Source organism: Brenneria alni, assembly GCF_003666245.1.
GTDB classification, from domain to species: Bacteria; Pseudomonadota; Gammaproteobacteria; order Enterobacterales; family Enterobacteriaceae; genus Brenneria; species Brenneria alni.
The window spans coordinates 1-57,671 of record NZ_MJLZ01000014.1 but is presented as its reverse complement, the minus strand read 5'-3'; the positions used below and the strand labels follow the sequence as shown (position 1 = coordinate 57,671).

53 protein-coding genes (1 of these 53 running past the window's edge) are annotated in these 57,671 nt (G+C 51.3%); 37 read left to right on the top strand and 16 right to left on the bottom strand.

All coding sequences use genetic code 11. From position 1 onward, the window contains the following. On the bottom strand, window positions 1–20 hold the 5' portion of the coding sequence (gene flk / locus BIY29_RS08430) for a flagella biosynthesis regulator Flk (protein ID WP_121574697.1). Its footprint begins 1,207 nt before the window's first position; only the first 20 of its 1,227 coding nucleotides appear in the window; its start codon is at window positions 18–20; its stop codon lies off the left edge, out of view. A gap of 137 nt (window positions 21–157) precedes the next feature. Next, entirely contained in the window at window positions 158–1,036 is an 879-nt protein-coding gene (locus BIY29_RS08425; RefSeq protein WP_240630040.1) for a DMT family transporter, read from the bottom strand. A 150-nt stretch (window positions 1,037–1,186) separates the two neighbouring features. Between BIY29_RS08425 and pdxB the strand changes: the two genes are divergently transcribed. The 11 genes from pdxB to BIY29_RS08365 all read left to right on the top strand — a co-directional run bounded on the left by pdxB (window position 1,187) and on the right by BIY29_RS08365 (window position 12,314). Next, window positions 1,187–2,323: a 4-phosphoerythronate dehydrogenase PdxB gene (gene pdxB / locus BIY29_RS08420; protein ID WP_121574696.1), complete on the top strand. Its 1,137-nt coding sequence runs from the start codon at window positions 1,187–1,189 to the stop codon at window positions 2,321–2,323. 98 nt (window positions 2,324–2,421) lie between these two features. After that, window positions 2,422–3,432: an aspartate-semialdehyde dehydrogenase gene (locus BIY29_RS08415; protein WP_121574695.1), complete on the top strand. Its 1,011-nt coding sequence runs from the start codon at window positions 2,422–2,424 to the stop codon at window positions 3,430–3,432. After that, window positions 3,432–4,253, top strand: a complete 822-nt coding sequence (truA, locus tag BIY29_RS08410; RefSeq protein ID WP_121574694.1) for a tRNA pseudouridine(38-40) synthase TruA — start codon at window positions 3,432–3,434, stop codon at window positions 4,251–4,253. The genes BIY29_RS08415 and truA overlap by 1 nt, the downstream gene beginning before the upstream one ends. 62 nt (window positions 4,254–4,315) lie before the next feature. Beyond that, window positions 4,316–4,978: a DedA family protein gene (locus tag BIY29_RS08405; RefSeq protein WP_121574693.1), complete on the top strand. Its 663-nt coding sequence runs from the start codon at window positions 4,316–4,318 to the stop codon at window positions 4,976–4,978. Between the two features lie 230 nt (window positions 4,979–5,208). After that, window positions 5,209–6,123, top strand: coding sequence for an acetyl-CoA carboxylase, carboxyltransferase subunit beta (gene accD / locus BIY29_RS08395; RefSeq protein ID WP_121574692.1), 915 nt, complete (start codon window positions 5,209–5,211; stop codon window positions 6,121–6,123). Between the two features lie 90 nt (window positions 6,124–6,213). Then, window positions 6,214–7,482 (top strand): bifunctional tetrahydrofolate synthase/dihydrofolate synthase, encoded by a 1,269-nt coding sequence (gene folC / locus BIY29_RS08390; protein WP_121574691.1) that lies wholly within the window; start codon window positions 6,214–6,216, stop codon window positions 7,480–7,482. Next, a complete protein-coding gene (gene dedD / locus BIY29_RS08385; protein WP_121574690.1) occupies window positions 7,472–8,185 on the top strand; it encodes a cell division protein DedD in 714 nt (237 codons plus the stop codon). The genes folC and dedD overlap by 11 nt, the downstream gene beginning before the upstream one ends. 159 nt (window positions 8,186–8,344) lie before the next feature. Continuing rightward, window positions 8,345–8,836 (top strand): colicin V production protein, encoded by a 492-nt coding sequence (gene cvpA / locus BIY29_RS08380; protein WP_121574689.1) that lies wholly within the window; start codon window positions 8,345–8,347, stop codon window positions 8,834–8,836. Between the two features lie 31 nt (window positions 8,837–8,867). Then, entirely contained in the window at window positions 8,868–10,385 is a 1,518-nt protein-coding gene (gene purF, locus BIY29_RS08375) for an amidophosphoribosyltransferase (RefSeq protein ID WP_121574688.1), read from the top strand. Window positions 10,386–10,581: 196 nt separating this feature from the next. Further along, a complete protein-coding gene (locus BIY29_RS08370; protein ID WP_121574687.1) occupies window positions 10,582–11,151 on the top strand; it encodes a UbiX family flavin prenyltransferase in 570 nt (189 codons plus the stop codon). A 383-nt stretch (window positions 11,152–11,534) separates the two neighbouring features. Next, on the top strand, window positions 11,535–12,314 hold the full coding sequence (locus BIY29_RS08365) for a lysine/arginine/ornithine ABC transporter substrate-binding protein (RefSeq protein WP_121574686.1): 780 nt from the start codon (window positions 11,535–11,537) through the stop codon (window positions 12,312–12,314). Between the two features lie 86 nt (window positions 12,315–12,400). On the opposite strand, the gene BIY29_RS08360 is transcribed toward BIY29_RS08365, so the two are convergent. The 3 genes from BIY29_RS08360 to yfcG all read right to left on the bottom strand — a co-directional run bounded on the left by BIY29_RS08360 (window position 12,401) and on the right by yfcG (window position 14,495). Next, on the bottom strand, window positions 12,401–13,306 hold the full coding sequence (locus tag BIY29_RS08360; RefSeq protein WP_121574685.1) for a TIGR01777 family oxidoreductase: 906 nt from the start codon (window positions 13,304–13,306) through the stop codon (window positions 12,401–12,403). 116 nt (window positions 13,307–13,422) lie between these two features. Next, window positions 13,423–13,794: a dihydroneopterin triphosphate 2'-epimerase gene (gene folX, locus BIY29_RS08355; RefSeq protein WP_121574684.1), complete on the bottom strand. Its 372-nt coding sequence runs from the start codon at window positions 13,792–13,794 to the stop codon at window positions 13,423–13,425. A gap of 74 nt (window positions 13,795–13,868) precedes the next feature. Then, entirely contained in the window at window positions 13,869–14,495 is a 627-nt protein-coding gene (gene yfcG / locus BIY29_RS08350; RefSeq protein WP_121574683.1) for a GSH-dependent disulfide bond oxidoreductase, read from the bottom strand. 457 nt (window positions 14,496–14,952) lie between these two features. On the opposite strand from yfcG, the gene eat reads away from it, so the two are divergent. The 5 genes from eat (at window position 14,953) to yfcD (ending at window position 20,023) form a co-directional block, all read left to right on the top strand. Further along, a complete protein-coding gene (gene eat / locus BIY29_RS08345; protein WP_121574682.1) occupies window positions 14,953–16,338 on the top strand; it encodes an ethanolamine permease in 1,386 nt (461 codons plus the stop codon). Between the two features lie 78 nt (window positions 16,339–16,416). After that, window positions 16,417–17,808: an ethanolamine ammonia-lyase subunit EutB gene (locus BIY29_RS08340; protein WP_121574681.1), complete on the top strand. Its 1,392-nt coding sequence runs from the start codon at window positions 16,417–16,419 to the stop codon at window positions 17,806–17,808. Then, window positions 17,805–18,599, top strand: coding sequence for an ethanolamine ammonia-lyase subunit EutC (gene eutC, locus BIY29_RS08335; protein WP_121574680.1), 795 nt, complete (start codon window positions 17,805–17,807; stop codon window positions 18,597–18,599). Before BIY29_RS08340 ends, eutC begins: the two co-directional genes overlap by 4 nt. 124 nt (window positions 18,600–18,723) lie before the next feature. Then, complete coding sequence (gene yfcE / locus BIY29_RS08330; protein WP_121574679.1) at window positions 18,724–19,275, top strand: phosphodiesterase; 552 nt, start codon at window positions 18,724–18,726, stop codon at window positions 19,273–19,275. A 139-nt stretch (window positions 19,276–19,414) separates the two neighbouring features. After that, window positions 19,415–20,023, top strand: a complete 609-nt coding sequence (gene yfcD / locus BIY29_RS08325; RefSeq protein WP_121574678.1) for an NUDIX hydrolase YfcD — start codon at window positions 19,415–19,417, stop codon at window positions 20,021–20,023. A 72-nt stretch (window positions 20,024–20,095) separates the two neighbouring features. On the opposite strand, the gene BIY29_RS08320 is transcribed toward yfcD, so the two are convergent. Genes BIY29_RS08320 through BIY29_RS08310 form a run of 3 tightly spaced genes read right to left on the bottom strand, consistent with a single transcriptional unit; the run spans window position 20,096 to window position 22,121 of the window. Then, window positions 20,096–21,352 (bottom strand): PTS ascorbate transporter subunit IIC, encoded by a 1,257-nt coding sequence (locus BIY29_RS08320; RefSeq protein WP_121574677.1) that lies wholly within the window; start codon window positions 21,350–21,352, stop codon window positions 20,096–20,098. A gap of 13 nt (window positions 21,353–21,365) precedes the next feature. Further along, window positions 21,366–21,653 carry a PTS sugar transporter subunit IIB gene (locus BIY29_RS08315; RefSeq protein WP_121574676.1) on the bottom strand — a complete coding sequence of 96 codons (288 nt, stop codon included), beginning with the start codon at window positions 21,651–21,653 and terminating at the stop codon, window positions 21,366–21,368. 24 nt (window positions 21,654–21,677) lie between these two features. Continuing rightward, the gene (locus BIY29_RS08310) at window positions 21,678–22,121 is read right to left on the bottom strand and encodes a PTS sugar transporter subunit IIA (protein ID WP_121574675.1); all 444 of its coding nucleotides are present in this window, start codon (window positions 22,119–22,121) and stop codon (window positions 21,678–21,680) included. A gap of 240 nt (window positions 22,122–22,361) precedes the next feature. On the opposite strand from BIY29_RS08310, the gene BIY29_RS08305 reads away from it, so the two are divergent. Next, window positions 22,362–23,384: a LacI family DNA-binding transcriptional regulator gene (locus BIY29_RS08305; protein ID WP_170158901.1), complete on the top strand. Its 1,023-nt coding sequence runs from the start codon at window positions 22,362–22,364 to the stop codon at window positions 23,382–23,384. A gap of 78 nt (window positions 23,385–23,462) precedes the next feature. On the opposite strand, the gene pta is transcribed toward BIY29_RS08305, so the two are convergent. Both pta and ackA read right to left on the bottom strand, forming a co-directional pair. Beyond that, entirely contained in the window at window positions 23,463–25,586 is a 2,124-nt protein-coding gene (pta, locus tag BIY29_RS08300; protein ID WP_205680319.1) for a phosphate acetyltransferase, read from the bottom strand. Window positions 25,587–25,677: 91 nt separating this feature from the next. Beyond that, window positions 25,678–26,880 (bottom strand): acetate kinase, encoded by a 1,203-nt coding sequence (ackA, locus tag BIY29_RS08295; RefSeq protein ID WP_121574672.1) that lies wholly within the window; start codon window positions 26,878–26,880, stop codon window positions 25,678–25,680. A gap of 428 nt (window positions 26,881–27,308) precedes the next feature. Between ackA and yfbV the strand changes: the two genes are divergently transcribed. From yfbV to BIY29_RS08275, 4 genes are all read left to right on the top strand, one after another. Then, window positions 27,309–27,764, top strand: coding sequence for a terminus macrodomain insulation protein YfbV (gene yfbV / locus BIY29_RS08290; protein WP_121574671.1), 456 nt, complete (start codon window positions 27,309–27,311; stop codon window positions 27,762–27,764). Window positions 27,765–27,928: 164 nt separating this feature from the next. Further along, entirely contained in the window at window positions 27,929–28,423 is a 495-nt protein-coding gene (locus BIY29_RS08285) for a YfbU family protein (RefSeq protein ID WP_121574670.1), read from the top strand. A 21-nt stretch (window positions 28,424–28,444) separates the two neighbouring features. Further along, window positions 28,445–29,104, top strand: coding sequence for a sugar phosphatase (locus tag BIY29_RS08280; protein WP_121574669.1), 660 nt, complete (start codon window positions 28,445–28,447; stop codon window positions 29,102–29,104). Window positions 29,105–29,300: 196 nt separating this feature from the next. Then, a complete protein-coding gene (locus BIY29_RS08275) occupies window positions 29,301–31,133 on the top strand; it encodes an SLC13 family permease (RefSeq protein ID WP_121574668.1) in 1,833 nt (610 codons plus the stop codon). Window positions 31,134–31,165: 32 nt separating this feature from the next. Here BIY29_RS08275 and yfbR read toward each other — a convergent pair whose 3' ends face one another. After that, the gene (gene yfbR, locus BIY29_RS08270; RefSeq protein WP_121574667.1) at window positions 31,166–31,765 is read right to left on the bottom strand and encodes a 5'-deoxynucleotidase; all 600 of its coding nucleotides are present in this window, start codon (window positions 31,763–31,765) and stop codon (window positions 31,166–31,168) included. Between the two features lie 114 nt (window positions 31,766–31,879). Continuing rightward, window positions 31,880–33,094: a pyridoxal phosphate-dependent aminotransferase gene (locus tag BIY29_RS08265; protein ID WP_121574666.1), complete on the bottom strand. Its 1,215-nt coding sequence runs from the start codon at window positions 33,092–33,094 to the stop codon at window positions 31,880–31,882. Window positions 33,095–33,601: 507 nt separating this feature from the next. Here BIY29_RS08265 and lrhA point away from each other — a divergent pair. The 15 genes from lrhA (at window position 33,602) to elaB (ending at window position 50,808) form a co-directional block, all read left to right on the top strand. Then, window positions 33,602–34,552: a transcriptional regulator LrhA gene (gene lrhA, locus BIY29_RS08260; protein ID WP_121574716.1), complete on the top strand. Its 951-nt coding sequence runs from the start codon at window positions 33,602–33,604 to the stop codon at window positions 34,550–34,552. Between the two features lie 633 nt (window positions 34,553–35,185). Next, a complete protein-coding gene (locus BIY29_RS08255) occupies window positions 35,186–35,632 on the top strand; it encodes an NADH-quinone oxidoreductase subunit A (RefSeq protein ID WP_121574665.1) in 447 nt (148 codons plus the stop codon). Window positions 35,633–35,648: 16 nt separating this feature from the next. Next, window positions 35,649–36,323 (top strand): NuoB/complex I 20 kDa subunit family protein, encoded by a 675-nt coding sequence (locus tag BIY29_RS08250; RefSeq protein WP_121574664.1) that lies wholly within the window; start codon window positions 35,649–35,651, stop codon window positions 36,321–36,323. A gap of 98 nt (window positions 36,324–36,421) precedes the next feature. Further along, complete coding sequence (gene nuoC, locus BIY29_RS08245; protein ID WP_121574663.1) at window positions 36,422–38,221, top strand: NADH-quinone oxidoreductase subunit C/D; 1,800 nt, start codon at window positions 36,422–36,424, stop codon at window positions 38,219–38,221. Between the two features lie 2 nt (window positions 38,222–38,223). Continuing rightward, window positions 38,224–38,772 carry an NADH-quinone oxidoreductase subunit NuoE gene (gene nuoE / locus BIY29_RS08240; RefSeq protein WP_205680318.1) on the top strand — a complete coding sequence of 183 codons (549 nt, stop codon included), beginning with the start codon at window positions 38,224–38,226 and terminating at the stop codon, window positions 38,770–38,772. Next, window positions 38,769–40,118 (top strand): NADH-quinone oxidoreductase subunit NuoF, encoded by a 1,350-nt coding sequence (nuoF, locus tag BIY29_RS08235; RefSeq protein WP_121574662.1) that lies wholly within the window; start codon window positions 38,769–38,771, stop codon window positions 40,116–40,118. Before nuoE ends, nuoF begins: the two co-directional genes overlap by 4 nt. A gap of 127 nt (window positions 40,119–40,245) precedes the next feature. After that, the gene (gene nuoG / locus BIY29_RS08230; protein WP_121574714.1) at window positions 40,246–42,972 is read left to right on the top strand and encodes an NADH-quinone oxidoreductase subunit NuoG; all 2,727 of its coding nucleotides are present in this window, start codon (window positions 40,246–40,248) and stop codon (window positions 42,970–42,972) included. Continuing rightward, window positions 42,969–43,946 (top strand): NADH-quinone oxidoreductase subunit NuoH, encoded by a 978-nt coding sequence (gene nuoH, locus BIY29_RS08225; protein WP_121574661.1) that lies wholly within the window; start codon window positions 42,969–42,971, stop codon window positions 43,944–43,946. The genes nuoG and nuoH overlap by 4 nt, the downstream gene beginning before the upstream one ends. Window positions 43,947–43,960: 14 nt before the next feature. Next, window positions 43,961–44,503, top strand: coding sequence for an NADH-quinone oxidoreductase subunit NuoI (gene nuoI / locus BIY29_RS08220; protein WP_121574660.1), 543 nt, complete (start codon window positions 43,961–43,963; stop codon window positions 44,501–44,503). A 9-nt stretch (window positions 44,504–44,512) separates the two neighbouring features. After that, window positions 44,513–45,073, top strand: coding sequence for an NADH-quinone oxidoreductase subunit J (gene nuoJ, locus BIY29_RS08215; RefSeq protein ID WP_121574659.1), 561 nt, complete (start codon window positions 44,513–44,515; stop codon window positions 45,071–45,073). Further along, window positions 45,070–45,372: an NADH-quinone oxidoreductase subunit NuoK gene (nuoK, locus tag BIY29_RS08210; protein WP_121574658.1), complete on the top strand. Its 303-nt coding sequence runs from the start codon at window positions 45,070–45,072 to the stop codon at window positions 45,370–45,372. Before nuoJ ends, nuoK begins: the two co-directional genes overlap by 4 nt. Then, the gene (gene nuoL / locus BIY29_RS08205; RefSeq protein WP_121574657.1) at window positions 45,369–47,216 is read left to right on the top strand and encodes an NADH-quinone oxidoreductase subunit L; all 1,848 of its coding nucleotides are present in this window, start codon (window positions 45,369–45,371) and stop codon (window positions 47,214–47,216) included. Before nuoK ends, nuoL begins: the two co-directional genes overlap by 4 nt. A gap of 95 nt (window positions 47,217–47,311) precedes the next feature. Further along, a complete protein-coding gene (nuoM, locus tag BIY29_RS08200; protein WP_121574656.1) occupies window positions 47,312–48,847 on the top strand; it encodes an NADH-quinone oxidoreductase subunit M in 1,536 nt (511 codons plus the stop codon). 6 nt (window positions 48,848–48,853) lie between these two features. Next, window positions 48,854–50,314, top strand: a complete 1,461-nt coding sequence (nuoN, locus tag BIY29_RS08195; protein WP_121574655.1) for an NADH-quinone oxidoreductase subunit NuoN — start codon at window positions 48,854–48,856, stop codon at window positions 50,312–50,314. A gap of 182 nt (window positions 50,315–50,496) precedes the next feature. Then, entirely contained in the window at window positions 50,497–50,808 is a 312-nt protein-coding gene (gene elaB, locus BIY29_RS08190; RefSeq protein WP_121574654.1) for a stress response protein ElaB, read from the top strand. 119 nt (window positions 50,809–50,927) lie between these two features. Here the strand turns inward: elaB and treC are convergent, their stop codons facing one another. The 4 genes from treC to BIY29_RS08170 all read right to left on the bottom strand — a co-directional run bounded on the left by treC (window position 50,928) and on the right by BIY29_RS08170 (window position 55,806). Further along, entirely contained in the window at window positions 50,928–52,622 is a 1,695-nt protein-coding gene (gene treC, locus BIY29_RS08185) for an alpha,alpha-phosphotrehalase (RefSeq protein WP_121574653.1), read from the bottom strand. Window positions 52,623–52,647: 25 nt separating this feature from the next. Next, window positions 52,648–54,066, bottom strand: a complete 1,419-nt coding sequence (gene treB / locus BIY29_RS08180; RefSeq protein WP_121574652.1) for a PTS trehalose transporter subunit IIBC — start codon at window positions 54,064–54,066, stop codon at window positions 52,648–52,650. Between the two features lie 300 nt (window positions 54,067–54,366). Continuing rightward, complete coding sequence (locus BIY29_RS08175) at window positions 54,367–54,897, bottom strand: GNAT family N-acetyltransferase (protein ID WP_121574651.1); 531 nt, start codon at window positions 54,895–54,897, stop codon at window positions 54,367–54,369. A 24-nt stretch (window positions 54,898–54,921) separates the two neighbouring features. Then, window positions 54,922–55,806: a PhzF family phenazine biosynthesis protein gene (locus tag BIY29_RS08170; protein WP_121574650.1), complete on the bottom strand. Its 885-nt coding sequence runs from the start codon at window positions 55,804–55,806 to the stop codon at window positions 54,922–54,924. Window positions 55,807–55,952: 146 nt separating this feature from the next. On the opposite strand from BIY29_RS08170, the gene BIY29_RS08165 reads away from it, so the two are divergent. Then, complete coding sequence (locus BIY29_RS08165) at window positions 55,953–57,545, top strand: ABC-F family ATPase (RefSeq protein WP_121574649.1); 1,593 nt, start codon at window positions 55,953–55,955, stop codon at window positions 57,543–57,545. Window positions 57,546–57,671 lie beyond the last annotated feature (126 nt).

The window sequence follows — 57,671 nt, the reverse complement described above, 5'->3', positions numbered from 1 at the left end:
GGGCCGCTGACAGGTTGCATACTGATTTTCCTCACCGCTGGCTGCTAATGGGAGCCTGACTGCGCGCAGGCAACCTCAATGATTGAAAGGAATCATAGCAAGCTCTATGGCTATTCGATAGTCATCGATAAGCCCTGCGATTGCCGTATCCGTCTGGCTACTTCTCTTTGATTAATGGTATCCGCAATCGCTGTGCCAGCATCACGCCGAGCAAGGTGATCCCGCCGCCTATCAGATGGTAACCGTGTAATTGCTCATTCAGGAATGCAACGGCGATGACAGCGGTAAATAGTGGCGTCAGGTTCATGAATATCGCAGTGGTACTGGCTCCCAGCCGCATAACCCCCTGGATCCACAGGAAAGGCGCAATAATCGATGCCATGATACCGGCAAAGACCACTAATGGGATATTCTGACCGGTGAGTTGCACATTGTCCGTCAACAAAAAATTAGGCAGCAGCAGTACCACGCCAAAGGCAATTTGCACGTAAAGCGACAGCCAATTGGGCAATGGAATATTCCATCGTTTGGTTAATACGCCATAGAGCGCATAGGCGCTGGCGGCGGCAAACATCATTATTTCACCAGCGCCAATACCTTGTGACAGGATTTGCTCCGGGTGGCCCGCACTAATGAGCCAGACGATACCCCCGAATGAAATCACCCCGCCTGCAACGATGCCGACCGTGGGCGCAATACGCAGCAGCGGAATGCTGATTAACACGGTTAACAGTGGAATGAGCGATCCCAGAATACCCATCATTAATGCGCTGATGGTGTGTGCCGCGTAGTAAGCCAAACTCTGATACAGCACCATACCCAACAATCCGAGCACCAGCAGTTTCCAGCCATATTGACGAATAGTCGCCAGATGTTTGCTGACGCCCGGCAACATAAACGGCGTCATCACCATAAGGGCCAGTAACCAGCGATAAAAAGAAATAGCAGCCGGATCGATTGCGGTGGCGGAGAGTTTGTTGACGATGATATTCACCGACCAGATCAGCACCGCAATAATGGGAAATAAGATGTTCAAACTAATCACTCTCTTTTACGGCTAAAGCAAGCCGGTAGTTTACTGTGGTTAAAGGGAGAAGACGATGACCAATAGCGTTGGGCTTCCTCACCATTCAGTGGCAAAATGGCCTCCCTCTTTTTTCAGGGTAATCGCTCATCGGGGAAGACAATGAAGATTCTGGTTGATGAAAATATGCCGTATGCACGCGAGTTGTTTAGCCGTCTGGGCGAGGTTCAGTCCGTGCCGGGGCGACCGCTGCCGCGCGAAGCGCTGAATGAGGTATCGGCATTGATGGTGCGTTCGGTGACGAAAGTGAATGCCGAACTGCTGGCCGGAACCGCCGTGAAGTTTGTCGGCAGCGCCACTGCGGGCACCGATCATGTTGACCAGCGCTGGCTTGATGCTAACGGTATTCGCTTTTCAGCGGCGCCGGGTTGCAATGCGATAGCCGTTGTCGAATATGTCTTTTCTTCTTTGCTGATGCTTGCCGAGCGTGATGGATTCCAACTGCGTGACAAAACCGTCGGTATTGTCGGCGTCGGTAATGTGGGGGGGCGGCTGAATGAACGTCTGAAAGCCTGGGGCGTAAAAACCTTACTGTGTGATCCTCCCAGGGCGGAACGGGGAGAGGATGAAAATTTCCTCCCGCTGGCGGCACTGATGCGGGATGCCGATATCCTGACGTTGCATACGCCGTTATACCTTGACGGGCCGTATAAAACCCACCATTTGGTTGATGCGTCGGTGCTGAATGCTTTCGCCGATGGGCGTATTCTGATTAACGCCTGCCGGGGGCCGGTGGTGGATAATGCCGCTCTGCTTAAGGTGTTGACACAGGGGAAAAAACTCAGCGTCATTCTGGATGTCTGGGAACCTGAACCTGCTTTATCCACGGAACTACTGGCGTTGGTGGATGTGGGAACCGCCCATATCGCCGGCTATACGCTGGAAGGCAAAGCCCGCGGCACCACCCAGGTTTTTGAAGCCTGGAGCCAGTTTATCGATAATCCACAGCAAGTGGCATTGTCTGCTTTGCTACCAGAACCGGAATGTGCGGAAGTGATATTAACGTCGCCGCTGAATGAAGCGTTATTAAAGCGTCTGGTGCATCTGGTGTATGATGTGCGCCGGGATGATGCCCTGTTACGCCACAGCGTGCGTCAGGAAGGCGGATTTGATCGCCTGCGCAAACATTATCAGGAACGACGCGAATGGTCGTCACTCCATGTTGTCTGCGCCGACAGCGCCAGCGCAGACTGTCTGAATAAACTGGGGTTTACTGCCTCAGTCGGGGTTGATCGTTAATCACATTTTTTATTGAAATCTGTTAGTCAGCACTCAATTTACGGGCGATAGCGTAGCGCCCGTGGATATTTCATTTACACGTTTGGGGAGAAAACCACATGTCTGACGGTTGGAATATTGCCCTGCTGGGCGCAACGGGCGCAGTGGGTTCGGCATTACTGGAATTGCTACAGGAACGTGAATTTCCGGTAGGTGAACTGTACCCCCTGGCCAGCGAACGGAGCGTGGGGGAAATTATCCGTTTTAACGGTAAATCCTGTCCGGTGGAAGATGCGGCGGTTTTTGACTGGTCACAGGCGCAACTGGCGTTCTTTGTCGCCGATCAGCAAGCCAGCGAACGTTACGCGGAAGAGGCGGGTAATGCCGGGTGTCTGGTTATCGACAGCAGCGGCTTGTTTGCCCTGGAACCGGATGTGCCGTTGGTGGTGCCGGGTGTTAACGCCCACGCGCTGGCTGATTATCGTAACCGTAATATCGTCGCGGTGGCGGATAGCCTGACCAGCCAACTGCTGACGGCGATTAAGCCCTTGACGGAAGCCGCAGGTTTATCCCGCCTGCATGTCACGAATATGCTGTCGGTTTCCGCACTCGGCAAAGCGGCGGTCAATGACTTAGCCGGGCAAAGCGCCCGCTTGCTGAACGGTATTCCGCCTGAGACCGGTATCTTCCCTAAGCAGTTGGCGTTCAATTTGTTGCCGCTGTTGCCTGATAATGAAGGCAGCGTGCGTGAAGAACGGCGTCTGGTGGATCAGGTGCGTAAAGTGTTACAGGACGAAGGGCTGCCGGTTTCCGTCACCTGCATCCAGTCGCCGGTTTTCTACGGACATGCGCAGGTGGTTCACCTTGAAGCGTTGCGTCCGCTTTCGGCGGAGGAAGCGCGGGATGAACTGTTGCAGGCCGGTGATATCCAACTCAGTGAAGAGCAGGATTACCCGACACAGGTTGGCGATGCTTCCGGCAATGTGCTGCTGAGTATTGGCTGTTTGCGAAATGATTACGGTATTCCAGAACTGTTGCAATTCTGGTCTGTGGCGGATAACGTCCGTTTCGGCGGCGCGCTGATGGCCGTGGAAACGGCAGAATGTCTGGTGCAGGAGTATTTGGGGTAATGTCGGAACCGATTCTGGCGGGGGAAAGTTCTCCGCTGAAAATTGCGCTGGGGATTGAGTATGACGGCAGCCGCTATTATGGCTGGCAGCGTCAGGCTGAGGTTGACAGCGTTCAGGCCTGTCTCGAACAGGCGCTGACCAGGGTGGCCAATGAGCCGATTAGCGTATTTTGCGCCGGGCGCACCGATGCCGGTGTGCACGCCACGGGGCAGGTGGTGCATTTTCTGACGCAGGCGGCGCGCAAAGACGCAGCCTGGACGATGGGGGTTAATGCCAACTTACCGCCGGATATCGCGGTGCGCTGGGTAAAAACGGTCAGTGATGATTTTCATGCCCGCTTCAGCGCCACGGCGCGCCGTTATCGTTATGTCATCTTTAACCATCGCTATCGCCCCGCAATACTTGCACGGGGCGTTACACATTATTACCTGCCGCTGGATGCCGGGCGGATGGAACGTGCCGGTCAATGTCTGCTGGGTGAGAACGATTTTACCTCGTTTCGTGCCGTACAGTGCCAGTCGCGCACCCCCTGGCGCAATGTAAATCATTTAAAGGTTACGCGTCACGGCGCTTATATCGTGGTAGATATTAAGGCCAATGCGTTTGTACATCATATGGTTCGTAATATCGTCGGTAGCCTGATGGAAGTGGGGTGCGGCAATCAGCCGGAAGGGTGGATTGCGCAACTGCTGGCGGCAAAAGATCGCTCATTGGCGGCGGCCACGGCCAGGGCTGAAGGGTTGTATCTGGTCGCGGTAGATTACCCCGCACGTTTTGCTTTACCACAGCCGGTGATGGGGCCTCTGTTTTTAAATGATTAGCTTTTGGCTGACTACGTTGATGGTCGGAGGCAAAAAGGCGACATCGGGGAAGGGATGTTTTTATGGAATTTATACGGTTTATTATTGATTTTATCCTGCATATTGACGTTCATCTGGCGGAACTGGTCGCGCAATACGGTGTCTGGGTTTATGCCATTTTATTTTTGATTTTATTCTGTGAGACCGGATTGGTGGTGACGCCGTTTTTGCCGGGTGATTCTTTATTGTTTGTTGCGGGGGCGCTGGCTGCATTGCCATCGAATGACCTGAATGTGCATACGATGGTTTTGCTGATGGTTACTGCGGCGATCGCAGGGGATGCGGTGAACTACACCATTGGCAGGTTGTTCGGTGAGAAGCTGTTCAGTAACCCGGAATCAAAAATATTCCGCCGAAGTTATCTGGATAAAACGCACCAGTTTTATGCCCGTCACGGGGGTAAAACAATAATTCTGGCGCGTTTTGTCCCTATCGTGAGAACATTCGCGCCGTTTGTGGCGGGAATGGGACATATGAGCTATCGGCACTTTGCGGCTTACAATGTAACAGGCGCTCTGCTATGGGTACTGTTGTTTACCTATGCGGGTTACCTGTTCGGCGATTTACCCATAGTGCAGGAAAACCTGAAATTACTGATTGTGGCGATTATCTTTGTCTCTATTCTGCCAGGCATTATTGAGATTGCCCGGCACAGAAGAGCGGCTACACGTGGCAATGTGAAGTAAATGGTATAAATTTTAACATCCGGTTTGACCAGTTTTTTATCCACAGTACCGGAACGTTATGGTTTAATGGGCAGCATTTATGGTCTGTTCCTGGAACAATCCCTGGTGCCGATGCCTTAGTACCGCAAGCAACGCGTGTCTCAGGCATTTTTTAATTGGCGGTGTGTCAGGGAAATAGTTAACGTGAACAGCGGACTGGCGTTTGCCAGGTTCAAACAGAAAGGTTATCAATGAGCTGGATTGAACGAATTCTTAACAAAAGCAATATCACGCCGACCCGTAAAGCGAACATTCCTGAAGGGGTTTGGACGAAATGTGATAGTTGCGGTCAGGTTCTTTATCGTGCGGAACTGGAGCGTAATCTGGAAGTCTGCCCTAAGTGCGATCACCATATGCGCCTCTCCGCTCGTGCTCGTCTGCAATCTTTTCTGGATAAAGAAGGGACTGTGGAATTAGGTAGCGAACTGGAGCCGAAAGATATCCTGAAATTCCGGGATTCTAAAAAATATAAAGATCGTCTGGTTGCTGCGCAAAAGCAGTCTAATGAAAAAGACGCTCTGGTGGTGATGAAAGGCACATTATATGGTATGCCGGTGGTTGCGGCGTCGTTTGAATTTGCTTTTATGGGCGGTTCGATGGCATCGGTCGTCGGTGCGCGTTTCGTCCGTGCTGTCGAGCAGGCGCTTGAAGAGGGGTGCCCGCTGGTGTGTTTTTCCGCCAGCGGCGGCGCCCGTATGCAGGAAGCGCTGATGTCGCTGATGCAGATGGCAAAAACCAGCGCGGCATTGGCAAAAATGCGCGATCGTGGTTTGCCTTATATTTCTGTGCTGACCGATCCGACGATGGGCGGTGTGTCCGCCAGTCTGGCAATGCTGGGCGATCTGAATATCGCCGAGCCTAAAGCGTTGATTGGTTTTGCCGGGCCGCGGGTGATCGAGCAAACGGTGCGTGAAAAACTACCGCCGGGCTTCCAGCGCAGTGAGTTCCTGATTGAAAAGGGCGCTATCGACATGATCGTTCGCCGCCCGGACATGCGCTATAAACTGGCGACGATTCTTGCCAAGTTGACCAATCATCCGGAACCGGGCAATGATGTGGCGGAACTTCGCCATGATGCTGCATCTGAATCGCAGGATGAAGTATAACTGAACCGATGAACAGGAAGCGTGAGCGCTGCACTGAGCAGAAATCAGGCTTCCTGTATAAAATGAACCGTAAGCCAGTGAACGGGACTCATGGATAATCTTCAAATACCCCAAGCCACGTCACCTTTGGTCACGTGGCTTCATTATCTTGAGCACCTGCACGCCCAGTCCATCGATTTGGGACTGGATCGCGTAAAGCAGGTTGCTGAGAATCTTCAATTATTACAGCCCGCCAATGTGGTGTTTACTGTCGCAGGGACCAATGGCAAGGGCACGACCTGCTGTACGCTGGAATCGATACTGCTGGCCGCCGGATTGCGGGTGGGTGTATATGGATCGCCTCATTTGCTGTGTTACACCGAGCGGGTGAGAATTCAGGGTAAAGAGTTACCTGAATCGCTGCATTGTCAGGCATTTGCAAGTGTTGAAGCCGGAAGAGGCGATGTTTCACTCACTTATTTTGAGTTTGGAACCTTAGCCGCGTTGCAGATGTTTAAGCAGGCAAAGCTGGATGTCGTGATTCTGGAAGTGGGTTTAGGCGGGCGTCTTGACGCCACCAACATTATCGATGCAGACGTTGCCGTGGTAACCAGCATTGCGCTGGATCACACCGACTGGCTGGGTAACGACCGGGATAGCATCGGCAGAGAAAAAGCGGGTATCTTCCGGCAGGGTAAGCCTGCCGTGGTCGGTGAGCCGGATATGCCGGGCGCTATTGCGGATGTTGCCGGTGAAAAAGGCGCCGTGTTATTACGCCGTGGCCGGGACTGGGATTTCTCCATTCAGCGCAACGGCTGGAGCTGGCAGAATAAGCAACGCGAACTGTCGGGATTGCCGATGCCGAATGTGCCATTGGCCAATGCGGCGACCGCATTGGCCGCGTTAAATTATTCACCATTAAACGTCAATGAAGAGGCGATTCGTCAGGGGTTATCTCAGGCCGCTCTGCCTGGACGTTTCCAGATTGTCAGTGAAAAACCGCTGCTGATTCTGGATGTTGCTCATAACCCTCACGCCGCCGCTTATCTGGCGAGTCGGTTGGCGATGTTGCCAAGAACCGGGAATATCCGTGCAGTGATAGGAATGCTGGCAGATAAAGACATCGGCGGTACGCTGTGTCATTTGAAGCCGTTGGTGGACGAATGGTATTGCGCACCGCTGGAAGGCCCTCGCGGCGCGACTGCGGCGCAACTGGCGGAACACCTGGCGAGGTGTCGGTCGTTTGCTGATGTGGTCAGTGCCTGGCGGCAGGCTATGGCAGAGTCGGGCGAACAGGATATCGTCATTGTGTGGGGATCTTTTCATACGGTAGCGCATGTCATGGAAGCGCTGGATGAGGGGAAAGCGTATGGCGAGTAAATTTCAGAATCGTTTGGTTGGAACTATCATTCTGGTTGCGCTGGGTGTCATTGTGCTGCCCGGTCTGTTGGATGGTAAGAAAAAGCATTATGAAGATGAGTTCGCGGCTATCCCTCTGGTTCCTAAGCCGGGAGACAGCAATGAAATGGATGCGCTGCCCGCGCTGACTCAATCTTTGCCCAGCCAGCCGCCGGAAGGGGCGGAGAACGCCATGCAGGATAAGCGTACAGACGCTGGTGCGGAAAACCCCGATATAAATGCCCCGCCAGAAAGCCCGCCGCCTGTAGCGAATGCCCCCGCTGTAGTGGCGCCGCCTGCTGTCGTTGAACGCCCGCCCGTTCAGACGCCGGTTGAACCAAAACCGCAGCCGAAACCGGAGGTTAAACCAAAACCTGAGGTCAATTCAGAAACGTACTCTGGAACTAAACCACAGCCGCAGGCCACAGAAAAGGCACCTGTCGGGCAAGCCTATGTTGTGCAGCTGGGCGCACTGAAAAATGCCGATAAGGTTCATGAAATCGTCGCCAAACTTCGTCTTTCCGGCTATCGGGCTTATACCGTACCGACTACCCCGGTGGCGGGGCAGATTACCCGTATTTATGTCGGCCCGGATGCGTCAAAACAGAAATTGCAATCTTCGCTGGCGGAATTACAACAGCTCAGTGGGTTGAGCGGCCAGGTGAGATCGTATAGCGTGCGTTAGGGAATCAACATGCTTGCGGGCTGTTTTTTGGTTTGATTATCTATTGATGAAATTGGCGGAAATACGCTACGCAAACGTTTTCTTTTTCTGTTAAAATGCGCCGCGAACAGGATGACGTGGCGACTTAGCGGTTGGCATCGTTCATTATTAGGATGACTCATGGTTTGGGTTGATTACGTCATTATTGGCATCATCGGATTTTCGGCGCTGGTTAGCCTTATCCGGGGGTTTGTACGTGAAGCGTTGTCGCTGGTGACCTGGGGATGCGCGTTTTTTGTCGCCAGCCATTATTATGTTTATCTCGCGGTACATTTCACCCGTTTTGATGACGAACTGGTACGTAATGGTATCGCTATTGCCATTCTGTTTATTGCGACGTTGATTGTGGGTGCTATTGTTAACTATGTGATTAGTTCACTGGTTGAACGCACCGGATTATCAGGCACCGATCGCGTATTGGGCATTTGTTTCGGTGCGCTGCGTGGTGTGTTGATCGTTTCCGCACTGCTATTCTTTCTGGATACCTTCACCGGTTTTTCACAGAGTTCCGACTGGAAGCAGTCCCAGTTAATTCCGCAGTTCAGTTACATTATCAGGTGGTTTTTTGACTACCTGCAAAGCACGTCAAGTTTCTTGCCGCAGCATCTATAAGCTGCGGTAGCGCTGATGAGGAAAAGACACCATGTGCGGTATTGTCGGTATCGCCGGTTTTACACCGGTCAACCAGTCGATTTATGACGCGTTAACGGTGTTGCAACACCGTGGGCAGGATGCCGCAGGCATCATCACCATTGACGCCTTAAACTGTTTTCGTCTGCGCAAGGCCAACGGCCTGGTGAAAGATGTGTTTGAAGCACGGCACATGCAACGTTTACAAGGCAATATGGGCATTGGTCATGTACGTTACCCTACCGCAGGCAGCTCCAGCGCCTCGGAAGCACAGCCTTTCTACGTTAACTCACCGTTTGGCATCACGCTGGCGCATAACGGCAACCTGACCAACGCTCACGAACTGCGCAAGAAGCTGTTTGAGCAAGAGCGCCGTCATGTTAACACCACGTCCGATTCTGAAATTCTGTTAAATATTTTTGCCAGAGAGCTGGATCGTTTTCAGCACTATCCTCTGGAGGCTGATAATATTTTTGCGGCAGTTGCTGCGACGCACCAGCAGATTCGTGGTGCCTATGCCTGCGTGAGCATGATTATCGGACACGGAATGGTGGCTTTCCGCGATCCTAATGGCATTCGTCCTCTGGTTATCGGCAAACGCAGTCTGGAAGATGGCCGCAGTGAATATATCGTGGCGTCGGAAAGTGTGGCGCTGGATACGCTCGGTTTTGAATTTTTGCGTGATGTCGCGCCGGGCGAGGCGATTTACATCACGGAGAAAGGGCAGTTGTTTACTTGTCAGTGCGCCGAAAACCCGAAAAGCAATCCTTGCCTGTTCGAGTATGTTTACTTTGCGCGTCCTGACTCTTTCATCGATAAAATCTCTGTGTACAGCGCACGCGTGCGTATGGGCCAGAAACTGGGTGAGAAAATTGCACGCCAGTGGGAAGATCTCGATATCGACGTGGTTATCCCCATTCCTGAGACCTCCTGTGATATCGCACTGGAAATCGCCCGTATTATTAACAAACCATATCGTCAGGGGTTTGTGAAAAACCGTTATGTGGGGCGTACCTTTATCATGCCGGGTCAGCAGGCGCGCCGTAAATCAGTACGCCGTAAGCTGAACGCCAACCGTGCCGAGTTCCGTGATAAAAATGTCCTGCTGGTCGATGACTCTATCGTCCGTGGTACTACGTCAGAGCAGATTGTCGAGATGGCGCGTGAAGCTGGCGCCAAGCGTGTCTATCTGGCATCGGCTGCGCCGGAAATCCGTTTCCCTAACGTTTATGGCATCGATATGCCGAGCGTGAACGAACTGATTGCCCACGGTCGTGAAGTGGAGGAAATCCGCCAGCTCATTGGCGCGGATGCGTTGATTTTTCAGAATTTGGACGATCTGATTGCCGCAGCCCGTGAAGATAACCCGGATATCACCCAATTTGAATGCTCGGTATTCAATGGTGTGTATGTGACGAAAGATGTCGATCAGAGCTATCTGGATTATCTGGAAGTGCTGCGTAACGACGATGCTAAAGCGTTGCGTAGCCAGAACGAAGTGGAAGATCTGGAGTTACATAACGAAGGCTGAGTACTCAATTTTCAGTCGCCGCACTGGTATGGCTGCGCTGAGACATGAGTAAACTGAAAGGGAGGGCGTTTATGCGTCTTCCCTTTCCTTATTCTTGCTTCTCGGCAATCAATACGGCAAAGTCAGCGCAGGCACTCGCTGTGCTAACTACAAACCCGCGTTAACCATCTGGCGCGAACGGTCAGAGGCAGGATTAATGAAACGACTTATTATTGGTATTTCCGGTGCCAGCGGTGTGATTTATGGCGTTCGTCTGTTGCAGGTTTTACAGGCGATAGAAGGCATAGAAACTCACCTGATTGTGAGTCAGGCAGCCCGGCAAACGCTGTCTCTGGAGTCTGATTTCAGCCTGCGCGACGTTCAGTCGCTGGCGGATGTAGTGCATGATACGCGTGACATCGCAGCCAGCATCTCCTCCGGTTCATTTAAAACCGCCGGGATGGTGATTTTGCCTTGTTCGATAAAAACCCTGTCAGGCATTGTTCATAGCTATAGCGATAATTTGCTGACGCGTGCTGCTGATGTCGTGCTGAAAGAGCGCCGTCCTTTGGTGCTTTGCGTGCGTGAAACACCGCTGCATTTGGGACATTTGCGAATGATGACTGAAGCAGTAGAGTTAGGGGCGATCATCATGCCGCCGGTGCCTGCTTTTTATCATCGCCCACAAAGTGTGCAGGATATCATTGATCAGACGGTGAACCGTGTCCTCGATCAGTTCGACATTACGCTGCCGGAAGATCTCTTTACGCGCTGGCAGGGAGCGTGATTACGGCGTGTTTCTATGCGCGGCCTAAATATCATTGATTCTGGTCATATAACCGCCTTGCCCTATTTTGGGGCTTTTCCCGGCGTTATATTGCTTTTTAATCCCCATTGCACTTTAATGGCGCCCAAATTTGACGCAGTGATGACACTGCGGCCTGCTCCAGCCTTGCAGGTTCACAGATAAAATCACAAAAGCGACGGGTTACTTCACACTGTTCGCGTCATATAAGCTTATCGATTCAGTTTTTTCATTGTGGCATGAAAACTGCAACATTCCGTAGTGGACAATGTACCGTGATCACATGCTTTGTTTTAACCTCGTCGCTCGTTCTGACGTCGATTACTAATTTTGGATCTTCAATCACTCATGGTAGGGGTAATAATATGAAAAAATTGATAAAAATTTTACCGTTGGCTTTCGTTCTGGCAGCAGGAAATGCCGTGGCTGATATCCCTAAGAATCTTAGACTCGGCACTGACCCCAGCTATGCGCCTTTTGAATCAAAGAGTGCCAGCGGTGAATTGGTTGGGTTTGATATCGATCTGGCAAAAGAGTTGTGTAAGCGTATCGCCGCTAATTGTACATTTGTCGAAAGTGATTTTGATGCATTAATCCCGTCTCTGAAAGCCAAGAAAATTGATGCCATTATCTCCTCGCTCTCCATCACTGAGAAACGCCAGCAGGAAATCTCCTTTACTGAAAAACTTTATGCGGCGAATGCCCGGCTGATTGCCAAGAAAGGTACGGATATCAAACCAACGCCAGAGTCATTAAAGGGGAAACGAATCGGCGTATTGCAGGCATCCACACAGGAAAGTTACGCCAATGCGTATTGGCAACCCAAAGGGATTGATATTATCGCTTATCAGAATCAGGAACTTATTTATGCCGATTTAATATCAGGCCGCATTGATGCGGCGTTTCAGGATGAAGTTGCGGCCAGCGAAGGCTTTTTGAAACAGGCTGTTGGTAAAGACTACGAATTTGCTGGTCCTGCCGTAAAAGATGACAAATATTTTGGCGTAGGGACCGGCATGGGACTGCGCAAAACGGATACGGAGCTGAAAGCAGCGCTGGATAAGGCTTTTGATGAAATGCGCAAAGACGGCACCTATGACGCTTTTGCGAAAAAATACTTCGATTTTGATGTCTACGGCGGCTAAACACCTCTGTTATTGGTTTCTGCCTGCTTGTGCAGGCAGAACGAAGCGGGAACGCTGAAGGGAATTCATCTCTGGCCAAAATGATGTCAGCCAGATTTTTTCGTCACATCTTGCAGCGCTTCTTCCAGTTCAAAGAAACGAAAGCCGAAACCCGCCGCTTCCAGCCGCTGTGGAATCGCACGCTGTCCGCCTAGCACCAGTGTTGAGGCTTCGCCCATCAGCAACTTTAGCGCGAAACCCGGTACGCGAACAAAGCCTGGCCGATCCAGTACGTGCGCCAGCATGGCGGAAAACTGTTCATTACGCACAGGGTAAGGCGAAACCATGTTAAACGGCCCGCTGAGTACCGTGTTATCCAACAGATAAATAATTCCGTTCACCATATCGTCGAGATGAATCCACGGCATGTACTGTTTGCCGGAGCCCATCGGGCCACCGAGGCCTAAACGAAACAGCGGTAACATTTTTGCCAGTGCGCCGCCCTGGTCGGAGAGCACGATACCGGTACGTAACAGACAGACGCGGGTTTTGTCGCTCTCGGCAGACTGCGCCAGTGCCTCCCAGCGAGCGCACAAATGATGGGTGAATTCGTTGGCGGGCGTTTCATCTTCCGTCACCAGCGCCGCCCCCTGATCGCCATAATACCCCACGGCGGATCCGGAGATAAAAACGCAAGGCGGCTCGCTACTGGCGTTAATCAGTTTGGCGAGTTGTTCGGTAATGTTCCAGCGGCTCTGGCTCAGGCGTTGTTTCTGTTGCGGGGTCCAGCGTTTATCTGCGATCGGCTCACCTGCCAGATTAATCACGCCATCGAAATTGTTCAGAGAGGTTTGATTATTGAGTGTTGACCAGTACTCTACCTGATTACCTAACAGCTTGCGGGCGCGCTGCGGATCGCGGGTTAATACGGTAATATGGTGAGAAAGCAGTTGTAATCGTTGAATCAGATGGCGTCCGATAAGTCCGGTTCCACCGGTAATTAATAATTGCATGTCTGGCCTCGCTTATCCCTTTCACCTTTCAAGATGCCCTGTAGTATCTTGAAATCTATGGGTATGGAACCTATTCCAATCAGGGAGGATTCATTGCTCTTTGGCCCCTGACAGGTCTACGCCTTGTGATAGCACATTGTCATGGAGACAGCGTCGGCATACCGCAGGGCAAACAGTTTATCCACTTCAACTTCAGCATAGGTGATCCAGTCATGATTGCTGGCGATATCAAGCACATCCTGCGTTAATTTTTCCAGCAGAGCAAAACGGTTCTCCTCAACGTGACGAATAATATTCTTGGTGACGGTGCGGTAGTTCAATGCATCATTGATATTCTCGCTATTGCGTGCGTGCTCTGCCGGATAGTGGATCACAACGTTGATGACAATGTCCTGTCTGTTATTGATCTCTTCTTCTTTAATCCCGATAAACGTGCGTAACCGTAAGTTTTTTATACGAATAATGGCATCAGTATTGCTTTGTGACATTCATCAGCCCTCAGTAATGTTTATGTTGCTATAACCATATCAGAAGATAACCGAAGGCCGAATGGGATGAATGATTACTGTTCTGCTAATTTGTAGGCGCGATCCGTTGCCGGACGAGCGCTAATCCGTTCATACCAGCTTTTCACCGCCGGATAGTCACCAAGATCAATACGTTGACGAGCATAAGAGACAACCCACGGATAGGTTGCAATATCGGCAATACTATAATTTTCACCCGCCAGCCAGGGACTCTTTTGTAGTTGTTTATTTAACACGCGGTATAAACGCTGAGTTTCCTGCTGATAACGTTCAATGGCGTAGGGAACAGGCTGGGGGGCGTAGTGGTTAAAATGGTGGTTTTGTCCCAGCATGGGGCCGAAGCCAGCGACCTGCCAGAATAGCCATTGCAGGGTAGCCGTGCGTTCGCGCAGATCCTGACTCAACAATGCCCCGCTTTTTTCAGCCAGATACAGCAGGATCGCGCCTGACTCAAACAGGCTGATAGCGCTACCGCCATCGGCAGGCCGTTGATCGACAATCGCCGGGATTTTGTTGTTAGGAGAGATGGCCAGAAATGCAGGCTTAAACTGCTCACCGGTGCCGATATTAACGTGGTGAAGCTGGTAGGGAAGGTTTGTCTCTTCAAGAAAAAGCGTAATTTTATGCCCGTTGGGGGTAGGGGCGTAATAGAGATCAATCATGATGAATAGTGCCTCCGTTTCACTTCAGAAAAACATAATTGAACTGCGTGACTTTGCGATCACGTTGCTGTTCGGTCAGGATTAAATGCTAGGTCAAAATGGTATTTCTGAAAAGCCGGGAGATTACCCTACCACTTCTCCGGCGGGAAAATAAGCTGTTGCGATGTAATCTTGCGGCGTGGATCAACTGATGCAGACGTGGCGATGACGCAGAGACGCACCGTCATTAAGACCGTGGCGATTTCTCCGCATGAGGCTATATCAGGGTAATGAAATATAGGTGCCCTCCTATTACGCATTGAATGCCGCATTGTGGGTCAGGATGTTTCAGTATAGTGCAGGGGCGCGTGATAAGCGGTTTACAGAGCGAGTCTCTTGCTGGCCTGTCCTGCATCTTGCTATATGGTACAGTCTTTGCAATTCCCCCTGATATTGTATTGATATCGGGGATGACAGTATGAAAAATAACAAGGCAGAACCAGGGTTAAAACGTACGTTGGGCAGTTTCCATTTATGGGGAATAGCGGTCGGGTTGGTTATTTCAGGTGAATATTTTGGCTGGAGCTATGGCTGGGCACAGGCTGGTACGCTGGGTTTTTTAATCACCGCGTTGGCGATCGCCGCTATGTATTGTGCTTTCATCTTCAGCTTCACCGAACTGACAACATCAATACCTCATGCTGGCGGGCCATTTGCCTATGCTTACCGTGCTTTTGGTCCAACCGGTGGTTTTATCGCCGGGTTCGCTACGCTGATTGAGTTTGTGTTTGCCCCGCCAGCTATTTCGATGGCTATCGGCGCCTATCTGAATGTGCAGTTCCCGTCGTTGGATCCTAAATGGGTCGCCGTCAGCGCGTATCTTATTTTTATGGGACTCAACATTCTTGGCGTAGGCATCGCCGCCACGTTTGAACTGCTGGTTACATTGCTGGCTATATTTGAATTGTTAGTGTTTATGGGCGTGGTGGCACCGGGTTTTGAATGGAGCAATTTCACCAATCTGGGCTGGGCTGGCGCTGATGAATTCAGCCCGGTGGCGCTCTCCGGTATTTTTGCCGCCATCCCATTTGCTATCTGGTTTTTTCTGGCGATTGAGGGTGCGGCAATGGCCGCCGAAGAGGCTAAAGATCCTCGCCGGACCATTCCACGTGCGTTTATCTGCGGTATTCTGACGCTAACCCTGCTGGCGCTTGGCGTCATGCTGTTTGCTGGCGGCGTGGGAGACTGGCGTCAACTATCGAATATCAACGATCCGCTGCCTCAGGCAATGAAGCTGATTGTCGGCAGCAACAGCGGTTGGCTGCATATGCTGGTATGGCTGGGGTTATTTGGTCTGATTGCGTCGTTCCACGGTATTATCATGGGGTATTCCCGTCAGATATTTGCCCTGGCGCGCGCCGGATATTTGCCTAAGCCTCTGGCGCGTATTCACACGCGTTTCCGTACACCACACCGGGCGATTCTGGCAGGCGGCATTGTCGGTATCGCCGCCATTTTCTCTGATTCGCTGGTAACCATCGGCGGACAGCCATTGACCGCTAATATCGTCACCATGTCGGTATTCGGTGCTATTGTGATGTATATCACTTCAATGGCCGCACTCTTCAAACTGCGCCGTAGCGAACCGGCGCTGAACCGTCCGTTCCGTGCGCCCTGGTATCCGTTTGCCCCGGCATTTGCGCTGGTGATGGCGGTGATCTGTCTGGCTGCTATGGTTTATTACAATACGTTATTGGCAACCATTTTTGCCGCCATGATGCTGCTGGGTTACGGCTGGTTCCGCCTGACGCGTGGAGCGCGTGATACCGCCGCGTTTGATCCACAATTGACCGTTTCCAAGTAACGAACCGGCTTAAATACATAAAAAAAACAGCCCGTTATCCAAATAGCGGGCTGTTGCCAACACCATTGAGGCGAAAGTATGTATCAGACTACGCTGAGTCACCGCAGTTATCGTTTTAATGATTTGCGTGAGCTGATGGCAAAGGCATCACCGGCACGTTCTGGTGATATTTTGGCTGGCGTGGCGGCAGAAAGCGCGGAAGAGCGTATGGCCGCCCGTATGGCGCTGGCCGACTTACCGCTGGATACCTTTTTGCAGCAGGCATTGATTCCTTACGAGCATGATGAGGTCACGCGGCTTATTATCGATAGTCATGACCGGACGGCCTTTGCTCCAATTTCTCATTTGACGGTGGGTGATTTTCGCAACTGGTTGCTAAATGAACGCACCGATAGTGCACTGCTGTCTCAGGTTGCACCAGGAATCACGCCGGAAATGGCGGCGGCTGTCAGTAAAATTATGCGTAATCAGGATCTGGTTCTGGCGGCAAAAAAATGCCGGATAACGACGAAATTTCGTAACACCATTGGTTTGCCCGGCCATATCAGCGTGCGACTACAGCCTAATCATCCGACCGACGATCTGAAAGGTATTGCCGCCAGTATGTTGGATGGATTGTTGTATGGCAGTGGTGACGCGGTAATCGGTATTAACCCTGCCAGCGACAGCTTGCCGCTGCTGGAAAAGTTGAATTATATGCTGGACGATGTGATTGGCCGTTTTGAGATCCCTACGCAATCCTGCGTGCTGACGCATGTTACCAATACTCTGCAACTGATGGAGCGGGGAGCGCCTGTCGATCTGGTGTTCCAGTCGATCGCCGGTACGCAAGCCACCAATACCAGCTTTGGTTTTAATCTTGCCACGCTGGAAGAAGCGCATCAGGCGGCGTTAAGCCTGAAGCGTGGCACGGTGGGGAACAATGTCATGTATTTTGAAACCGGGCAGGGAAGCTGCCTGTCTGCCAACGCCAATCATGGGGTCGATCAGCAAACCTGTGAAGCCCGCGCCTATGCGGTTGCCCGGCGCTTCTCTCCTTTGCTGGTGAACACGGTGGTGGGTTTTATCGGCCCTGAATATTTGTATGACGGCAAACAGATTATCCGTGCCGGTCTGGAAGATCACTTCTGCGGCAAGCTGTTGGGCGTCCCTCTGGGATGTGATGTGTGTTACACCAACCATGCCGAGGCCGATCAGGATGACATGGACACGCTACTGACCTTGCTTGCCAACGCCGGGCTGACCTTCCTGATGGGGGTTCCGGGGGCTGACGATATTATGCTCAACTATCAGAGCACCTCTTTCCATGATGCGCTTTACATCCGCGAACTGCTGGGGCTGAAACATGCGCCGGAATTTGGCGCATGGCTGGAACAGATGAGGATCATCGATACACAAGACCGGCTGTGTGATACCGACAGCCAGCACCCGTTATTACAACATCAACCCTATCTGGAGACGAGCGCATGAGTAAGGTGATCCACGCTAATTCCTGGGAAGCGCTGCGCGAGTTTACCGCCGCCCGCATTGCCCTGGGGCGGACGGGCGCCAGTCTGCCGACCAGTGAACTGTTGAAGTTCGGTATGGCCCATGCTCAGGCGCGTGATGCCGTTCATCAGGCGTTTGACAGTGAAACGCTTGCCCGCCAACTGGAGCGTGAGGGACTAAAAACACTTACTGTGTATAGCGCCGCAGAGAGCCGGGAACAGTATCTCTGTCGGCCCGATTTAGGGCGGCGGCTTGCCGATTCAAGCCGCACGTTGTTGTCGGCGGCGTCTGGCAAGCCAGCCGATCTGCTGGTGGTGGTGGGCGATGGTTTATCTTCGAAAGCGGTGCACCGGCAGGCTTTGCCGTTGATCACCGCACTGCTGCCTTATCTTTCGCAGTTAGGCCTCTCGCTGGCGCCCATCGTGCTGGCGCATCAGTCGCGGGTGGCGTTGGGAGATGACATTGGCGAGTGTTTACAGGCAAAAGCGGTTGCCATCCTGATCGGTGAGCGCCCCGGGCTTTCTTCACCGGATAGCCTGAGTGTCTATATGACCTGGGGGCCTCATACCCGGCGTTTGGAATCGGAACGTAACTGCATCTCGAATATTCGTCCTGAAGGGCTGGATTATCCCCTGGCTGCCTTTAAGCTGGCCTGGCTGCTGGAACAGAGTTTCCAGCGGCGCGTGTCGGGAGTTCAGCTCAAAGACGAAAGCGATAATCCCGCACTGCACGGGCGAATCACGCCGCCGTCTTCCTGGTTGCTACCACGCTAGCCGTTTTTCCTGATAGTTGCAGGTGATCTCCCTGTGCGCTATGGCGCGATTTATCATAAGACCGGTTCCGCAACTTTGTTAAACTAGGCTTGAATTGCTGATAAATGCGCTGTGGGGCTAAACGATGAAATTGATGTTTGCATCAGATATACATGGATCTTTAACCGCGACAAATCGGGTACTGGATATTTTTGAGCAAAGCGGTGCCGACTGGTTGATTCTCCTGGGGGATTTCCTTAACCACGGGCCGCGGAATCCGTTACCTGAACGCTACCAGCCTGCGGATGTTGCCGCCCGGCTGAATGCCTATGCGCCGCGCATCATTGCGGTACGGGGAAACTGCGACAGTGAAGTGGATCAGATGCTGCTTGAGTTTCCGGTGACGGCACCTTGGCAACATGTGCTATTGCCGCAAAATCGCCTTTTCCTTACGCACGGTCATCTCTATCATCCGGGCAATCTTCCACCACTAAATGTTGATGATGTGCTGGTTTATGGTCATACACATATTCCGGTAGCGGAAAAACGGGGAAACCTGTACTACTTTAATCCTGGTTCGGTGAGTCTGCCCAAAGGCGGCTATCCCGCAAGTTACGGGATGCTGGAGCAAGGAACTTTGCAGGTTCTGCCGCTGCCAGGCGGGGAGCCTATTGCACAGGTGACCATTCAGCACTAATTTAGCGTATATCCTAAATAATTCGAGTTGCAGGCGTTGTCTTCCCTCATCTTGAAGTCTATTGGGTGCGTAGTAGTCAAAATCGGTCATTTAAAACAGACGTGCACAGTGATGCGTCAATACTAAAGGGTTTCAGAGGATGGCGGAACAAAGTCAGTCAGCAGGCACAGAGTGGGTGGATATCGTCGATGAAAACAATGAGGTGATTGCCCAATCAAGTCGTCAGCAGATGCGTGCTCAGTGTCTGCGCCATCGGGCTACTTATATTGTGGTGCATGACGGCATGGGCAAAATCCTGATTCAGCGCCGGACTGAAAGCAAAGACTTCTATCCGGGATGGCTGGATGCGACAGCCGGTGGCGTGGTGCAAAGTGGAGAGAATATGCTTGAGTCTGCCCGCCGCGAAGCGGAGGAAGAGCTAGGTATTGCCGGAGTGCCGTTTGCTGAACATGGTTTGTTTTACTACGAAGGGGAAAACTGCCGGGTGTGGGGGGCGCTGTTCAGTTGTGTTTCTCATGGGCCGTTTGCACTCCAGGAATCAGAAATTGATGAGGTAAGCTGGCTGACGCCAGAAGAGATTACGGCTCGCTGTGACGAGTTTACGCCTGACTCGCTTAAAGCATTGTCGCTGTGGTTAACACGCTATAACGATCAAAACTATGGCAAACCGCTTGCGCGTGAAAGCGACGTCGACCGTGATAGCCGCCACAATGCTGAAGACGGCGGCTTGATCGAACTGGAGAAGTGAGCTTCTAAAAAAGCCAACCGGCAGGCTGGCTGTTGACGTAAAAAACGAGCTGACCTCCGTCAGCTCGTGTAGTTAACGCACAATGATACCTAACAAGATCCCCAACGCGCCGAAATCCGCATCGCTGAACGTGGTGTTGGCGAAACCGATTTCACCCAGCACCGGCAGCAGAAATACTGGCAGAAAAGTTATCAGCAAGCCCTGCGCAAAAGCCCCCAGGATCGCCCCGCGACGCCCACCGGTTGCATTACCAAATACCCCGGCAGCCGCGCCGACGAAGAAATGCGGAACGACGCCGGGAATAATCACGGTCATATTGAGCAGATACAGCGCGAACATGCCGAGAATACCGGCGGCAAAGCTACTGAGGAAACCGACCAATACCGCGTTTGGGGCGTAAGGGAAGACCACCGGGCAGTCAAGAGCCGGTTTGGCATTAGGCACCAGCCTGTCAGAGATGCCTTTAAAGGCCGGTACGATTTCAGCAATCACCATCCGTACCCCCTGTAAAATAATGTAGACCCCTGCTGCAAAGGTAATTGACTGGATAAGCGAGAACATCAGCCAGTTCTTGCCTCCGCTCATGCTCTTGACGAATGCCGGCCCGGCAAACAGGCAGGTAACAATGAAGATAATGCTCATGGTGAACGCAATTGCTACCGGCGTATCCCGCAGGAACAGCAGACTTTTCGGCACGTTCATATCTTCAGTAGAGTGTTCTTTGTTGCCAAACTTGCTGCCGATAAAACCGGATAGTACATATGACAGTGTTGAAAAATGACCGATGGCCACCTCATCGGAGCCGGTGACTTTTTTCATGTACGGATGGGCAATTGCCGGGAAAAACACCATCGCTGCACCCACCACCACCGAGCCGACGGCAATCAGCGTCACGCCGGAAATACCGGCTGTGGCCAGAATAACCGCCACCATCATAGACATAAACAGCGTATGGTGACCGGTCAGAAAGATGAATTTCCACGGTGTGAAGCGGGCGATCAAGATATTGATCACCATGGCAAAGAACATGATCATTGCCATCTCTTTCCCAAAACTTTTCTGGGCAACCGAGACAATGGCCTCATTGTTCGGTACGACGCCCTGAATACCGAATGCGTGCTGAAAGACGTTGGCAAAATCGCCCAGCGAGGCAACCACCAGACTCGCGCCCGCGCCGAGAATGACAAAACCCATAACGGTTTTGACCGTACCTTTAATGCATTCGGTCACCGGCTTTTTCTGGGCGATAAGACCAATCAACGCGATCAGGCCGACCAGGATCGACGGCTCAGACAGTACGTCACTCATCAAAAAATGAAAGAAATCCATATTGACCTCCGGTTTACAGGGCGCCCAGTTCGGTAAGCGCAACGGACAAACGTTCTTTCATGGCGTTTTTGTCGATCATGTTATCGAGAGAGACGATTTTTCCGTTAACGGACAGTGCAACCAGTTGCTCTGCGATGTCTCTGGTGCCGACGTAAATATCGCTTTGCATACCTTTGACCGATCCCAAATCGACATGATCAACTTCGGCACTGACGCCCAGATCCCGGATGATGGTCTTAATGCTCATTTCCATCATCAGGCTGGTGCCTAAACCGTTACCGCACACGACGGTGATTTTCATTTTTGTATACTCCGTAACCGGTGATTAATAGCGCGCAATAATCGAAAGAATATCTTGCGTGGTGTTGGCTTGAATGATGGCGGCGGTATCATCACTGTTGTCAAATAACGCCGCCAGTTGTGAAATCGTATCGATATGGCTGTTACTGTCCGTTGCGGCTAAAACAATCAGCAACTTAACCGGATCGTTTTCGCCCGCATCAAAATCAACTCCATCGCTGATCACCGTCAGACTTAATGCCAGACGATTCACACCGTCTTCCGGGCGTGCGTGCGGCATGGCGATGCCAGGACCAATGACGTAATACGGACCAATAGCCTGATGTAAATGGTAAATGGCTTCCAGATAGCGCGGTTCGATAGCGTGGTTGTCAATCAAAGGTTGGCAGGAAACGGCAAGGGCGCTCCGCCAGTTATCGGCACCGTCTACTCGTTGGATAACCTCCGCCGTTAACAGATCTTTTAACATATATTTTTCTCTCTTGTTACGTCACGCTGTAAAGCGTAGTGGCTTTAGTCAACGATTAATGTGAGCCAAATCCCATTTGGTAGCGCTATCTGGTAGCGCTACCAGATAGTGTGATAGCGCTATCATTAATTAAGTGATGGCGTTTGAGGATACGTACTGAAGGCGGTTACAATGGAGAGGTATGTCAATCGATGACTGGCGGTATGGCGAGGCATTATGTCGGAAACAGGGAATACCAGAATAGAAAAATTGCGCAAGCGCCGTACAACCGGGCGGATTACTCTTCAGGATGTCGCGAATTATGCCGGCGTTGGTATGATGACTGTCTCGCGTGCGTTGAGAACGCCGGAGCAGGTGTCGGATAAGCTGCGTGAGAAAATAGACCAGGCGGTGGAATTTCTGGGATACATTCCCAATCGTGCGGCGGGGGCGCTGGCCTCAGGATATAGTAATACCGTTGCGGTACTGATCCCTTCTCTGGCCGATCAGGCCAGTTCGAAATTTATGCAATCGTTACAAGAGGTGCTTAACCGCAACAATTACCAACTGTTGCTGGGTTGCCATGATTATAGCCAGCAGCTCGAAGCCGGTATTTTGGTGACGCTATTGCAGAATAATCCCGATGCCCTGGTGGTATTTGGATCGCAGCTTGCCGATAACACCCGGCAGTCTATTGAGCGGGCGTCAGTGCCGACCTTCAATATTGCCGGATCTGGTAACCTGAATGCCAGTCTGACTCTCAACGTTGATTTTGCCGCCGCTGCCGGGGAGTTAACCCGGTATTTACTGGCGCAGGGTTATAAGAATATCGGTTACGTCTGCGCGCATATGGATAACCGGCTGCAACGACAGCATTTGAACGGCTGGCATAAAGCCATGTTGCAAGGCTATCAGAATGCCGATCTGGTGGTGGCGACACCTGGCGCATCCAGTATGCAGTTTGGGCGCTATGCCTTGACAGAATTGCTGCTCAGGCAACCGGAGCTGGATGCGGTGGTATGCAGCCACGAAGACATTGCGCTTGGATTGTTATTTGAGTGTCAGCGCCGGTTGATTAAGGTGCCGGGGAATCTGGCAATAGCCTGTCTGGACGGCAGTGAGAATTGTGATCAAACCTACCCGGTATTGACCTCTGTGCGGGTGGATTATGAAAAAATGGGCAGGGAGACGGGTAAGCTACTCACCTCTATGCTTAATGACGGAATGGGTGAACCCGTCAGCCGCCTGTTCAGTTACCGGTTTGATCCGGGGAGCAGTAGTTGATGCATTGCGTAAGTTCGATTACATCAGCAAAAACGCCAACCGGGGGGTTAGCGTTTTGGCGTCTATCAGGCAGCAGAATTAAAGCTGGGTTGCCTGAATCGCCGTCAGCGCAACAGTGTAAACGATGTCGTCTACCAATGCGCCGCGTGACAGATCGTTGACGGGCTTGCGCATCCCCTGCAACATTGGCCCGATGGAAATCAGGTTTGCTGAACGTTGTACCGCTTTATAAGTAGTGTTACCGGTGTTCAGGTCAGGGAAGATGAATACAGTTGCTTTACCTGCAACCGGCGAGTTCGGCGCTTTGGATAGCGCCACGTCAGCCATGATGGCGGCGTCATATTGCAGCGGACCATCGATGACCAGATCAGGGCGTTTTTCCTGTGCCAGACGAGTCGCTTCCCGCACTTTTTCCACATCACTACCGGCGCCAGAGTTCCCGGTGGAGTAGGAGATCATCGCAACACGCGGGTCAATACCGAAAGCGGTGGCGGAGTCTGCGGATTGAATAGCAATTTCAGCCAGTTGCTCTGCCGTTGGGTCCGGATTGATGGCACAGTCACCATAAACCAGAACCTGTTCAGGCAGCAGCATAAAGAAGACGGAAGATACCAGCGAGCTTCCCGGCGCGGTTTTAATCAACTGCAACGGTGGGCGGATGGTGTTTGCCGTGGTATGTACCGCGCCAGAAACCAGACCGTCAACTTCACCTTGTTCCAGCATCAGCGTACCCAGAACAACGTTGTCTTCCAGTTGTTCGCGGGCAACCACTTCGGTCATGCCTTTGCTCTTACGCAGTTCAACCAGGCGCGGAACATAACGCTCACGCACCGCTACCGGATCAACGATCTCAATACCTTTACCCAACTCCACGCCCTGGGCGGCGGCAACACGCTGGATCTCTTCCGGGTCGCCCAGCAGCACGCAGTGAGCAATACCGCGTTCAGCACAGATAGACGCGGCTTTGACCGTACGTGGCTCATCACCTTCCGGCAGAACAATACGTTTGCCCGCTTGACGCGCCAGTTCGGTTAACTGATAACGGAACGCAGGTGGGGACAGGCGGCGTGAACGTTCAGATTCAGCGCTCAGTGAGTCAATCCACTGGGGATCGATATGGCTTGCCACGTATTCCTGTACTTTCTCCACACGCTGGTGATCATCCGCCGGCACCTCAAGGTTGAAACTTTGCAGGCTGAGAGAGGTCTGCCAGGTGTTGGTTTTAACCATGAAGACGGGCAAGCCAGTCTGGAAAGCACGTTCACACAACTTGCTGATGCTGGGGTCCATTTCATAGCCGCCGGTCAGCAGCAGGGCGCCAATTTCAACGCCGTTCATGGCTGCCAGGCAGGCGGCCAGCAGTACATCCGGGCGGTCGGCAGAGGTGACCAGCAGAGAACCTGGACGGAAATGCTCCAGCATATGAGGAATGCTGCGTGCGCAGAAAGTGACGGATTTAACACGACGCGTCTGGATGTCACCCTCGTTGATGATGCGAGCATTCAAATGTTTCGCCATATCAATTGCGCGGGTGGCGATCAGATCGAAGCTCCACGGAATACTGCCCAGCACCGGCAACGGGCTATTGGCAAACAGTTGTTTAGGATCGATATTCGCCACGCTGGCTTTGGATGAGTCATCAAAAATTTCAGACAGATCAGGGCGGGTACGGCCTTGATCATCTACCGGCGCGTTTAGCTTGTTGATGATCACACCGGTGATGTTTTTATTCTGGCTGCCGCCGAAGCTGGAGCGCGCCAGTTCGATACGCTCTTTCAACTGCGCCGGAGAGTCGTTGCCCAGCGCTATCACGAAAACGATTTCGGCATTCAGAGTTTTGGCAATTTCATAGTTCAGCGCATTAGCGAACTGATGTTTGCGGGTTGGAACCAAACCTTCAACCAGAACCACTTCTGCATCTTTGGTATTTTCGTGGTAGCGGGCGATAATTTCTTCCATCAGCACGTCTTGCTGATTAGAACTCAGCAAGGCTTCCACATGGCTCATTTCAAGCGGTTCAGCAGCATTGATGGATGAGTTGGCACGGATGATGGTAGTGGTCTGGTCTGGCGTGTTGTCGCCAGAGCGGGGCTGGGCGATAGGTTTGAACACGCTCAGGCGCACGCCTTTTTGTTCCATGGAACGAATGACACCCAGGCTGACGCTAGTCAAGCCGACGCTGGTGCCAGTTGGGATCAACATAATTATACGGGACACGGCTGAACCTCTTTACGGTTGCTCGTTAGTCAAAAACAACTCCGTCAGCCTGAGCTGACGGAGTTGGGTTTCATTTTTATGCTGTCAGACGGAGGGCATCTTGAGCGATCACCAATTCTTCATTGGTTGGAATGACCAGCGCCGGGCGGCTGCCATCTTTAGCAATGTTACCGCCGTTACCAAAGCGAGCGGCCAGATTACGCTCATGATCAACTTCAAAGCCCAACAGACCCAGTTTGTTCAGCGTTAGTTCACGAACCATTGCCGCATTTTCACCGATACCACCGGTAAAAATAACGGCATCGAGACGGCCTTCCATCAGCGAACTATACGAACCGATGTATTTAGCCAGACGGTGGCAATATACGTCCATTGCCCGTTTAGCATCTTCTTTGGTCGTATAATTATCTTCAACATAGCGGCAGTCGCTGGTGACTTCAGTCAGACCTAACAGGCCGGATTCTTTAGTCAGCAGTGTGTTGATTTGCTCTACGCTCATGCCCAGTGAGTCATGCAGGTGGAATACGATAGCGGGATCGATATCGCCACTGCGAGTCCCCATCACCAGACCTTCCAGCGGAGTCAGACCCATAGAGGTATCAACACACTTGCCGTTGCGCACTGCGGTAACGGAACCGCCGTTGCCCAAGTGGCAGGTAATAACGTTTACTTCATCTACCGGCTTGTTCAGCGCTTTGGCAGCCTGCTGGGTTACATAGTAGTGGCTGGTGCCGTGTGCGCCATAACGGCGGATATGGTGATCTTTATACAATTTGTACGGCAGAGCATAAAGATAGGATTCTTCCGGCATGGTCTGATGGAAGGCGGTATCAAATACAGCCACATTTTTATCAGCCAGTTTCGGGAATGATTTCAATGCCTCGGCAATGCCGATCAGGTGGGCCGGATTATGTAGAGGTGCAAAAGGGATGGAATCTTTGATACCCTGAAGGACATCGTCATTGATAATAGCTGACTGAGTGAATTTCTCGCCGCCGTGAACAATACGATGACCAATAGCAACCAGTTGGGCAGACAGCTCTGGTTTTTGGGAAAGAATGGTATTAACGATGAAGTTCAACGCCTCACTATGAGCTGCGCCAGCACCCAGTGCGGCTTCCTGTTTACCACCGTCCATTTTCCATTTGATACGGGCTTCAGGAAGGTTGAAACACTCGGCCAGACCAGACAGGTATTCTTCCCCGTTAACAGCATCGATGATGGCGAACTTCAGGGATGAACTACCACAGTTAAGAACCAGTACTAACTTACTCGACATGGAAGTACCTACTTGTTGTTATATATGGTTAAAAAAATGCCAAACAAACGCAGCTTATCGCATATCGCCGTTGGCATTTATGATTAACATCATACCCTGGTGTGATACACCTGACATGACGGTGAAAAAGTGTCGATGTTATCAAGTATGTTATACCGTAATCACGGTATAATGACATGACACTGGCCTTATAGAAGCCGCAGTTTAATAAGCGATGAGTCACCGCTGGTGGCTGTTGACCGTGTTTGTTTTGCCAAGGGAAATATATCCCGGCGTATAGTCATACTGCGTTAATATATGGCGGCTAAAAGGCCGAACTAGGATACCGATAGCGTGCGGCAAACACAAAATATATTTTAATCCCATCAAATTGAGTTGTTGATTTGTGCAAAAGTTTTATTTTTTATCTGTAAAGTTGAGGTGTGACTATGGCAGCGAAACCTAGCGGTCGAATCAGTTGGCTACAGTTACTCCAGCGTGGGCAGCACTATATGAAGACCTGGCCCACCGATAAACGTCTGGCTCCGGTGTTCCCTGAAAACCGGGTGGCGCGCGCCACTCAGTTTGCAGTTCGGCTTATGCCGCCGCTGGCGGTGTTTACCCTGACGTGGCAGATTGCCCTTGGCGGGCAGCTTGGTCCTGCCATAGCTACCGCGCTCTTTGCCTGTAGCCTGCCAATGCAAGGGCTGTGGTGGCTGGGGCGCCGCTCTGTTACCCCTTTACCGCCCACGTTATTGCAGTGGTTTCATGATATCCGCCATAAGCTGCTTGACTCGGGTCTGGCGCTTGCTCCGCTGGAAGAAAAGCCGACTTATCAAGCGCTGGCAGATGTGCTGAAACGTGCTTTTAAGCAACTTGACAAAACATTTCTGGACGATCTGTGATTGTCATCATAGGGATGATGAGCGAATGCTATTTTTATCCTTCCCGCTGTTTTAAATCAAAAAATGGAGTGTTGCTGCTACCGCGACACGATTCAGTATGCGATTCTGCTTTCAATATAATATAGCGATCGGCGGTATGCCGGAATGAGGTTCGGGAGAGCACGATGGAAATGACGAATGCCCAGAGATTGATCCTTTCAAATCAATATAAAATGATGACAATGCTTGATCCGGAGAATGCAGAGCGTTATCGCCGGCTGCAAACCATTATTGAACGTGGTTACGGTTTACAGATGCGTGAGTTGGATCGTGAGTTCGGTGATCTGAGCGAAGAGGTCTGCCGCACGATTATCAATATCATGGAAATGCACCATGCGTTGCAGGTGTCTTGGGGAAATTTGAAGGATAAACAGGATCTGGATGAACGTCGCCTGACTTTCCTGGGCTTTGATGCCGCGACTGAAGCGCGTTATCTCGGGTTTGTCCGCTTTATGGTGCATGTGGAAGGGCGCTACCCTCATTTCGATTCAGGAACACATGGTTTTAATGCTCAGACTAAAATGTGGGACAAATATGGCCGGATGCTGGCTATCTGGCAGTCTTGCCCACGTCAATATCATTTGAGTGCTGTCGAAATCGCGCAAATCATTAACGCCTGATTAATTGCAAAGGGGTTTGTTGTGGAGTGTAAAGGTTTTTTGTTCGATTTGGATGGCACGTTGGTTGATTCATTGCCTGCCGTGGAGCGATCCTGGATTAACTGGGCGAAAGCGCATGGTATCGAGCCACAGGACGTTCTCGATTTCATTCACGGCAAACAGGCTATTACGTCTCTGCGTCATTTCCTCAATGGCCAGAGTGAGGAAATGATTCAGCAAGAATTTGAGGCGTTGGAAAAAATCGAGGCTGCCGATACGCAAGGTATTGTGGCCATGCCGGGGGCTAAAGCCCTGCTGGAACGATTGGATGAGCTGGACATTCCCTGGGCGATCGTGACCTCTGGTACTGTGCCTATCGCGAGTGCCCGACATCAGGCTGGTGCGTTGCCCGCGCCGAAAGCCTTTATTACCGCGGAGCAGGTTGCCCTGGGAAAACCTCATCCTGACGCCTATTTATTAGGTGCGCAGCAGTTAGGCTTGAAACCCGAGGATTGTGTGGTGGTCGAAGACGCGCCCGCAGGAGTGTTATCCGGACTGGCGGCGGGTTGTCAGGTTATTGCGGTAAAAGCCCCGTCAGATACGCCGAAGCTTGAGCAAGTTGACCTGATTTTGGATTCGCTGGAGCAAGTGCGGATAGACGCGTCTTATGACGGCGCCTGCGTCATCCTTCTTGACCAATAGTTCCACTTAACTTATTGATAAAAGCATGACTAAATATGATCAAACCTCGCATCCGCGGGGTTTTTTTTATGGCAGACTATGCTTGTCTGCACTCTTATAGGCCGCAGTAACGCTGCGTTAAAAAATGCTCCTGCATTTTTTTATGGCATTTGCAGGTATACCTATCAATAAGTAGTTTTCCATCAGGGGAACCGTTTTGAATAGCGAACTTCTCTGGGTCTTATCCCTGTTGCTGATCGCCATTGTGTTGTTTACCACCAATAAATTACGCATGGATGTTGTTGCACTATTGGTCATTATCGCTTTTGTACTGAGCGGAACATTGACATTACCTGAAGCGCTGGTGGGCTTCAGCGATCCTAATGTTATTTTGATTGCCGCCTTGTTTGTTATTGGTGAAGGTCTGGTGCGTACTGGCGTGGCTTATCAGGTTGGCGACTGGCTGGTGCGGGCTGCCGGCAACAGCGAAATAAAAATGCTGGTACTGCTGATGGTCACTGTTGCGCTGCTGGGCGCATTTATGAGCTCAACCGGGGTGGTGGCTATTTTTATTCCTGTGGTACTCAGTGTTTCTGCCCGAATGAAAACATCTCCCGCACGGTTGATGATGCCGCTGAGTTTTGCCGGACTGATTAGCGGGATGATGACGCTGGTTGCTACACCGCCCAATATGGTTGTGAGCAGCGAACTGATGCGTGAAGGGATCGGGGGGTTTGGTTTTTTCAGTATGACGCCTATTGGCGCCGTGGTGCTGTTGATCGGTGTCGCTTACATGATGGTCGCCCGCTACTGGCTTAGTGATGCCAGGGCGGAAACGACAAAAGATAGCTGGAAAAGAAGAACGTTCCGCGATCTTATCCGGGACTACAAACTAACGGGCAGGGCGCGTCGTTTGGCAATCCGTCCCGGCTCTCCTTTTATTGGTCACCGGCTTGATGACCTTCGGCTGCGCCAGCGCTACGGTGCGAACGTCGTCGGGATTGAGCGCTGGCGTAAATTCAGACGCGTTATGGTCAGTGTGGCGGGAAATACCGAACTGCGGCTTAATGATGTTCTGTTGATTGATATGTCTGCCTCAGAAGTTGATTTACGCGAATTCTGTACATCGCAGCGTCTGGAACCGATGGTATTGCGCGGTGAGTACTTCTCTGAGCAGGCGCGTGATGTGGGTATGGCTGAGGTGTCTTTAATACCTGACTCCGAACTGTTAGGGAAAACGCTTTACGATGTCGGCTTTCGCAGTCGCTATGGCCTTACCGTGGTGGGGATCCGGCGTAATGGTGAAGCGATGGACGGGATTCTGGCCGACGAACAGCTCCAGTTGGGGGATATTTTACTGGTCATCGGAGACTGGCGGATGATTCGGCAGTTGCATATGCAGAAAAATGACTTTCTGCTGCTTAATTTGCCCGCTGAAGTGGATGATGTAGCCCCAGCCATCAGTCAGGCTCCCCATGCGCTGTTTTGTCTGGCGTTGATGGTTGCGATGATGCTGACTGATGAAATCCCTAATGCAATTGCGGCGCTGATTGCGTGCTTATTAATGGGCAAATTTCGCTGCATCGATATGGAAGGGGCTTATCGCTCAATTCACTGGCCCAGTGTTATCCTGATTGTGGGCATGATGCCGTTCGCGCTGGCATTGCAGCAAACCGGGGGCGTAACGTTGATCGTCAATGGACTTATGGATGTGGCGGGGGACTCCGGGCCTCATGTTATGTTGGTGTGTTTGTTTATCCTGTGTGCCGTTATCGGCCTGTTTATCTCAAATACCGCGACAGCGGTGCTGATGGCGCCTATTGCCATTGCGGCGGCGAAACAGATGGGGGTGTCGCCTTACCCTTTTGCCATGATCATTGCGATTGCGGCTTCCGCTGCTTTCATGACGCCAGTTTCATCACCGGTGAATACACTGGTTTTGGGGCCGGGAGGGTATAAGTTCGGTGACTTTGTGCGTATCGGTGTGCCATTCACTGTACTGGTGATGATCGTCAGTGTGATGATGGTTCCGTGGCTTTACCCTTTTTGATTCACACAGAGAACCTCAGGTATCGATAAGTATTACAGCGGTGAGTCCTGGCTGATTTCATCCAACGATAGACTAAAGCTGGGGATGAATACGGTCATAAAGTAATCCATTTCCGGGCTTTGGCGCTGCTGTAGTGTTTTTTCCAGTCGGGCTTTGGCCAAGGTAAATTCCGTGTTGCCCGCCGACAACTCTTCCAGACATTTCAGATAGGCGCACAGCGCATCGGCCTGCTTGACGACCACTCGTTCATCTTCACTCATGTGCTGCTCATCCAGTAAAGACTGATAATCCTGCTGTAATTCAGGCGGCAGCATATCGATCAGCTTCTGCCGGGCTATTTTTTCAATTTTCTTATATTCGTGGGCAATCTGCGCATTGTAATACTTGATAGGCGTTGGCATATCTCCAGTCAGGACTTCACTGGCATCATGGTACATCGCCAGTAGGGCAATACGTTCCGCATTGAGGTTGCTATTAAACTTGCGGTTTTTAATCACCGCCAGCGCATGAGCGACAAAAGCGACCTGAAGACTGTGCTCGGAGACATTTTCTGTGCGGACGTTGCGCATCAGCGGCCAGCGGCTAATGAGTTTTAGACGGGATAAATGGGCAAAAAAGTGACTCTGATTCATAACAATCTCTCAGACAACAGCACTAAGGGGATCCATTGTGGGCACTTGGGCGAGATTATGCAATCAGACAAGATATCGCCGGGCAGTTCTCTGTCCGGCAATGAACCGAGTCGGTTACTGGCGATAACCTTCCAAAAAACGCCCGAGTTTGTGCACAGCCATATCCAGTTCGTCAATGCGGGGCAGGGTTACGATACGAACATGATCCGGGTAGGGCCAATTGAATGCCGTTCCCTGGACCAGCAATACTTTTTCCTGCAAAAGAAGGTCCAGAACTAATTTCTGATCGTCGTGAATGTTAAAATGTTTGGCATCGATGCGCGGGAACATATAGAGTGCCCCACGCGGTTTAACGCAGGATACGCCTGGGATCTGGTTAATTAACTCCCAGGCCCGGTTACGCTGTTCATACAGCCGTCCGCCGGGTTGAATGAACTCGCTGATACTTTGATAACCGCCAATGGCGGTCTGAATGGCATGTTGCATTGGAACATTCGCGCACAAACGCATTGATGCCAGCATTTCCAACCCTTCAATGTAGCCTCCGGCGTGCTTTTTCGGCCCATTCAGCACCATCCAACCCTGACGGAAACCTGCAACACGGTAGGTTTTCGATAATCCGTTAAACGTTACGGTCAGCAGATCCGGAGCCAACGCGGCAATAGAGTGGTGCTGGGCATCGTCGTACAGGATTTTGTCGTAGATTTCGTCGGCGAAAATGATCAGGCTATGCTCGCGGGCAATTGCCACGATTTCCAGCAGCAGTTCTTTACTATAAACCGCACCAGTTGGGTTGTTAGGATTAATAATGACAATACCACGGGTACGCGGCGTGATCTTTGTACGAATATCATCCAGATCGGGAAACCAGTCAGACTCCTCATCACATAAATAATGTACGGCATTGCCATTGGATAGCGATACGGCAGCAGTCCATAGCGGATAGTCTGGCGCAGGAACCAGCATTTCGTCTCCGGTATTCAGCAGCGCCTGCATGGCTTGCACAATCAGTTCGGAGACGCCGTTGCCGATGTAAACGTCTTCGACAGTCATATCACGCATATCTCTGGCCTGGTAGTGCTGTACTATGGCTTTGCGCGCTGAGTAAAGACCTTTGGAATCACAGTAACCCTGCGCCGTCGGTAAATTGCGGATAACATCGACCAGAATTTCATCAGGGGCTTCAAAGCCAAAAGGGGCTGGGTTGCCAATGTTTAGTTTGAGGACTTTATTGCCTTCTTCTTCAAGACGCTTGGCTTCCTTCAGAACCGGACCACGGATGTCATAACAGACATTCTCCAGTTTCTTGGATTTTTCAATCGGGGACATAAATATCACAAACCTTTTGCGGGAAAAGCGTATTCCTGTGTGGAATAGCATAACCTGCTTAATGTACTCCTCCTGTAGAGCCTTTTGAAGAATGATTATTGCTTTCTCTGCGAATTATTATGCTAATGCACTGCGATGGTTGTGTACTAGTCTGGTGGTGCGATATGGTAGGCAGATGAGATGGCGCGTTGTCAGTCAGTGAATGTTTTCACTATGAAAATATGCCTCTAGTTATTTAAAAATCTGAGATGATTTATTTTGCGGAATGAAAAAAGAAAAAGTGATTTTTATCAGATTGAGAATTTAAAAATTAAGGGGGTGAATCACTTAAAGTAATGACGACACATCAATTGAAAAGGCGATTGTGGTAACGAAATATAAGTATTTTTTTGCCCTTATCGTGCGTCTGCGATAGTGTCTTTAAAATGTATGGGTTGTTACCAATACATGCAATAAAACACCAGGAATATTTTTGTTAAAAATTAAAATAGATAAGTGATGAATCGTATGACCAACGCAAATCGACCAGTACTTAATCTCGATCTTGATCTACTGAGAACGTTTGTCGCTGTTGCAGATTTGAACACTTTTGCAGCCGCTGCTGTTGCTGTACGCCGGACACAATCGGCAGTCAGCCAACAGATGCAACGTTTAGAGCAACTCATCGGAAAGGAGCTGTTTGCCCGCCACGGGCGTAATAAGCTGCTGACTGAACATGGTATCCAGTTTTTGGGATACGCCAGAAAAATATTACAATTCAATGATGAGGCATGCACGTCATTAATGTACAGCGATATTGAAGGGGCGCTCACTATCGGCGCCTCTGATGATACCGCCGACACCATTCTTCCTTATATTTTACACCGGGTAACATCTGTTTTTCCTAAATTATCAATTGCCGTTAGTGTCAAACGTAGCCCAGAAATGTTGGAAATGCTACATCAAGGAAAAACTGATCTGGTGATTACCACCATGAACAGTGAGGTATTTCCCCATATTCTATTACGAACCTCGCCAACGCTATGGTACTGCGCCGCTGATTATCAATTCAGGCCTGAAGAACCCATATCGCTTGTGGTACTGGATGAGCCAAGCCCATTTCGGACATTGGCATTAGAGCATCTGACTGCGGCAGGGATCCCCTGGAGGATTGCTTACGTGGCATCGACGCTGTCAGCGGTTCGCGCCGCCGTCAAGGCAGGCCTGGGCGTGACAGTTCGCTCGGTCGAGATGATGAGTCCTGGGTTAAGGGTGTTGGGTGAGGCGGAGGGGTTGCCAAGACTGCCGGAAACCCGTTATTTTCTGTGCAAAAACCCACATCATGAAAATGAGCTGACCACAGCGATTTTTAGTGTGATTGGTTCGGGCAATAAATCTTACGTACCGCCAGTGGATGCCTCACCCAGTAGCGATGTTAAGAAACCGCCTTCTGATACTTCACTGAAAGACGCAATATAATTGTATGACAAGTCAGCCATTATTCAGGGTTAGAAAGGATGTGACCCGAATAATGGCGACTTCTTTATCATGTTGCGGCAGGGCAAACGAATTTCGGTTTAGGTAGTTTATCTTTTCCCGCAAGCAGGCTGACGATCGTTACAGCATGCCCTCATTTTATGAAATTACGGTTCTCTTTTTTTAAACTAATTTTGTAAAAAAATCCTCAGATCCAGCATTAGCACGGCCAATTTTTTTACTAACTAAATTGGCAAAAATGTGTTCTGGATCAAAAAATAACCCTAATAACACTATGGGGGAACAGGCATCCGTTTTGGAAATGGTATAGTGGCTGCGTAAACCTGAGTTGCCTGTACCAGCGATTTGTTGAACTGTGATGACCAGTGACTCGATTTAGCTGAAAGCAGCGTTACATGTGTTAACAAAACTTTGTGCATGTGAACAGATATACTGTTATTTTTAGTAAGGTTGAAAAAAGGTTACAAAAATTAGGGAATCAACTATACCAAACGCCGTTTACCTGACACGTTTCCGTGCTTTTGATATGGTTATTAATCCTTCCTTTTAATCGATGTGGTGTGTTAGCTGCCGGAAAAAGAGCAGATGTTAGTGGCCACTTTTGATGAGTAAGCAATGAGTATGTCAACAACTACTGAAGTTCTCGCCCATCATTGGGCATTTGCGCTGTTCCTTATCATTGCCGTGGGCCTGTGCGGCTTTATGCTGACGGGGGGATTTTTGCTCGGTGGCAGAGCAAAGGCCAGGGCTAAAAATACACCTTATGAATCCGGGATTGATGCGGTAGGTTCGGCGCGTTTGCGGCTGTCTGCCAAATTTTATCTGGTCGCCATGTTTTTCGTCATCTTCGATGTTGAAGCTTTATATCTATATGCTTGGGCCGTCTCTATCAGAGAAAGCGGCTGGATGGGTTTCATCGAAGCAGCCATTTTCATTTTGGTGCTGTTGGCTGGTTTGATCTATCTGGTTCGAATCGGGGCGCTGGACTGGATACCAGCACGCTCCAAGAGACAGGTTGTTAAATCAGATATCGTGAGCACCACCAACAATCATCAGCAGTAACAGCGAGGCATTTAAGATGGACTATACGCTCACCCGCATAGAGCCGGACGGTGAGAATGACCGTTATCCCCTGCAACGGCAGGAGATCGTTTCCGACCCTCTGGAGCAGCATGTTCACCGCAGTGTCTATATGGGCAAGCTGGAACACGCACTTCATAACACGGTGAACTGGGGTCGTAAGAACTCTCTTTGGCCCTATAACTTCGGTCTTTCCTGTTGCTATGTTGAAATGACGACATCTTTTACCGCAGTACACGATGTTGCCCGTTTCGGTTCTGAAGTTATCCGGGCATCACCGCGGCAAGCCGATTTTATGGTCGTTGCAGGGACGGTGTTCACGAAAATGGCACCCGTTATCCAGCGTTTATATGAGCAAATGCTTGAGCCGAAATGGGTCATTTCTATGGGGGCCTGCGCCAACTCCGGCGGAATGTACGACATCTACTCCGTTGTGCAGGGGGTGGATAAATTCCTGCCTGTTGACGTGTATATTCCTGGCTGCCCGCCACGGCCCGAAGCCTATATGCAAGCGCTGTTGCTATTACAGGAATCAATCGGCAAAGAACGTCGCCCGCTGTCATGGATAGTGGGGGAGCAAGGCGTTTACCGTGCCAATATGCAGTCCGAGCGGGAACGTAAACGCGGTGAGCGTATCGCAGTGACCAACCTGCGTTCGCCCGATGAGATTTGATCTGTAAATGGTGAATATTGAGGTCGCGTAATATCACGATAACAGTGTGCGACCTTGATCAGATACAGCAATAGCACATTTAATGTGGTGACATATTTATGACAGATTTAACGACGCACGATCTCGCTCTGCCTGCGTGGCAAACCCGCGATCACCTTGATGATCCGGTCATTAGCGAACTGTGTAACCGTTTTGGGCCGGAAGCATTTACTGTACAGGCCACACGTACCGGGGTTCCAGTCGTGTGGGTTAAGCGTGAGCAATTACTGGAAGTCGTTTCTTTCCTGAAAAAACAGCCAAAGCCTTATGTGATGCTGTTTGATTTACACGGCATGGACGAGCGTTTGCGAACGCATCGCGACGGTTTGCCTGCCGCTGATTTCTCTGTTTTTTACCACCTGATTTCCATTGAGCGTAACCGCGACATCATGCTGAAAGTCGCGTTGGTCGAAAGTGATATGCATTTGCCGACCATGACCAAATTGTTCCCTAATGCCAACTGGTATGAGCGTGAGACCTGGGAAATGTTTGGGATGACGTTTGACGGTCATCCGCATTTAACGCGCATTATGATGCCGCATACATGGGAAGGACATCCGTTACGTAAGGATTATCCGGCGCGTGCCACCGAGTTCGATCCTTTTGTGCTGACCAAGCAGAAAGAAGATCTGGAAATGGAGTCGCTGACCTTCAAACCCGAAGAGTGGGGCATGAAGCGTGGCACCGAAAATGAAGACTTCATGTTCCTCAACATGGGGCCTAACCATCCTTCGTCACACGGTGCTTTCCGCCTTATTCTGCAACTGGATGGTGAAGAGATCATCGACTGTATTCCCGATGTCGGTTATCACCACCGCGGCGCGGAAAAAATGGGCGAGCGTCAATCCTGGCACAGTTATATTCCTTTTACCGACCGCATCGAATATCTGGGCGGTTGCGTTAATGAGATGCCATATGTGCTGGCCGTTGAAAAACTGGCGGGTATTGAAGTGCCGGATCGGGTTAAAACGATTCGTGTCATGCTGTCTGAACTCTTCCGTATCAATAGCCATCTGCTGTATATCGGCACTTATATTCAGGATGTCGGTGCCATGACGCCGATCTTCTTCCTGTTTACCGATCGCCAGAAAATTTACGATTTGGTTGAAGCCATTACCGGGTTCCGTATGCATCCGGCATGGTTTCGTATCGGCGGGGTGGCGCACGATCTGCCGCGTGGCTGGGAACGCTTGTTGCGCGAATTCCTCGACTGGATGCCATCCCGTCTGGATACCTATGTTAAAGCTGCCTTGCAGAACAGCATCCTGAAAGGCCGTACTCAGGGTGTTGCCGCTTACAATGCCAAAGAAGCGCTGGAGTGGGGCGTGACGGGCGCGGGTCTGCGTGCAACCGGGATTGATTTTGATGTGCGTAAACGTCGCCCGTATTCCGGTTACGAAAACTTTGACTTTGAAGTGCCGGTTGGCAATGGCATCAGTGATTGCTACAGCCGCGTGATGTTGAAAGTTGAAGAAGTGCGCCAGAGTCTGCGTATTTTGGAGCAGTGCCTGAAGAACATGCCGGAAGGGCCGTTCAAAGCGGATCATCCATTGACTACGCCGCCGCCGAAAGAGCGCACCTTACAGCATATTGAAACCTTGATTAACCACTTCCTTCAGGTTTCCTGGGGACCGGTGATGCCGGCCAATGAATCATTCCAGATGATTGAGGCGACGAAAGGCATCAACAGTTATTACCTGACCAGTGATGGTGGCACCATGAGCTACCGTACCCGTATTCGCACGCCGAGCTATCCGCATTTGCAGCAGATTCCGTCAGTCATCCGGGGATGTCTGGTATCCGATCTGATTGTTTACCTCGGCAGTATTGATTTTGTCATGTCAGATGTGGACCGCTAATTATGCACGATCATAACAATACTCACGATCATATCGACGCTCAGGGGCAATCCGACGTCGATTCACTGACGAAAGAAAATGTTTTTGTGTTGAGCGACGCAGAGCGTGACGCGATTGAGCACGAAAAACATCATTATGAAGATACTCGGGCGGCGTCGATTGAAGCACTGAAAATCGTGCAGAAACAGCGTGGTTGGGTACCGGATGGCGCAATCAAAGCGATCGCCGATGTGCTGGGTATTCCTGACAGTGACGTAGAGGGGGTGGCGACGTTTTACAGCCAGATTTTCCGCCAACCGGTTGGGCGTCATATTGTTCGCTACTGTGATAGCGTGGTTTGTCATATCAATGGTTATCAGGGCGTGCAGGCGGCGTTAGAGCGAAAACTCAAGATTAAACCTGGGCAAACCACGTTTGATGGCCGTTTCACCCTGTTGCCGACCTGCTGTCTGGGTAACTGTGATAAAGGCCCGTCAATGATGATTGACGATGATACCCACACCCATGTGACGCCTGAAGATATCGAATCGTTATTGGAGCAGTACCAATGAGTAAAAACATTGTTCTGACTGCCGAGCGGCACCCTTTGACCTGGCGTTTACGCGACGACAAACAGCCGGTATGGCTGGATGACTATTGCAGCAAAAATGGTTATGTCGGCGCAAAAAAAGCGTTAAGCGGTATGGCGCAGGATGAAGTGGTCTCTCTGGTTAAAGATGCCGGTTTGAAGGGGCGCGGTGGCGCTGGTTTTTCGACAGGGCTTAAGTGGAGCCTGATGCCGAAAGATGAAAGCATGAATATCCGTTACCTGCTGTGCAACGCAGACGAGATGGAACCGGGTACATACAAAGATCGCCTGTTGATGGAGCAACTTCCGCATTTGCTGGTGGAAGGGATGTTGATCAGTGCCTTTGCGCTGAAATCCTACCGTGGCTACATCTTTCTGCGCGGTGAATATATTGAGGCGGCGGCGAATTTGCGCCGTGCCATTGAAGAAGCTAAACAGGCTGGCTTCCTGGGCAAAAATATTCTGGGCAGCGGCTTTGATTTCGAGCTGTTTGTGCATACCGGCGCTGGTCGCTATATCTGCGGTGAAGAAACAGCACTGATCAACTCGCTGGAAGGGCGGCGCGCCAATCCGCGTTCGAAACCCCCTTTTCCTGCATCCGCAGGCGCATGGGGCAAGCCGACCTGTGTTAATAACGTGGAAACGTTGTGTAACGTGCCAGCCATCATTGAGCATGGGGCGGTCTGGTATCAAGGGTTGTCCGCTGGCAAAAGTAAAGATGCCGGAACCAAGCTGATGGGTTTTTCCGGTCGGGTTAAAAATCCGGGTTTGTGGGAACTGCCATTCGGCACTACCGCACGTGAGATTCTTGAGGACTATGCTGGCGGAATGCGGGATGGGCTGAAGCTGAAAGCCTGGCAGCCTGGCGGGGCGGGGACTGACTTCCTGACCGGCGATCACCTCGATCTGCCGATGGATTTCGAGCACATTGCCAAAGCGGGCAGTCGCTTGGGTACCGCGCTTGCTATGGCGGTCGATCATGAAATCAACATGGTTTCCCTAACCCGTAATCTGGAAGAGTTTTTTGCCCGTGAATCCTGTGGCTGGTGCACACCTTGCCGCGATGGTTTGCCCTGGAGCGTAAAATTGCTGCGTGCATTGGAGCGTGGGGAAGGGCAGCCAGGCGATATTGAAACACTGGAACAGCTTTGCCGTTTCCTGGGGCCTGGCAATACCTTCTGTGCTCACGCACCGGGTGCCGTGGAACCGCTGCAAAGCGCCATCAAATATTTTCGAAATGAGTTTGAAGCGGGTATTTCTCCCCACTATCTGGGTAACACCAAAGCGATTGGCGGCATTCAACCTAACCTGCTGAAAGAGCGCTGGTAACCAATTGCCTGATGAGTTTGAGATGCAGTGAATGTATCCGCCGGGCGGCGCTAACAAGCCGCCCTCATAAATTGAATTTTTGATTAGTGCCTGTGGCGACACAGGCCATTATGGAAGCATGCTGACTATGGCTACTATTCATGTAGACGGCAAGGAGTATGAAGTAAACGGCGCGGACAATCTTCTTGAAGCCTGTCTGTCTCTGGGACTTGATATTCCTTATTTTTGCTGGCACCCGGCACTGGGAAGCGTTGGTTCCTGCCGCCTATGCGCGGTCAGGCAATATCAGAACGCGGAAGACACTCGTGGTCGTCTGGTGATGTCCTGTATGACGCCAGCAGCCGATGGGACTTATATTGCTATTGACGACCAAGAGGCCACACTATTCCGTAAAACGATAGTTGAGTTTCTGATGACCAACCATCCTCATGATTGTCCGGTATGTGAGGAAGGCGGTAACTGTCATTTGCAGGATATGACAGTGATGACAGGGCATAATTTCCGCCGTTATCGATTTACCAAGCGTACTCACCGTAACCAGGATCTCGGCCCGTTCATTTCCCATGAGATGAACCGCTGCATCGCCTGTTACCGCTGTGTTCGCTACTACAAGGATTATGCGGATGGCTCCGATCTTGGGGTCTATGGCGCACACGATAACGTCTATTTTGGTCGCCCGGAAGATGGCACGTTGGAAAGCGAGTTCTCCGGTAACCTGGTCGAGATATGTCCCACCGGCGTCTTTACCGACAAAACGCACTCTGAACGCTACAACCGCAAATGGGATATGCAGTTTGCGCCGAGCATCTGCCAGCAGTGCAGCATCGGTTGTAATACCAGCCCAGGTGAACGCTATGGTGAGTTACGTCGCGTTGAAAATCGCTTTAATGGCAGCGTAAACCACTACTTCTTATGTGACCGCGGTCGTTTTGGTTACGGTTACGTCAATCTCAAAGATCGTCCTAAACAGCCGCTTCAGCGTCGTGGCAATGACTGGATTGCGCTGAATGCCGATCAGGCGTTGCGGGGAGCGGCTGATGTGTTGCGTCAGGCAAAGAAAACCATCGGTATTGGTTCGCCACGCGCCAGCATCGAGAGTAACTTTGCTTTACGTGAGCTGGTCGGGGCGGAAAATTTTTATACCGGTATCGCGAATGACGAACAAAATCGTCTGCAACTGATTCTGAAGGTTTTACGTGAGAGCGGAGTACGCACGCCAGCGCTGCGTGAGATAGAAAGCTACGATGCGGTGCTGGTTCTGGGTGAAGATCTGACTCAGACGGGCGCCCGCATTGCATTAGCGGTACGTCAGGCGGTAAAAGGCAAGGCGCGTGAAATGGCGGCGGCTCAAAAAGTGGCCGACTGGCAGATTGCCGCCATCATGAATATTGGTCAACATGCCAAACACCCGCTGTTTATCACCAACGTGGATAATACCCGTCTGGATGATATTGCCGCCTGGAATTATCGTGCTCCGGTGGCCGATCAGGCTCGGCTGGGGTTTGCCATCGCCCATGCGCTGGATGAGCATGCACCGGCGGTCACGGACCTGGCTTCCGGGCTCGATCAAAAAGTGGATATCATCGTTCAGGCGCTGGCCGGGGCGAAAAAACCACTGATTATCTCTGGAACCAACGCAGGCAGCGAAGAGATCATCGAGGCGGCGGCTAACGTGGCGAAAGCGCTTAAAGCGCGCGGTTCCGATGTGGGGATCACATTTGTCGCGTCTGCTGCAAACAGTATTGGTCTGTCGATGATCGGTGGCGGTTCGCTGGATGATGCCCTTGTACAGTTGGAAAGCGGTGACGCTGACAGCGTGGTGGTATTGGAAAACGATCTCTATCGCCATGCGCCTGCCGCCCGTATTGATGCCGCGCTGGAGAGAGCCGGCAATCTGATTGTGCTGGACCATCAGCGTACACGTATCATGGATAAAGCCAGCCTGATTCTATCATCAGCCAGTTTTGCAGAAAGCGATGGTACATTGATCAATCAGGAAGGCCGCGCCCAGCGCTTCTTCCAGGTGTATGATCCCACTTACTATAACGACAGCGTCGTGATGCTGGAAAGCTGGCGTTGGTTGCACGCCCTATTTATTACCTACAACAGCCGCCAGGTTGACTGGACGCAGCTCGATCATGTCATTGATGCCTGTGTCGTTGCGCTGCCGCAACTGTCGGCGATCAAGCAGGCTGCGCCTGATGCATCCTTCAGGATCAAGGGGCAAAAGCTGGCTCGCTCACCGAACCGCTCCAGTGGACGGACGGCGATGCGTGCCAACATCAGCGTGCATGAACCGCGTCAGCCGCAGGATAAAGACACCATGTTTGCTTTCTCTATGGAAGGGAGCAACAGCCCGACAGCCGATCGTCAGCAGATCCCTTTTGCCTGGGCGCCAGGCTGGAATTCACCTCAGGCGTGGAACAAGTTCCAGGATGAAGTCGGCGGTCATCTGCGCCACGGCGATCCGGGGGTGCGCATGATTGAAGCGGGTGAAGATACGCTGGGTTATTTCGATAAGATCCCGGCGGCGTTTGTCGCCCAGGCGGGCAACTGGCGTGTCGCGCCTTACTATCACCTGTTTGGCAGTGAAGAGATGTCACAACGTTCAGCGGTTATTCAACAGCGTATGCCAGAGCCTTATGTGGTGGTTAATCCGGCTGATGCGGCTGTGCTTGGGGTTAACTCTGGTACTCTGGTTGAACTGAGCTGCGAGGGGCAGACGTTGCGTTTACCGCTACGGCTAAGTACCGGGTTGAGTCAGGGACAGGTTGGTTTGCCGCTAGGTTTGCCGGGCATTGCGCCGGTGCTGGTGGGCGCAACCGTTGATAATCTGCGGGAGGCTGCACAATGAGTTGGTTAACACCGGATCTCCTGGAGATACTGAGTTCTGTCGGTAAGGCGATCGTTATCCTGCTGGTCGTGGTGACCTGCGGGGCATTTATGAGTATGGGGGAGCGCAAGCTGCTTGGGCTGTTCCAGGGGCGTTACGGGCCGAACCGGGTTGGTTGGGGCGGTTCGTTACAGCTTGTCGCCGACATGATCAAAATGTTCTTCAAAGAAGACTGGGTGCCGAAGTTTACTGACAAAGTCATTTTTACATTGGCGCCGATGATCGCGTTTACCTCATTATTACTGGCTTTTGCCATTGTGCCGATCAGCCCGACCTGGGGCGTGTCAGATCTGAATATCGGTCTGCTGTTCTTCCTCATGATGGCCGGGTTGGCGGTCTACGCGGTATTGTTTGCCGGATGGTCGAGCAACAATAAATATTCCTTACTGGGGGCGGTACGTGCTTCCGCTCAGACCCTGAGCTACGAAGTGTTTCTCGGGTTATCCCTGATGGGGATAGTTGCTCAGGCGGGTTCCTTCAATATGCGCGACATCGTCGATTCACAGGAACATCTGTGGAACGTGATCCCGCAGTTTTTCGGTTTCATTACCTTTGCCATTGCCGGTGTGGCGGTGTGCCACCGTCATCCGTTTGACCAGCCTGAAGCAGAGCAGGAGTTGGCGGATGGTTATCACATTGAATATTCCGGTATGAAATTCGGTCTGTTCTTTGTGGGGGAATATATCGGCATCGTCACCGTTTCCGCACTGATCGTCACCTTGTTTTTCGGAGGCTGGCATGGTCCGTTGCTGCCGCCATTTGTCTGGTTTGCGCTAAAAACGGCATTTTTCATGATGATGTTTATTCTGATCCGTGCCGCGTTGCCTCGTCCGCGTTATGACCAGGTGATGGCTTTCGGTTGGAAAATCTGTCTGCCGATAACCTTACTGAACCTGCTGGCGACAGCCGCGGTCATTTTGTACAACGCTCAATAAGGGGTGAATAAACCATGACATTAAAAGATTTAGTGGTTGGTTTCGGCACCCAGGTACGCAGTATCTGTATGGTGGGATCGAACGCTTTCAGAAAGCGTGAAACCAGAATGTATCCTGAAGAACCGGTGAATCCGTCGCCACGTTATCGTGGCCGGATCGTGCTGACGCGTGATCCCGACGGCGCAGAACGCTGTGTGGCCTGCAACTTGTGCGCGGTGGCTTGTCCGGTCGGCTGCATTTCTTTGCAGAAAGCGGAAACCAAAGATGGCCGCTGGTATCCCGAGTTTTTCCGTATTAACTTCTCTCGTTGTATTTTCTGTGGCTTTTGTGAAGAGGCTTGCCCGACTACCGCTATTCAGCTCACGCCGGATTTTGAAATGGGGGATTACAAACGTCAGGATCTGGTTTACGAAAAAGAAGATCTGCTGATATCGGGGCCGGGTAAGTATCCGGAATACAATTTCTACCGGATGGCCGGTATGGCGATTGATGGGAAAGAAAAAGGCGAAGCCGAAAACGAAGCCAAGCCCATTGATGTCAAAGGCCTATTGCCCTAAGGAGCTAGCATGGAATTCGCTTTTTATATTGCAGGTCTGGTGGCGGTTGTGGCGACATTGCGCGTCATCACCCATACCAACCCTGTTCATGCACTGTTATACCTGATCGTTTCCTTGTTGGCCGTCGCGTGCGTATTTTTCTCGCTGGGGGCTTACTTTGCCGGTGCGCTGGAGGTCATTGTTTATGCTGGCGCCATTATGGTGTTGTTCGTGTTCGTGGTGATGATGCTTAACCTTGGTAATTCCGTGGTCGAGCAGGAGCGGGCATGGCTTAAACCTAGCGTATGGATTGGTCCTGGTCTGTTGTCGCTGGCTTTGCTGGGGGTGATTGTAAAGGGGATCCTCAGTCTGGATGGTCAGCGCATCGCTGGCGAAATGGTGGAAGCCAAGTCTGTGGGGATTAGCTTGTTTGGCCCTTATGTTCTCGCGGTTGAGTTGGCCTCAATGTTGTTGTTAGCCGGTCTGGTCGTCGCTTTCCATGTAGGTCGTGAAGACAAACAGGGAGAGGTCATCAGCAAAGAAACCTCGAACCAGGATATTGATAAAAAAATAACAGGGGAACGAGCATGATTCCGTTGCAACATGGTTTGATTTTGGCCGCCATATTGTTTGTTTTGGGACTGACCGGGCTGATTATTCGTCGTAATTTACTGTTTATGTTGATAAGTCTAGAAATCATGATCAATGCCGCGGCGTTGGCGTTTGTGGTTGCTGGCAGCTACTGGCAACAGGCGGACGGTCAGGTGATGTATATTCTGGCGATTACGCTGGCGGCGGCGGAAGCCAGTATTGGTCTGGCGTTGCTGCTGCAACTGTATCGTCGTCGCCAGTCCCTGAATATTGATACGGTCAGTGAGATGCGCGGATGAACTTACTCTATTTAACAATACTATTCCCGCTGCTTGGCTTTCTGTTGCTGGCGTTTTCCCGTGGCCGCTGGTCGGAGAATGTGTCTGCGACGGTGGGCGTCGGTTCCGTTGGGCTGGCGGCATTGGTTACAGCGTCAGTAGTGGTCGATTTTCTGGCACAGCAGCATACTGGCGTGAATGTATTTAACCAGCATCTGTGGACATGGATGGCGGTTGGAGACTTTAACATCGGCGTTACGCTGACGCTTGATGGCCTGTCTGCCACGATGTTGTCTGTCGTCACTGGCGTTGGTTTCTTCATCCATATGTTTGCCTCCTGGTATATGCGTGGTGAAGAGGGCTATTCACGTTTCTTTGCTTATACCAACTTGTTTATCGCCAGTATGGTAGTGCTCGTTCTGGCGGATAACCTGCTGTTGATGTATCTCGGATGGGAAGGGGTGGGGCTGTGCAGCTATTTGCTGATTGGCTTCTATTACACCAATCCGAAAAACGGTGCGGCGGCAATGAAGGCCTTTGTGGTCACCCGCGTTGGGGATGTGTTCCTGGCGTTTGCGTTGTTCATTCTTTATAACGAATTAGGCACACTCAACTTCCGTGAGTTAATGGTGCTGGCGCCGCAACAACTGGCTGAAGGTTCCCCGGCGATTACCTGGGCCACCTTAATGCTGTTGGGCGGGGCGGTCGGCAAGTCTGCCCAGTTGCCGTTGCAAACCTGGCTGGCGGACGCAATGGCTGGCCCGACGCCGGTATCGGCCCTGATCCATGCAGCGACAATGGTCACCGCAGGGGTTTATCTGATCGCCCGTACCCACGGTTTGTTCCTTATGGCGCCGGAAGTTTTGCATCTGGTAGGGATTATTGGGGCGGTAACGCTGGTGCTGGCAGGGTTTGCCGCGCTGGTTCAGACGGATATCAAACGTGTGCTTGCCTACTCGACCATGAGTCAGATTGGTTATATGTTTCTGGCTCTGGGTGTTCAGGCATGGGATGCGGCGATTTTCCATCTGATGACCCATGCGTTTTTCAAAGCATTGCTGTTCCTCTCCTCCGGTTCGGTGATTCTCGCCTGCCACCACGAGCAGAACATTTTCAAAATGGGGGGGCTGCGTAAAACCATCCCGCTGGTGTACGTCTGCTTCCTGGTCGGAGGGGCTGCGCTGGCTGCGCTGCCGCTGGTTACCGCTGGCTTCTTCAGTAAAGACGAGATCCTGGCCGGCGCCTGGGCCAATGGCCACTTCAACTTGATGTTGGCGGGGCTGGCCGGTGCTTTTATGACCTCTCTGTATACTTTCCGTATGATCTTCATCGTGTTTCATGGCGAAGCGAAAACCAAGGCACATGCGGGTAAAGGGATTGCCCATCATTTACCGCTGGTTGTGCTGATGGTGCTGTCCACCTTTATTGGCGCGCTGATTGTGCCGCCTTTACACGGTGTATTGCCGGAGACGACTGCGCTTGAACACGGTCGGATGATAACTCTGGAAATTGCGTCAGGCGTGGTTGCCATTGTGGGTATTTTGCTGGCCGCCGTGCTGTGGTTAGGCAAGCGTCAGTGGGTAAACAGTGTTGCGCAAAGCGCACCAGGACGTTTCTTCTCAACCTGGTGGTTCCATGCCTGGGGCTTCGACTGGCTATATGACAAAGTCTTTGTCAGACCTTATCTGACGATCGCCAAATTGTTGCAGCGTGACCCGCTGGACGCACTGATGAATATTCCGGCTGTGGTCGCTCGTTGGGGTAATCGCGGGCTGACGGTGAGTGAAAATGGTCAAGTGCGCTGGTACGTTGCCTCTATGGGGCTGGGTGCTGTCGTGGTGCTGGCGTTGTTATTGCTGGTTTAAAACAGATCCGAACGTGCAAAAGGTAGGGCATTCCCTGTACGAATGCCCACCACGGCAAATTTTCAGATTTCTTTAATTTAGGGACACAAAACGCCATGCTACTACCTTGGCTACTTCTTATCCCCTTTATCGGCGGTCTGCTCTGTTGGCAGTCAGAGCGTGTTGGTGCGAAAGTGCCGCGCTGGATCGCGTTGATTGCTATGGGGCTGACTCTGGCGCTATCTCTGCAATTATGGTTGCAAGGTGGTTATTTTCTGACGACACCTGATGGTTTGCCGCAATGGCAAGCCGAGTTCAATGTTCCGTGGATCCCTCGTTTTGGTATTGATTTCCATCTGGCGCTGGATGGCCTGTCGATACTGATGGTAGTGCTGACCGCATTGCTGGGGGTGTTGGCCATTCTCTGTTCATGGAATGAAGATCACCACAAGCAGGGGCTTTTCCATCTGGGGCTATTGTGGACTCTGGTCGGCGTTATCGGAGTGTTCGTCGCTATCGATATGTTTCTGTTCTTCTTCTTCTGGGAGATGATGCTGGTGCCGATGTATTTCCTCATCGCCATATGGGGACATAAAGGCTCAGATGACAAAACCCGCACCGACGCAGCGACGAAATTTATCATTTATACCCAGACCAGCGGCCTGGTGATGTTGATCGCCATTCTGGCGCTGGTGTTTGTACATCACGATGCTACCGGGATCTGGACCTTCAATTATGAAGTGTTGCTGAAGACTGAGATGTCTTATGGCGTTGAGTACCTGCTAATGCTGGGGTTCTTCGTTGCTTTCGCGGTGAAAATGCCGTTGGTTCCAGTGCATGGATGGTCGCCGGATGCCCATAGCCAGTCTCCGACCGCTGGTTCTGTTGATCTGGCAGGATTGCTGATGAAAACAGCGGCATATGGACTGTTGCGTTTCAGCCTGCCGCTGTTTCCCAATGCGTCGCATGAGTTTGCGCCGATTGCCATGTGGTTGGGAGTGATCAGCGTTTTCTACGGCGCCTGGATGGCGTTTAATCAGACCGATATCAAGCGTCTGGTTGCCTATACCTCCGTTTCCCATATGGGTTTCGTGATGATCGCCATCTACTCAGGTAACCAGCAGGCTTTCCAGGGAGCGGTTATCCTGATGATTGCTCACGGTTTGTCCGCCGCGGGTCTGTTTATCCTGTGCGGTCAGTTGTACGCACGTTTACAGACCTGGGATATGCGGCAGATGGGCGGGCTGTGGGCGCGCCTGAGATATTTACCCGCACTTTCTCTATTCTTTGCCGTCGCCACATTAGGTATGCCGGGAACCGGTAACTTTGTCGGAGAGTTTAATATTCTAATTGGCAGTTATCAGGTTGTGCCGGTAATTACGGTGATCGCCACGTTCGGCTTGGTATTTGCGTCGGTTTATTCGCTGATTATGATGCAGCGTGCTTACTATGGCGCCCCAAAATCAGAACAATCACTGCCGGGTATGACGATGCGTGAGCTGTCTGTCGTGATGCCGTTGGTGGTGTTGCTGGTGTTGTTAGGGGTTTTCCCGCAGCCGATTCTGGATACCTCCAGTGCCGCGATGTCAAATATCCAGCAGTGGTTTATGTCGTCTGCTCCAGATTCAATACTTTCAACAACAAGGCCGTAATTCGCCATGACAATAACTCCTCAACAACTAATCGCGCTATCGCCGCTGTTGATCGTCGGATTGACGGTAGTGGTTGTGATGCTGTGCATTGCGTGGCGACGCAACCATTTTGTCAACGCAACCTTGACGGTTATCGGTCTGAGCATGGCATTGCTATCGCTTTACTTCGCAGGCCAGGCAGGGCCGACCGATGTTACCCCGTTGTTACGGGTTGATGGTTTTTCCATGTTCTATACCGGACTGGTCTTGTTGGCCAGTCTGGCGACCAGCACGTTTGCCTATCCGTGGCTGGAAGGCTACCAGGATAACCGTGATGAGTTCTATTTGTTGGTGCTGATTGCCGCGTTAGGCGGGATCGTACTGGCAAGCGCAAATCATCTTGCTTCTCTGTTCATTGGCATTGAACTGATTTCACTGCCGCTGTTTGGACTCGTCAGTTATGCCTTCCGCCAGGAGCGTTCGCTGGAAGCCGGTATAAAATACATGTTGCTCTCGGCTGCGTCGTCTGCTTTCCTGCTGTTTGGTATGGCGTTGGTGTATGCTGATTCGGGCAATCTGACCTTTGCCAGTCTGGGACAGAGTCTGAGCGACCTTCATATCCATGAACCGTTATTGCTGGCGGGGTTAGGGATGATTATTGTCGGCGTGGGCTTTAAACTATCGTTGTTTCCCTTTCAACTGTGGACGCCAGATGTCTATCAGGGCGCGCCCGCACCGGTCTCGACTTTCCTGGCTACCGCCAGCAAAATCGCCATTTTTGGGGCGGTTATGCGCCTGTTCCTCTATGCGCCGATGGTGGATAGCGACTCGGTCAGAATAGCGCTGGGTGTTATTGCCATTGCATCAATCCTGTTTGGTAATGTGATGGCAGTTTCACAGAGCAGCATCAAACGCTTGCTGGGTTACTCCTCGATTGCGCATATGGGTTACCTGTTGGTTGCCTTGATTGCGGTACAGAGTCATCAATTAGCGCTGGAAACCGTCGGTGTCTATCTGGTGGGGTATCTGTTTGCCAGTCTTGGCGCCTTTGGTGTGGTCAGCTTGATGTCGAGCCCGTATAGCGGCTCAGATGCCGACGCAATGCTCTCTTACCGCGGGTTGTTCTGGCACAAGCCTATATTGTCTGCGGTGATGACGGTTATGATGTTGTCACTGGCCGGTATCCCGATGACGTTGGGCTTCTTTGGCAAGTTTTATGTGCTGGCCGTTGGCGTGAGCGCCGAGTTGTGGTGGTTGAGTGGCGCGGTAGTGCTGGGAAGCGCGATTGGGCTTTTCTATTATCTGCGGATGATGGTCAGTCTGTATATGAATGCGCCACAGGGGATAAACCATGAAGATACACCAGCCAACTGGGCATTAACGGCAGGCGGCGCAGTGGTGCTGATTTCGGCAATCGTGGTATTGATACTCGGTTTTTACCCGCAGCCGTTAATATCTTTGGTGCAACTGGCGCAACCAATGATGTAATACCGTAAATCATTGTGTTTTTCTGGTATGAAAACCGCCGTAGATGAAGGTCTGCGGCGGTTTTGTCTATGGTGACTTGGTTGGTCACTTTAGGAATGCTCTGTTCATATAAGCCGCTACAGCAGCGCAGAATTGTCTATAGTTAACAGGACAACCTTTTTTCATAAACAAGGGAGCATTTTATGGCAACAGAAAAAAAACAACCTGAAGATATTCGTATCGACGACGACCTAAAGCTCTTGTCTGAAACGCTGGATGAGGTATTACGTTATTCTGGCGATCAGGCCGATAAAGCCTACCTTGATCTGAAAAAAAACGCGGAGAAGGCACTGCTTGAGGTCAAAGCGAGAATCGGCGCAACTAATAGCTACTATGCACGGGCTAAACAGGTCGCTGACAAAGCGGATGTCTATGTACATGACAAGCCCTGGCATGGTATCGGTATAGGCGCAACTGTCGGGTTAGTGCTTGGGTTGTTGTTAGCCAAACGGTAGTTGAAAGATTTTTGGTTGATATGTTTTTACGCATATCAACCAAATTGAGTTTGCCGTCACGCAAATTCGACTATGCAACAAACGCTCTGTCGATGACAATATTTCTATCTATGGCGCTCTCAGTGGTTCACCACCTTATCTTCTTTCTCCGGTATGCCGTGCGCCCAATAGATTGCTTCGTAAGGACGCAGCGTCAGCGTACAGGGCTGGGCGGCGGCATCGGGGTAGTTGCCCAGTAACAGCCGCCAGCGGTGATGGTCTTTGGCGGCTGTGAACTGCCAGCGCTGAGGCGCATCACTCAGATTGGCCACAACCAGTAATTGTTGATCATGCCAGCGTCGCTGATAGCACCAGAGAGAAGGATGCTCAGGCAGTAAGTCTTGGTAGTCGCCGTAGGTCAGCAACGGCAGCGTTTTACGCATCAGGATTAACTGTTGGTAGGTGTAAAATATCGAGTCTTTGTCTGCCAGTGCTTGTTCCGTATTGACCTGAGGGTAATTCCAGCATGGCTGGAGCCACGGTGTGCCAGTGGTGAAACCCGCATGTTCACCGTTGTTCCACTGCATCGGGGTTCGACTGTTATCGCGGGATTTTTCGGCCAGGATCGCCAGTAACTCCTGTTCTGATTGGCCGTTGCGGCTGCGTTCGGCGAACATGTTCAGGCTCTCCACATCCCGATACTGACTTAGCATCGTATAGCCGGGGTTGGTCATACCGATTTCCTCACCCTGATAGATATAGGGCGTCCCTTGCATTCCATGCAGTGCCATTGCCAGCATTTTAGCCGACTGAACGCGGTATTTCCCCTCATCACCGAAACGGGAAACAATGCGCGGCTGATCGTGATTACACCAGAACAGGGCGTTCCAGGCGTGGTTATGCATCCCTTGTTGCCATTGTTTAACAATCTGCTTGAGCTGTACAAAGTCGGGTTTGGCCAGCGCCCATTTTTCACCATTGGGATAATCGACTTTCAGGTGGTGAAAATTGAAGGTCATGGACAGTTCGCTGCCATCCAGCGCGGCATAACGGCGGCAGTGCTCAAGGGAAGTGGAAGACATTTCACCGACGCTCATCAAACCCCAGGGCTGGAAAACGTCACGGCTGAATTCTTGCAGATAATCGTGAATACGCGGCCCGTCTGTATAGAAGCGCTTCCCGTCCCCTTGTTCGTCTGATGGGAAATCCTGTTGCTTGGATACCAGATTGATCACATCCAACCTAAATCCATCTACGCCTTTATCAGCCCAGAACTCACAGACTTTTTTCAACTCCTCGCGCACCTGCGGGTGTTCCCAATTGAGATCCGCTTGTTCGACCGCAAACAGGTGCAAATAGTATTGCTGGCTCTCGGCGTGCCACTGCCAGGCGCTGCCGCCGAATTTGGAGCGCCAGTTATTTGGTAAACCATTCTCTTTGCCGTCGCGCCAGATATAAAACTGACGGTATGGGCTACGACGATCCCGCGAGGCGGTAAACCAGCGGTGCTCTGTCGAGGTATGATTGAAAACCATATCCATGACAATACGTATACGGCGCTGATGCGCTTCGGCAATGAGTGTTTCCATATCGCTCATGCTGCCGTATGCGGGATCGATCGCGCAGTAGTCAGCAACATCGTAGCCATTATCAATCTGTGGCGACAGGTACACCGGAGTAAGCCAGATTGCATCAACGCCCAGCAGTTGCAGATAGTCAAGGCGCGATGTGATGCCGGAAATATCCCCGACGCCATTCCCGGTACTGTCCTGAAAACTTTTGGGGTAGATCTGATAAATGACGCCGTTTTGCCACCAGGGCAAGGAGGTAGACATGACTCAGTCCTCTTTAATCAAGGTGTTATACCGATGCTAACGTGCCGTTGCGGTATTTGCGCTTATAGACCAGCGCCGTCAGCATCAGGGGTATGAAGGTTGCGACGACCGTGGCCAGCAGGAATATGCTCCAAAACTGTGGTTTGATGGAAAGTATGCCCGGTAGGCCGCCAACGCCGATGCCGTTGGCCGTAACGCCATAGATCCCGCAGATCAGCGCGGAGGCAGCAGAACCGATCATGGCGCACAGCATCGGAAAACGGTATTTCAGGTTAATACCGTACATTGCCGGTTCGGTGACACCCAGAAAGGCGGAAATGGCGGCAGGCACGGAGATCTCTCGTTCATTCTCTTTGCGGCTGACCATAATAATGCCGACCACGGCGGCAGCCTGTGCAATGTTCGAGAGAGCAATCAGTGGCCATACCGGCGTACCGCCCATGTTTTGAATCATCTGCATATCAATAGCCAGCGTGGTTTGATGAACGCCGGTAATCACCAGCGGGGCGTAAAGAAAACCAAAAAATGCCGCGCCAATGGGGGCGAAACTGCCGGTCATCACGGCTTTCACCGCCCAGGCGACGCCATCTCCGATACTGCGCCCAAATGGGCCGATGAGTGTATGAGCCAGGAAAACAGCCAAAATTAATGACGTCACGGGAACCACCACCAGATAGAGATAGTCGGGTGTCCATTTTTTCAGCCGGGTTTCAATGATAGCGAGAGCCATACCCGCCAGCACTGAGGGGATCACCTGGGCCTGATAACCGATTTTTTCGATGGTAAACCAGCCGAAACGCCATACATCAGGTGTTTGCTGACCAATGAGATAGGCATTCATCAACTGCGGCGAAACCAGCGTAATCCCCAGAACAATACCGAGAATCGGCGTACCGCCCATTTTTCGGACGGTTGACCAGCAAACAGCGACGGGCAGATAGAAGAAAATGGCTTCTCCCAGTAACCAGAGAAAATCGTAAATGGTTTGCCAGATGGGGTAGAGTTGCGCCAGCGTTTGGCCGTCGCGCAAAGGAATTTCACCGATAACGTTGCGGGCGCCCAGAATTAAACCGCCGCTGATCAACGCAGGTAGCAATGGAAAGAAGATCTCCGCAAAATGGGAAATGCTGCGTTCAAACCAGTTCATGTTCTGGCGGGCGGTAATCTTCGCTTCTTCTTTATTGATCTGGCTCTGTCCGGTGGTTGCCAGCAGCGCCTTATAATATTCGTCCACATCGGTGCCGATAACGACCTGAAACTGTCCGGCATTGGTGAAACAACCTTTCACCATTTTTAATTCTTCGATCTTTTTGGGATGGGCTTTTAATGCGTCATGCAGCACAAAGCGAAGGCGGGTAATACAGTGGGTGACGGCGGCTATGTTCTCTTGTCCGCCAACCAGTTTGATCAGACGATCAATGTCCTGCTGTTTAACCTTGCTCATATCAATGTTCCTTATGTTTTAGAGCGTCAACCGAATGAAGTATAGGAGTTTGATGACAAACCCATAGTGGTGAGATCGAGATACCCGGGCTTATCGCACCGAGGGGCCATTATGGGACACATCCTTGTGTCCCACCCTGCGGGCCAGCATTAATGCTGTTCAAATTTGCTTCCGGCAAATTTGTCGGCGGCTTACGCTGCTACGGCCCCATCGGCACGCTGTCCCTAATATCGGACTTTGTCAGCAGTCTGAGTATAGTGTATTAGTTTTTTTTAACGGAAATTTTGCAGCAGTGCGACATCAGGTTTGATAACGGTAAATATTCTGATCGAAATAGCGATCGCCAATTTTTTCGGCTTCTTTTTCCCGTTTGTAAAAAACGTACCCAAGGCGTTGCGCCAGCGCATTGCTGCGTGCGTTTTCCACCGAGGCTTTTATCACACACCGGTTGATGATTCCGGCATTGACGTAGGCCTGGATCAGGGTGCTGACGGATTGGAAAGCGATACCTTTGCCTTCAAACTTTTCGGCAATCCAGTAACCAATCACGCCTTCCTGGTCCTGAAGGGTATTGAATGAGACGATACCCGCGATGACGCCGTCCCAGCGAATGACATAGACCGCTGAATTACCAGCGGCAAACTTATCCCGATTGGCCTTGATGGTGCTCAACGTGTCATTGATGTGTTTGACGGAATCAGGCCAGGGCAAGGTACGGCGCAGGCGGGGTTTTTCTTCCTGAACCAGCGCGAAAATTGCGCCTGCATCGCGCGCATCCTGTATGCTCAAATGCAGATGTGGATGATGGTGTAATTCATAAAGTGTTTCCATTGTGGCTCCTTATCCTTTAGCAACTTATATCGAAAGCGTGCCGTCAATAATCGTCACGCTATATCCGCCGACCCACGGCTCATCATTGAGATAGGTGATCGATAGCTGACCGTTGCGCTGGAGTTTGATCCCCTGACGAACGCGGTATGTCAGTTGATCGGCGATATTATCGGGATAATGCTGCTGACGCAGCAGGCTTGCTATGCAAGCATTGGCGCTACCGGTCACGGGGTCTTCTTTCAGATAACCATTCTCAATGTAAAACGCCCGGACTTCGTAATCTGCCGTAAGGGCGCCGTCATCATGCGGGCCATAGATAGCGATGCCATCGGTTTTGCAGGCTTGTTGCAGCATGGCGAGCGATTCAGCGTCAGGCGTAATATCGAGACAAATATTGGCGGAATCCATGCGGATAATCAGCCAACTGATCCCCATACGTACGGTGGCGGGCGGGTAACACTTATCGATCCTGGTACTGCCGAGCGTTTGCTCCAGCAATGGGGATAAGGTGGCATCAAAGGGATCGATAGTCACCGGCGGCACATGGAAAGCCAATAATCCATCATCATCAATATTGATCGGTACTACGCCAATCCCGCACTGTTGGATAATCTGTCCTGGGGATTTGGTCTGCAAACCGGATTCCAGCAACGCGTGCGCGGTGCCCAGCGTCGGGTGTCCGGCAAATGGCACTTCCAGCTCAGGGGTAAAGATGCGCACGCTATAATCGGCTACCGGATTGGTTGGTGAAATCACAAAGGTGGTTTCCGACAGATTGGTCCAGCGGGCGATATTCTGCATTTGTTCATCGGTCAGCCCGTCGGCATCCAGTATGACGGCCAGTGGATTTCCCTTGAAAGGTTGTTGGGTAAAAACATCGACTTGTTTAAAGCGGCGTTGTAGCGGCATAAGCAATCTTTTCCTGTTATTGGGGAGCATAGCCCCGTCGTTGAGCGTAAGCGATTAAATATAAATCAAAACTAACCTACCCGCGATTATGAGGCGCTCTTGTGGCATAATGCGACCAAAATCACATTCTTACTTGAGTAAACTCTGTGCTAAGTACCAACAATATCACTATGCAGTTCGGCAGTAAGCCGTTGTTTGAGAACATTTCCGTTAAATTTGGCAACGGTAACCGTTACGGTTTGATCGGCGCGAACGGTTGCGGTAAATCCACGTTTATGAAAATTCTGGGCGGTGATTTGGCACCGAGTTCCGGCAACGTTTTCCTCGATCCTAATGAACGTTTGGGCAAACTGCGTCAGGATCAGTTCGCTTTTGAAAAATACAGCGTGCTGGATACGGTGATCATGGGCCATGCCGAGCTGTGGAAAGTAAAAGAAGAGCGCGATCGTATCTACGCGCTGGCTGAAATGAGTGAAGCGGATGGCTATAAAGTTGCCGATCTGGAAGTGCAGTACGGTGAGATGGACGGTTACAGCGCTGAAGCTCGTGCGGGTGAACTGTTGCTGGGCGTCGGTATTCCCGTAGAACAGCATTATGGGCCGATGAGCGAAATCGCCCCCGGCTGGAAACTGCGTGTGCTGCTGGCGCAGGCGCTATTTGCCGACCCGGATATTCTGCTGCTGGATGAGCCGACCAACAACCTGGATATTGATACCATTCGCTGGCTGGAGCAGGTGCTGAACGAGCGTAACAGCACCATGATCATCATTTCCCATGACCGTCACTTCCTGAATATGGTGTGTACGCATATGGCGGATCTGGACTACGGCGAACTGCGCATTTACCCCGGCAACTATGATGAATATATGACGGCGGCCACGCAGTCTCGTGAACGTTTGCTGGCCGATAACGCCAAAAAGAAAGCGCAGATTTCCGAACTACAGTCGTTCGTCAGCCGCTTTAGCGCCAATGCGTCCAAGTCCAAGCAGGCCACGTCTCGCGCCCGTCAGATCGATAAGATCCAATTGGAAGAAGTAAAAGCTTCTAGTCGCCAGAATCCATTTATCCGCTTTGAGCAGGATAAGAAACTGTTTCGTAATGCGCTGGAAGTGGAAGCGCTGGCGAAAGGGTTTGATAACGGCCCGCTGTTCAGCAAATTAAACCTGATGGTGGAAGTGGGGGAGAAGGTCGCTATTCTGGGGACCAATGGGGTCGGTAAATCGACGCTGTTGAAAACGCTGGTGGGCGACGTTGCGCCTGATAGCGGTACGGTTAAATGGTCGGAAAACGCCAAAATCGGCTATTACGCGCAGGATCATGAATACGAATTCGATGAATCCCTGACCGTATTCGACTGGATGAGCCAGTGGAAGCAGGAAAGAGATGACGAACAGGCGGTGCGCAGCGTACTGGGACGTTTACTGTTCAGTCAGGATGATATCAAGAAGAAAGTGAAGGTATTATCCGGTGGTGAGAAAGGCCGTATGCTGTTTGGCAAACTGATGATGCAGCGCCCTAACATCCTGATTATGGATGAACCGACCAACCACCTGGATATGGAGTCCATTGAGTCGCTGAACATGGCGCTGGAAATGTATGAAGGCACGCTGCTGTTTGTCTCCCATGACCGTGAGTTTGTCAGCTCGCTGGCGACTCGCATTCTGGAAATGACGCCGAAAAAAGTGATCGATTTCACCGGAAACTATGAGGATTACCTGCGTAGCCAGGGTATCCAGTAGAGCAACACGGTTTTTTCACGTAAGGCAGCACGGTTGATATCGTCGCTGCCTTTTTATTTTGTATTCAGGGAACCAACGTGACCAATATTTATTGTGCCATTGGTTATTCAGTTATATGGCATTTCT

What these genes read in the sequence shown, in the direction of transcription:
- pdxB (WP_121574696.1), top strand. Translation starts at nt 1,187, where the DNA reads ATGAAGATTCTGGTTGATGAAAATATGCCGTATGCACGCGAGTTGTTT.
- BIY29_RS08415 (WP_121574695.1), top strand. Translation starts at nt 2,422, where the DNA reads ATGTCTGACGGTTGGAATATTGCCCTGCTGGGCGCAACGGGCGCAGTG.
- truA (WP_121574694.1), top strand. Translation starts at nt 3,432, where the DNA reads ATGTCGGAACCGATTCTGGCGGGGGAAAGTTCTCCGCTGAAAATTGCG.
- BIY29_RS08405 (WP_121574693.1), top strand. Translation starts at nt 4,316, where the DNA reads ATGGAATTTATACGGTTTATTATTGATTTTATCCTGCATATTGACGTT.
- accD (WP_121574692.1), top strand. Translation starts at nt 5,209, where the DNA reads ATGAGCTGGATTGAACGAATTCTTAACAAAAGCAATATCACGCCGACC.
- folC (WP_121574691.1), top strand. Translation starts at nt 6,214, where the DNA reads ATGGATAATCTTCAAATACCCCAAGCCACGTCACCTTTGGTCACGTGG.
- dedD (WP_121574690.1), top strand. Translation starts at nt 7,472, where the DNA reads ATGGCGAGTAAATTTCAGAATCGTTTGGTTGGAACTATCATTCTGGTT.
- cvpA (WP_121574689.1), top strand. Translation starts at nt 8,345, where the DNA reads ATGGTTTGGGTTGATTACGTCATTATTGGCATCATCGGATTTTCGGCG.
- purF (WP_121574688.1), top strand. Translation starts at nt 8,868, where the DNA reads ATGTGCGGTATTGTCGGTATCGCCGGTTTTACACCGGTCAACCAGTCG.
- BIY29_RS08370 (WP_121574687.1), top strand. Translation starts at nt 10,582, where the DNA reads ATGAAACGACTTATTATTGGTATTTCCGGTGCCAGCGGTGTGATTTAT.
- BIY29_RS08365 (WP_121574686.1), top strand. Translation starts at nt 11,535, where the DNA reads ATGAAAAAATTGATAAAAATTTTACCGTTGGCTTTCGTTCTGGCAGCA.
- BIY29_RS08360 (WP_121574685.1), bottom strand. Translation starts at nt 13,306, where the DNA reads ATGCAATTATTAATTACCGGTGGAACCGGACTTATCGGACGCCATCTG.
- folX (WP_121574684.1), bottom strand. Translation starts at nt 13,794, where the DNA reads ATGTCACAAAGCAATACTGATGCCATTATTCGTATAAAAAACTTACGG.
- yfcG (WP_121574683.1), bottom strand. Translation starts at nt 14,495, where the DNA reads ATGATTGATCTCTATTACGCCCCTACCCCCAACGGGCATAAAATTACG.
- eat (WP_121574682.1), top strand. Translation starts at nt 14,953, where the DNA reads ATGAAAAATAACAAGGCAGAACCAGGGTTAAAACGTACGTTGGGCAGT.
- BIY29_RS08340 (WP_121574681.1), top strand. Translation starts at nt 16,417, where the DNA reads ATGTATCAGACTACGCTGAGTCACCGCAGTTATCGTTTTAATGATTTG.
- eutC (WP_121574680.1), top strand. Translation starts at nt 17,805, where the DNA reads ATGAGTAAGGTGATCCACGCTAATTCCTGGGAAGCGCTGCGCGAGTTT.
- yfcE (WP_121574679.1), top strand. Translation starts at nt 18,724, where the DNA reads ATGAAATTGATGTTTGCATCAGATATACATGGATCTTTAACCGCGACA.
- yfcD (WP_121574678.1), top strand. Translation starts at nt 19,415, where the DNA reads ATGGCGGAACAAAGTCAGTCAGCAGGCACAGAGTGGGTGGATATCGTC.
- BIY29_RS08320 (WP_121574677.1), bottom strand. Translation starts at nt 21,352, where the DNA reads ATGGATTTCTTTCATTTTTTGATGAGTGACGTACTGTCTGAGCCGTCG.
- BIY29_RS08315 (WP_121574676.1), bottom strand. Translation starts at nt 21,653, where the DNA reads ATGAAAATCACCGTCGTGTGCGGTAACGGTTTAGGCACCAGCCTGATG.
- BIY29_RS08310 (WP_121574675.1), bottom strand. Translation starts at nt 22,121, where the DNA reads ATGTTAAAAGATCTGTTAACGGCGGAGGTTATCCAACGAGTAGACGGT.
- pta (WP_205680319.1), bottom strand. Translation starts at nt 25,586, where the DNA reads ATGTTGATCCCAACTGGCACCAGCGTCGGCTTGACTAGCGTCAGCCTG.
- ackA (WP_121574672.1), bottom strand. Translation starts at nt 26,880, where the DNA reads ATGTCGAGTAAGTTAGTACTGGTTCTTAACTGTGGTAGTTCATCCCTG.
- yfbV (WP_121574671.1), top strand. Translation starts at nt 27,309, where the DNA reads ATGGCAGCGAAACCTAGCGGTCGAATCAGTTGGCTACAGTTACTCCAG.
- BIY29_RS08285 (WP_121574670.1), top strand. Translation starts at nt 27,929, where the DNA reads ATGGAAATGACGAATGCCCAGAGATTGATCCTTTCAAATCAATATAAA.
- yfbR (WP_121574667.1), bottom strand. Translation starts at nt 31,765, where the DNA reads ATGAATCAGAGTCACTTTTTTGCCCATTTATCCCGTCTAAAACTCATT.
- BIY29_RS08265 (WP_121574666.1), bottom strand. Translation starts at nt 33,094, where the DNA reads ATGTCCCCGATTGAAAAATCCAAGAAACTGGAGAATGTCTGTTATGAC.
- lrhA (WP_121574716.1), top strand. Translation starts at nt 33,602, where the DNA reads ATGACCAACGCAAATCGACCAGTACTTAATCTCGATCTTGATCTACTG.
- BIY29_RS08255 (WP_121574665.1), top strand. Translation starts at nt 35,186, where the DNA reads ATGAGTATGTCAACAACTACTGAAGTTCTCGCCCATCATTGGGCATTT.
- BIY29_RS08250 (WP_121574664.1), top strand. Translation starts at nt 35,649, where the DNA reads ATGGACTATACGCTCACCCGCATAGAGCCGGACGGTGAGAATGACCGT.
- nuoC (WP_121574663.1), top strand. Translation starts at nt 36,422, where the DNA reads ATGACAGATTTAACGACGCACGATCTCGCTCTGCCTGCGTGGCAAACC.
- nuoE (WP_205680318.1), top strand. Translation starts at nt 38,224, where the DNA reads ATGCACGATCATAACAATACTCACGATCATATCGACGCTCAGGGGCAA.
- nuoF (WP_121574662.1), top strand. Translation starts at nt 38,769, where the DNA reads ATGAGTAAAAACATTGTTCTGACTGCCGAGCGGCACCCTTTGACCTGG.
- nuoG (WP_121574714.1), top strand. Translation starts at nt 40,246, where the DNA reads ATGGCTACTATTCATGTAGACGGCAAGGAGTATGAAGTAAACGGCGCG.
- nuoH (WP_121574661.1), top strand. Translation starts at nt 42,969, where the DNA reads ATGAGTTGGTTAACACCGGATCTCCTGGAGATACTGAGTTCTGTCGGT.
- nuoI (WP_121574660.1), top strand. Translation starts at nt 43,961, where the DNA reads ATGACATTAAAAGATTTAGTGGTTGGTTTCGGCACCCAGGTACGCAGT.
- nuoJ (WP_121574659.1), top strand. Translation starts at nt 44,513, where the DNA reads ATGGAATTCGCTTTTTATATTGCAGGTCTGGTGGCGGTTGTGGCGACA.
- nuoK (WP_121574658.1), top strand. Translation starts at nt 45,070, where the DNA reads ATGATTCCGTTGCAACATGGTTTGATTTTGGCCGCCATATTGTTTGTT.
- nuoL (WP_121574657.1), top strand. Translation starts at nt 45,369, where the DNA reads ATGAACTTACTCTATTTAACAATACTATTCCCGCTGCTTGGCTTTCTG.
- nuoM (WP_121574656.1), top strand. Translation starts at nt 47,312, where the DNA reads ATGCTACTACCTTGGCTACTTCTTATCCCCTTTATCGGCGGTCTGCTC.
- nuoN (WP_121574655.1), top strand. Translation starts at nt 48,854, where the DNA reads ATGACAATAACTCCTCAACAACTAATCGCGCTATCGCCGCTGTTGATC.
- elaB (WP_121574654.1), top strand. Translation starts at nt 50,497, where the DNA reads ATGGCAACAGAAAAAAAACAACCTGAAGATATTCGTATCGACGACGAC.
- treC (WP_121574653.1), bottom strand. Translation starts at nt 52,622, where the DNA reads ATGTCTACCTCCTTGCCCTGGTGGCAAAACGGCGTCATTTATCAGATC.
- treB (WP_121574652.1), bottom strand. Translation starts at nt 54,066, where the DNA reads ATGAGCAAGGTTAAACAGCAGGACATTGATCGTCTGATCAAACTGGTT.
- BIY29_RS08175 (WP_121574651.1), bottom strand. Translation starts at nt 54,897, where the DNA reads ATGGAAACACTTTATGAATTACACCATCATCCACATCTGCATTTGAGC.
- BIY29_RS08170 (WP_121574650.1), bottom strand. Translation starts at nt 55,806, where the DNA reads ATGCCGCTACAACGCCGCTTTAAACAAGTCGATGTTTTTACCCAACAA.